We start from the raw sequence: 57431 nt of genomic DNA on the forward strand, positions 1-57431 counted from the left end.
GCCTGGTCGCTGACGCCCCTCTCGCTGCCGCCGTCCCGGCCGCCGGGCGCCCCGCAGCCGGTCCCCGCGCCCGTCCGGCCGGCCGCCGCCCCGGCCTTCCGCCGCCCGCCCGCGCACCCGAGCGGCGAGCGGCCCCCCGCCATCCCGGCCGCCCACCTGCCCACGCACGTCGCCGTGATCATGGACGGCAACGGCCGGTGGGCGCAGCAGCGCGGCCTGCCCCGGCACGAGGGCCACCGGGCCGGCGCCCGCGCGGTCCGCGAAGTGGTGCACGGCGCGCTGGAGATGGGCCTGCGGCATCTGACGCTGTACACGTTCTCCACCGAGAACTGGAGCCGCGACAGGGAGGAGGTCGACGCGATCCTCGGCCTGCTGCGCGACGAGGTGGCCGACAACCACTTCCGGGACCTCGACGTCCACATGCGCTGGCACGGCCGCGCCGGGCGGCTGCCCACCGATCTGGCGGACCTGCTGCAGCTGCGTGAGCGCACCACGCGCGGCCGGACCGGGCTGACGCTGACGATGTGCATCGACTACGGCGGCCGGGACGAGATCACCCGGACCGCCGCCGCGCTGGCCCGCCGGGCGCGGGCGGGGCAGCTGGATCCCGACCGGATCACGGACGAGGACTTCGCCCGGCATCTGCCCCACCCGGACATGCCGGACGTGGACCTGCTCTGGCGCACCGGCAACGAGCAGCGCACGTCCAACTTCCTGCCCTGGCACTCCGCCTACGCGGAGCTGCACTTCACACCCGGCCTGTGGCCCGACACCGACCGCCGCGACCTGTGGCAGGCGGTCACGGCCTACACCGGCCGCCAGCGGCGCCTCGGCGCGGAGAGCCCGAACCCCCTGCCCCTGTAGGCGCCTTGCCCGCCGGCGGGGCAGACGGTGTCACACCGTCTCGGCCCGGGTGTCACACCGTCTCGCCCCGCCGGCCCGGCACGCGCAGCCGGAACTCCAGGCTCTCGGCGGCCTCCCGTGCCGCGGTCACCGCCTCGTCGGCGGTGTCCGCCAGGGCACGGGCGTAGGCCACCCGCGACTCCGAGTTGCGCAGTCCGTCGGTCCGCGCGCCCGGGCGGGCGGCGACGGTGACCTCCGTGACGCCGGGCCGGGCCCGGGCCTCGTCGACGCCGACGACCTCGTCGAGGACGCCGGTGGCGTCGAGCGCGGCGAACCAGATGGCCGAGCAGCGTGCCGGGCGCTCCTCGGCGAGGGTGGCGCGGATGCCCGGGAGCACCTTCTCGCCGAGGGTCTGGCGCGCGGTGCAGTCGTCCACGTCGACGCCGGTCGCGTCGAGCGTCAGCGCCGGGATCAGGTCGCCGCCCATGCGGACGTGCGTCTCGATCAGCCGCGGGCCCCGCTCGCCGAGCACGACCTCGGTGTGGGTGGGGCCGAACGCGATCCCGAGGGCGTCGAGCACCGCGGCCACATAGGTGTCGACCTCCGCGCGCACGTCGTCGGGGAGCGGCGCGGGCGACACGTGGCCGAGTTCGACGAGGGTGCCCGGGTCGGAGTACTTGCGGGTGACGGTCACGACCTGGTGCTCGCCCGCCTCGGAGAACGCCTCCACGCTGTACTGCGTGCCGTCGAGGAACTCCTCCACGAGGACACCGGTGTTGGTCAGCCCGAGGTAGCTGCCGCCGGCCCGTTCGAAGGCCTCGGCGAGCTGGCTGTCGTCCGTCACCTTGGTGACCCCGGCGCTGCCCGAGCTGGAGACCGGCTTCACCACGCAGGGCAGGCCGTGCTCGGTGACGAAGGCGCGCAGTTCGGCGAGGTCGGCGACCCGGGCGCTGGCCGTGGCGTCGACGCCCGCCTCGCGCAGCCGGATCCGCATGGCCTCCTTGTCGTGGACCAGGGAGACCGTGGCCGGGCTGTGGGCGGTCAGGCCGAGGGCCTCGGCTATGACCGCGTAGTGGTCCTGGTCCCGTTCGCCGAAGGTGCCGATCCGGGTGAAGGGGTGCCGCGCGTGCACCGCGGCCGCCATGTCGATCCACTCCTGCTCGGGTGCGTCGCCGCGCACGCCGACGACCCGGGCGTTCTCGCCGGGGGCACGGACCTTGCCGATGTAGTCCAGCTGGCAGATCACCGTCGTGGAGGTGCCCGGCCGGAGGCCGCGGATGCGGGCGGGGAAGTCGCGGCCGGGGCCGACGATCAGGACGTGTTCGGACAAGGTAGGTCTCGCTCTCTGTTCGTGAGGGACTACTGCCAGGCCGTATTCTCGTGCCACCACTGCATGGCCTCGGCCAGGAGTTTGCGGACCGACTCGGCGGTCTCGGCCCGGACCACGAAGGAGGCCGCCCCGTCCCCGACGTGCTCGACGCCGTCGCACCGCGCCCCGGGCTCCCGGAGGAGCGTCATCTCCGTCCCCGGGACGGGGCACGGCCCGGCCGGCGGCACGAAGACGCCGCGGCCGGGCGGCACGAGGACGAAGCCGACGGCGACCGAGGGGGCCGCGGGCTGGCCGGTCAGCGTGAGGGGCAGCCCGCACTGGGCCCGGAGTCCCTCGCGTGCCAGGTGGACGCCGAAGGCATGGGCGTACTGGTCGCCGACCAGGGATCCGCCCGCGCGGCTGGCGATCTCGCACAGCACCGGCACGCCGTCCGGCCCGATCCACGCCTCCAGGTGGAAGGCCAGCGGGTGCGGGGCCGCGGGCAGGGCGCTCACGACGTCCCGTGCCATGTCCCGCAGCACGGCCGTGCGGGGATCGTCGGGCGCCAGCAGCACGCTGCCGATGTGCAGTTCGTCGTGGATGCGCTCGGCGAGGCCCCCGGTGTACTGGCCGGGCCAGGCGTGCACGAGCCGTCCGTCGCGCATGATGCCGTCGACGTGGAAGAACTCCCCCGTGACGAAGCCCTCGACCATCCACTGGGCCGGCAGGTAGGGCACCTCCGAGGTGGCTTCGCGGTCCAGGAACGCCGTGACGTCCGCCGGGCCGCGCAGGATCGACACGCCCTCCGCGCCCGCGCCCAGACGCGGCTTCACCACGACCGGGAAACCCTCGGCGTCGATGAAGTCCAGCAGGTCCGTGGGGCTGTCCACGGGGGCGAAGGCGGGCACGCCGATCCCGGCCGCCGCGGCCACCTGCTTCATGACGAGCTTGTCCCGGTACGCGGTCGCCGACGCGACGTCCTGGCCGGGCAGGCCCAGCCGGGCCCGCAGCCGGGCCGCCCGGAGCACGTCGCTCTCACTGGTGCTGGCGACGAGGTCCACCCCGTACGCGCGGGCGGCCTCCTCGGCCGCCTGCTCGGCGGACCAGCTGTGGTAGGAGTCCACCAGCCGGTGCATCGGGAAGTGCTCGGCGAGGACGTCCTCAGCTCCCGCCACCGCCTTGGGCGTGGTCAGCAGGACGATCTCGTCGCGTGTGCCGTCCAGCCACTCGTGCAGCGGGCGGGTGGCGAGGGGCTGCCGGGACAGCAGCAGGATTCGGGGCATGGTTCACGTCCTCGCTCGGATGGGGGCGGTCACGGGACGCAGGTCTCCGTGCAGATGCACCAGGCTGTCTCCGGGCGCCCCGTGTCGTACGTGTTCGACGGCGCCCACCAGCAGATGGTGGTCGCCCAGCCGCAGTTGCCGGTACGGCGAGCAGATCAGCCAGCTCAGGCAGTCGTCGAGCAGCGGCACCCCGCACGGGTGCGGCCGCCAGGCGAGGGGCGGCGCGAACCGGTCGCCGGACCCGGCGAACCGCAGGGCCAGGTCCGCCTGGTGGGCCCCCAGCAACTGGATGCCGAACCGGTCGCAGGCCCTGACCCGCCCCCAGGTGTTCGAGGTCTCGGCGAGTGTGACGGAGACCAGGGCCGGAGCGACGCTGACCGAGGTGAAGGAGGTGACGGTCACGCCCACGGGCCCGTCGGCGTCGGCGGCGGTCAGCACGGCGACCCCGGCGGCGTGCGCCCGCAGCACGGACCGCAGCTCCGCACCGTCGACGGTGACCGGGTCGACGACGCTCACCGGGTGGCCCCGGCCACCGTCCGGAACCCGGGCCGCGGCAGGCCCAGGTTGGCGCGGAGCGTGGTGCCCTCGTACTCGGTGCGCATCAGTCCGCGGCGCTGCAGTTCGGGCACCAGCAGGTCCACGATCGCGTCGAGGCCGCCCGGGTGGTAGTCCGGCATGATGTTGAAGCCGTCGGCGGCCTCGTCGGTGAACCACTCCTCCAGCTGGTCCGCGATGGTCTCGGGGGTGCCCAGCAGGAAGCGGTGGCCGCGGCCGGCGGCGACCGAGAGGTACAGCTCGCGGATGGTGAGGCCCTGCCGTCTGGCCTGCTCGTAGATCATCTGCTGCTTGCTGGTGCTGCCCTCGGTGGCGGGCAGTTCCGGCAGCGGCCCGTCGAGCGGGTATCCGGAGATGTCGACCATGCCGAGCTGGTACGACAGCATGCCCAGGCCCACGACCGGGTCGACCAGGGACTGCAGCGTCGCGTACCGGTCCTCCGCCTCGGCCAGGGTGCGGCCGACGACGATGAAGGCGCCGGGCAGGATCTTGACGTCGTCCGGGTCACGGCCGTGGTCGGCGACCTGCTTCTTCAGACCGCGGTAGTAGACCTGGGCCTGGTCGAGGGTCTGCTGCACGGTGAAGACGACCTCGGCCCAGCGGGCGGCGAAGTCCTGCCCGTCCGGGGACGAGCCGGCCTGCACGATGACCGGGTGACCCTGCGGCGGGCGGGCCACGTTGAGCGGGCCCCGCACCGAGAAGTGCTCGCCCCGGTGGCCGAGGATGTGCAGCTTCTCGGGGTCGAAGTAGCGCCCGGACTCCTTGTCGTACAGGAAGGCGTCGTCCTCCCAGCTGTCCCAGAGGCCGGTGACGACCTCCATGAACTCGCGGGCGCGGTGGTAGCGGGCGGCGTGCTCGGGCTGCTTGTCCAGGTTGTAGTTGCGGGCCTCGGCGTCGGTCGCCGAGGTGACGACGTTCCAGCCGGAGCGGCCCCCGCTGAGGTGGTCGAGGGAGGCGAACTGCCGGGCGACGGTGAAGGGTTCGTTGTACGTCGTCGACGAGGTGGCCGTCAGGCCGATGTGGGTGGTGTGCACGGCGAGCGCGGACAGCAGGGTGAGCGGCTCGAAGTGGACCATGCGGCCCTGCCGGCTGAGTTCGTCGGCGTCCTTGTACTTGGTGCGCACGCCGGCACCGTCGGACAGGAAGACCATGTCGAACTTGCCGCGTTCGGCGGTCTGCACGAGCGAGCGGTAGTAGTCGAAGTCGAGGCCGCCGTCCGGGCGGGCCTCGGGGTGGCGCCAGGCGGCTATGTGGTGGCCGGGTGCCGGCAGGAAGGCGCCGAGCTTCATCATGCGGCGCTGTGGGCTGGTCACCGGTGTTCTCCCTTGCTGTGGGACGGGCGGGTGCGGACGCGGGGCCCTGCGCGAGGGTCAGCCGAGGCGGCGCACCGGGTCGCCGGCCAGGTAGGCCTCGATGTCCTCGACGGCCTGGCCGTAGTACGTGCGGTAGTTGTGCTGTGAGACGTAGCCGAGGTGGGGGGTCGCCAGCAGCCGGGGCGCGGTGCGCATCGGGTGGTCGGCGGGCAGCGGCTCGATGTCGAAGACGTCGACGCCGGCTCCGGCGATCCGTCCCTCGTGCAGGGCGGCGAGCAGGGCGTCCTGGTCGACGATGGCCGAGCGGGACGTGTTGACCAGGTACGCCGTCGGTTTGAGCAGGGCCAGTTCGTCCGCGCCGAGCAGGCCGCGGGTGCGCTCGCCGAGCACGAGGTGGACCGAGACGAAGTCGCCGGTGCGCAGCAGCTCCTCCTTGGAGGAGGCCAGGTGGACGCCGGCCTCCTCGGCGCGCTCCTTGGTGAGGTTCTGGCTCCAGGCCGTCACCTCCATGCCGAAGGCGAGACCCACCTGGGCCACCCGGCTGCCGATCTTGCCCAGGCCGAGCAGGCCGAGACGCCGGCCGTTCAGGTCGGCGCCGACGGTGGACTGCCAGGGGCCGCCGGTGCGCAGGGCGTTGTTCTCGGTGACGATGCCGCGGGCGAGACCGAGCAGCAGGGCCCAGGTCAGCTCGACCGGCGGGGTGGAGGAACTGCGGGTGCCGCAGACGGTGACGCCGTTGCGTTCGGCGGCGGCGTAGTCGATGACGGAGTTGCGCATGCCGGACGCCACGAGCAGTCTCAGGCGGGGCAGGCGGTCGAGGAGGGAGGCGGGGAAGGGCACGCGCTCCCGCAGTGTCACCGCGATGTCGAAGTCCGCCAGGGCGGCGGCCAGTTCGTCCTCGGAGGTGAAGTGCCCGGTGAAGGGGACGACCTCCACCCGGTCCTGGACGGCGCTCCAGTCGGCCACGGTGGTGGCGATGTCCTGGAAGTCGTCGAGCACGGCGCAGCGCAGCCGCATGTCAGTCCTCTCCGTGGAGCGTGTGGGTGGCGTGGACGGGGGTGGCGGTGACGGGGGCGGCGTGGACGGGGGTGGCGCCGATGCCGGGCCCGGCGGGCAGGGTGAGCGCGCCGCGGTCGATGCGGACGCCGGTGAACGGGTCGTCGCGCAGGCCGACGGGCCCGTCCAGGTCGAGGTGGTCGGCGAGCGGGGCGAGCTGCGCCATGGCGGTGGTGCCGAGGGCGCTCTCCACCTTGCAGCCGAGCATGGTCCGCAGACCGCAGGCGCGGGCGAGCAGGAGCATCTCGTGCGCTGCGGCCAGGCCGCCGCACCGGACCAGCTTGATGTTGACGCCGCTGACCCGGCCGCGCAGGCGCAGCACGTCCTCGGGCCCGCCGCAGTCCTCGTCGGCGAAGACCGGGACCGGGGAGCGTTCGTGCACGTACCGCAGGTCGTCGAGGGCGCCGGGGGCGACCGGCTGCTCCAGGAGTTCGACGCCGTGCCGGTGCAGTTCCTCGGCGACGCGCACGGCCTGGTCGCGGGTCCAGGAGCCGTTGCCGTCGACGCGGATGCGCCCGCCGTAGACCGAGCGCAGCACTCCGGCGCGGCGGCCGTCGTCCCCGGGGGTGAGTTTGAGTTTGAGCACGGGCCAGTCGGCCAGTTCCCGCGCCTGCCGGACGAGTTCGTCGTCGGGGCCGGCGCCGAGGGAGAGCGCCGTGGGCCGCAGGGGCAGCCCGCCGAGGCCGAGGAGGCGGTGCAGGGGCTGGCCGGCCGCCTTGCCCAGCAGGTCGTGCAGGGCCATGTCGACGGCGGACCGGGTGGCGGGGCCGACCGGCCCGAGCCGGTCCAGCGCGTCGCGCAGCCCGAAGGGCGTGGCGTCGGCGAGCGGCGCCGCGCAGGCGTCCAGTTCGGCCGGTACGGCGTCCCGCGCGGTGCCGAGGCCGCGCAGCCCTTCCCAGGTCAGCTCGACGACGCTCTGGCGCACCTCGGTGGTGACGCCGGTGTGGCTGACGAACGGTTCCCTGAGGGCGATGACGACCTCGCGGTGGGCGAGCCTCACCCCAGCACCTCCTCGAAGCCGGCGACCACACCGCAGGCCTGGCGGAAGGTCAGCTCCCGGAAACCCTCCGGCTCCACCGGAGCGGCGGCGTCGCGCGGGGTGCCGTCGGCGGGCACGCCGCTGCCGCTGCGGAAGCGGCCCCGCAGGTACGGCGACAGCCGGTCGCGGTGGGAGTCCAGCCAGGTCAGGGTGGTGTCGTAGGCGGCGTCGGGGCCCGCTGCCCGCACCGCGGCGAACAGCTGGGCCATGACCTCGGCGTCGGCCGGTGCCGTGCTCGGCGGGCAGAGCATGAAGGCCTGGGCGGGCAGCAGCACGAAGGCCACCGGGGCGGCCTCGTCGAAGTGGCGGGCCAGCGGGTCGGTGATGGCCCGCAGGGAGCGCACGGTGGACCGCCGGGAGAGGTAGCCGCCGCGCCGGGGCGGGCAGCCGGCCATGGCCCGGGCGCCCCAGTGCAGGTGGGTGATGAACGGGCGCTCGGGCGGGCCGGCCGGGGCGTCCGGGTGGTGCGCGTCGAGCAGGGCGAACAGCACGTTGGTGAGCTGGAGCGACATCACCGGCAGGACCGGCGGCAGGTCGCGCATCCGGGCGAAGAAGTCCGCCGGTTCCACCAGCGCCCGCACCGTGAGCATGACCGCCTCGGCGAGCGCCCGGGCCGACGGGTAGCGGTGGCCGTCGAGGACGTAGCCGCTGCCGTCCGGCCGCAGGTCGCAGCGGCCGACCTCGCCGTCCAGGCGTACGGCCTGGCTGATCAGCTCGGCGAACGCCTGGTTGCGGCCCTGCGCTGCCGCCTGCTCAAGCAGCAGGGTGAGCATGTCGGTGACGAGTGCGGCCCGCTCGGTGAGGACGGCGGCCCACTGCCGGAAGCGGTAGCCGGGCAGGTCGAGCATCCGCTGCCAGTGCAGCTCGACCAGCGGGACCAGCTGCCCGTCCGCCTCGGCCTGCACCAGGGGGCAGAAGAGGGGCTTGCCCCGGTCGCGGCGGACGAAGCGAGTGCCGTCCCAGGTGTGCAGGGGCAGAACGTGCCGCTTGCCCCGCTCGATGAGCGAACCGGGCTGGTACGCCTCGTCGCCGCCCTCGGTGTCGGCCTCGGTGCGGGTGAAGCCGTAGATCAGCGGATAGCCGTGACCTCCGCCGCAGATCGCGGTGTTGAAGTCCATCGGTCCGGAGCGGCCGGCCGCGATGTCCTCCCAGTTGCCGAGGTGGCCGGTGCGCGGCGGCAGCAGGGCGGGGTCGGCGCGCAGGGCGTCCAGGACGGACCCGACGGTCACGTCGTGCGTGCCGAGGTGCACCGGGACGAAGGTCTTCGTCCCGGCGGTGAGGGCGTCGGCTTCGGCGGCCCGGCGCAGGCCGAGCCGGTCGAGGATGTGGGTGCTCATACGGACGTGGTCTCCTGTGCGCGCAGTCGCCCCAGCAGGTACGGCAGCATGCCGCCGGCCAGCAGGACGTCCCATTCGCCGCCCGACTGCACGTCGGCGCGTGCCGTGAAGGCCCGCTCCCCCGCGGTGACCTCGACCTCGCCGGTCTCCCGGGCCCGGTCCAGGTCGAGGGCGAACTCCTCGTGGCCGGTCAGGCCCAGGCCGGCCCAGCTCTGCCCGGCGGGCAGCAGCAGCGGCAGGATGCCCATGGCGCACAGGTTGGTGCGGTGGATGCGCTCGTAGCTCTCCGCGAGGACCGCCCGCACGCCGAGCAGCCAGGGCCCCTTGGCGGCCCAGTCCCGGGAGGAGCCCATGCCGTAGCTGCGGCCGGCCAGCACGATCAGCGGGGTGCCGGAGTCGGCGTACCGCCGGGCGGCGTCGAAGACGGGCAGCCGTTCGCCGCCGGGCAGGTGCAGCGTGTCGCCGCCGCTGTCGCCGTCGTCGCCGAGCAGGAAGTTGCGCAGCCGGGGGTTGCTGAAGGTGCCGCGCGCCATGACCTCGTGGTTGCCGCGCCGCGAACCGTAGGAGTTGAAGTCGCGCACGCCGCGTTCGAGGAGGTAGCGGCCCGCGGGCGAGTCCGCGGGGATGGCGCCGACCGGGGAGATGTGGTCGGTGCTGATGTCGTCGCCGAGGGCGACCAGGGCGCGGGCCCCGGACAGGGAACGCAGGCCGGGGGCCGGGTCGGCGTAGGCGGGGGGCCGGATGTACGTGGACTGCGGGTCCCAGGCGAAGACCTCGCCGTCCGGGGCGCCGATGGCCTCCCAGGCCGGGGCCGGTGCCGGGTCGTGCGTGAACATCTCGGGCGCGATGAACCGTTCCTCCAGTTCCCGCAGTTCGCCGTGGTGCGGCCACAGGTCCCGCAGGTGGACGGGGTGGCCCTCGGTGTCCGTGCCGAGCGGCTCGTTCTCCAGGTCGGCGCGGACGGTGCCGACCAGGGCCAGCGCGACCACCAGGGCCGGGGAGGCGAGATAGCCCGCGCGGACCTGGGTGTGGACGCGGGCCTCGAAGTTGCGGTTGCCGCTGAGCACTGCGGCCACGGTCAGCCCCAGGCGCTCGACGTCCTCGCCGACGCCCGGGTTGAGCGGGCCGCTGCCGCCGTTGCAGGTCATACAGCCGTATCCGACGACGTGGAAGCCCAGTTGCTCCAGATCGCCGAGCAGGCCGGACTCCGCCAGGTAGCGGGTGACCGCGCGGGAGCCCGGGGCGAGACTCGTCTTGACGTGTGCGGGCACGCTCAGCCCGCGTTCCACGGCCCGGCGGGCGAGCAGTCCGGCGGCCAGCATGGCCTTCGGGTTGGAGGTGCTGGTGCAGGACGTGATGGCCGCGATGACCAGGTCACCGTCGGAGACGACGTCACCGCTGCGCGGCTCGCCCCCGTGCAGGTCCGCGAAGGAGGCGGGCAGTTCGCCGAGGCCGATCCGCTGGTCGGGCCGGCTGGGCCCGGCCAGCCCCGGGCCGACCTCGCCCAGGTCGAAGTCGATGGTCCGCCCGAAGACGGGGGCGGTGTCCGTGCGCAGCAGCCGCTGCCGCACGCAGTAGTCCCGCACCCGGGCCACGTCGGCGTCCGTGCGGCCGGTGCGGCGCAGGTAGTCCAGCGTCTCCTCGTCGACGGGGAAGAACGCGGTCATGGCGCCGTACTCGGGTGCCATGTTGGCGATGGTGCACCGGTCGGGCGCGGTGAGCTCGGCGACACCGGGGCCGGTGAACTCCAGCATCACGGCGCGTACGTTCTCGGCGCGCAGCCGGCGGGTCAGGGCGAGCACCACGTCGACGGGCGAGGTGCCGGGGCTGACCGCGCCGGTGAGGCGGACACCGACGATCGGGGGCAGGGTCAGCGACTGGGCGAGGCCCAGCATCTGCGCCTCGGCCTCCAGGCCTCCCACGCCCCAGCCGAGCACGCCGAGGCCGCCCACCATCGTGGTGTGGCTGTCGGTGCCGAGGACGGTGTCGGGGTGGGCGATGCCGTCCGGGCCCTGCGCGACGACGGTGGCGAGCCGCTCCAGGTTGACCTGGTGGACGATGCCCTGGCCGGGCGGGATGACGCGCAGCCCGTCGAACGCGCCCTCGGCCCATTTGAGGAACGCGTAGCGCTCCTGGTTGCGGGACATCTCCAGCGCCTCGTTGAGGCGGAGTGCGTCCGGGCGCCCGGCCCAGTCGGTCTGCACGGAGTGGTCCACGACCACGTCGATGGGGAGCGCGGGGTTGACCCGGCCCGGTTCGGCGACGCGGTCGCGCAGGGCGGCCAGGTCGACGAGCAGCGGGATGCCGGTGTAGTCCTGCACGAGGATGCGGGCGGGCCGGAACGGCATCTCCAGGCCGGGCTCCTCGCCGAGCGCGAGGCGCTTGCCGAGCACCTCGGCCTGCGCCGGGTCGCCGCTCCGCAGCAGGGACTCGATCAGGACGCGGCCCGTGTACGGGACGGCGCCGAGGTCGAACCCGCGCTCCGCGGCGAAGCCGGGCAGCGAGGGCTCGGCGGCCGGCTCGGTGGCCGGCACGGCAGGTGCGGTGGAGGTCATCGGTCGTACGCCTTACGGTAGGTGCGCCCGTGCGGTCCCACGTAGGTGAGCAGCGGCCGGATCAACACGTTGTTGGACTGCTGTTCCAGGGCCTGGGCGACCCAGCCGGGGGTGCGGCCGACGACGAACAGCGGCACGGCGAGGTCGTCCGGCAGGCCGAGCAGCCGGTAGGCGAGCCCCGCGTAGAGGTCCACGTTGGGGGCGACGCCGTGCCGGCCGTACGGGCGCATCGCGGTGGCGACGGCGTCGAGGATGTCGAGGCCGGAGGTGTCGCCCCGCTCCTCGCTCAACTCCACGACGGTGGAGCGCAGATGGCGTACGCGCGGGTCCTCGGTGCGGTAGACGCGGTGGCCGAAGCCCATCACGGGCTCGCCCCGGGCCTGCAGCGCCGCCACGTGCGCCGGGGCGTTCTCGACGGAGCCGACCTCTTCGATGAGGCCGACGACGCGCTCGGCGGCGCCGCCGTGGACCGAGCCCGCGAAGGCGGCGACGGCGGCGGTGATCGCGGCGGTCATGCCGGCGCGGCAGCCGATGGCGACACGGGCGGTGAACGCCGAGGCGTTGGAGCTGTGGTCGGCGTGGACGATGAAGCCCTTGTCGATGAACCGCACCGCGGCCGGGGTGGGCCGCTCGCCGAGCAGGACGGTCAGGAACGCCTCGGCGTGGGAGGCGTCCTGCGGCGGCTGCACCGGTTCGCGGCCGGTGCGCAAGGCGTGGTGGGCGGCGACGATCATCGGTATGCGGGCGATCAGCGAGACGCCGGTCTCCAGGGCCTCGGCGTAGCTCTCGTCGGTGCCGGGGGGCCGCTGCGGGCCGAAGGCGCCCAGCGCGGAGACGCAGGTGCGCAGCGCCTCCATGGGGTGGGCGTGCGCGAGGGAGCGGAGCAGGCCGAGGACGGGCTCGGGCAGGACGCGGGCGGCGCGCAGCTGTTTACCGAAGCTCTCCAGGGCGGCGGCGTCCGGGAGTTCGCCGTGCACGAGCAGGTGCGCGACCTCCTCGAACGAGGAGTGCTCGGCCAGGTCGTGGATGCTGTAGCCGCGGTACTCGAGGACGCCCTGGGCGCCGTCGATGTGCGTGACGGCGGTCTGGTCGAACACGACGTTCTCCAGGCCGCGGTGCACGGCCGGGCCGTCCGGCCGCCCGGGGGCGGTCGCGGGGACCCCCGCGTCCCCGCGGCCGGCCCGGGTGGCCGGGGCGGCGGCGAACGCGCGGACGGCGGCCACCGAGCGGAGCCCGAGCGTCAGCTCGTCGTCGATCTCGACGCCGTACTCCTGCTCGATGGCGACCAGCAGCGAGACGTGGCCGAGCGAGTCCCACTCCCTGATCGACTGGTAGGCGAGCGTGTCCGTGACACGGTCCTCGGTGATGCCGAGGGCACGGGCTATGAGCTGGTCGACGTTGCTCACGATTCCCTTTCTTCGGTGGAGGTCAGGCGTTCGTCGAGGCGTCGGCGCACGGCCCGGCGGTCGATCTTGCCGTTGCCGTTGACGGGCAGCTCGTCGACGACGTGCACCGAGCGCGGCACCATGTAGGGGGGCAGCGCGGCGTCGCAGGCCGCGGTCAGCGCGGCGGGGTCCGTGCCGCCCGTGACCACGGCGCCGACGGTGTCCGCGTCGGGCCACAGCAGGGCGACGGCCTCGACGGCACCGGCGCGGCGGAGCACGGCCTCGATCTCGCCCAGTTCGACACGGTGGCCGCCGACCTTGACCTGCTGGTCGTTGCGGCCGAGGCAGACGTACTCGCCGTCCTGGAGACGCACCAGGTCTCCGGTGCGGTAGTAGGCCCGGCCCCGGTAGGCGAAGTAGCGCTGCGCGGTGATCTCGGGGGCCCGCCAGTAGCCGGGTGTGGTCTGCGCCCCGGCCACGCAGAGCTCGCCCGTCTCCCCGTCGGGCACGGGCTGCAGCTCGTCGTCCACGACCAGGGTGTGCAGGCCCGGGTAGGGCCGGCCGATCGGCACGTTGTCGTGCACGCAGGCGGCGGGGCTGGTGGCCGGGTCCCAGCGGTGCACGGTGCAGGCGATGGTGAGTTCGGTCGGGCCGTACAGGTTCTCCACGACCGAGTCCGGGGCCGCGGCCTGCCAGGCCTCGGCGGTGGCGCGGGGCAGTGCCTCGCCGCAGAACAGGCTCCAGCGCAGGGTGGGCATGGTGCCGGGCCGCAGCGCTCCGCGCCGGCGCAGCATGGCGGCGACCGACGGCACGGAGAACCACACCGTGATCCCGTTGCGCTCCAGGTACTTGAAGGGCGCCAGGATCTCGATGGGGTCCATCGCGCAGACCCGCGCGCCGTTCTCCCAGGCCATGAACAGGTCGAAGACCGACAGGTCGAAGGTCTGGTCGAAGGTCTGCGTGAGCCGGTCGTCGGGCGTGAGCCGGTACCGCTCCTGGTTGGCGGCGAGGAACGCGCGCACGTTGCCGTGGGTGACCGGGACGCCCTTCGGGGCGCCGGTGCTGCCCGAGGTGAACAGCAGGTAGGCGATGTCGTCGGGCGACACCTCCGGCAGCGTCTCCAGCGGTGCGGCCACGGCCAGGTCCATGGCGTCCACGACCCGTACGTCCCCGAGGTCGCCGGCCTGGCTGCGGACGACGTCGGGCAGCAGGACGACGGGTTTGCGCGGCAGCCCGCGCAGCAGCCCGGCGAGGGCGGGCAGTGCGGTGGAGTCGGCGATCAGGGCGTCGACGTCGGCCCGCTCCAGCATGGTCCGGGTGCGCTCGGCGGGGAACTTGGGGTTCAGCGGCACGAAGGCGGCACCGGCGAACAGCGCGGCGGCGACGCCCAGGTACGAGGCCTCGCTGCGGTGGGCGAACACGCCGACGCGCCGGGGCCGGCCGCCGGCCGCCTCGACCAGCCGGGTGGCCCAGCGGCGTGCGGTGGTCGCGGTCTCCTCGTAGGTGTAGCCGCGGCTGCCGATGGTCAGAGCGATGCCGTCGGGCAGGATGCGCGCGTGGTGGAGGAGGCCGGCACCCAGGCGCGCATGCAGTGCTGTGGTCATGTCGATCCAACTCATCGGTGACTGGACCCGACTGACGCTAGCCATGCGGCTTCCCGGCGGCGCGTTTGTGCGCGCTGAATCCCTAAACACCCGTGAGTTGAGAAAAATGCGTTCTGCTCATTTGCCGCACGGCGGGTTCCGGCCGGTTTCCGCGCACGCGAAACAGCGGTGTGCTCCGGAGGGCCGCTCCGGAGCACACCGCTGCCGCGACGTGGGAAAAGGGGTCGGTCAGGCGGTGAATCCGCCCTCGCTCAGCGCCTTGTCGATGCGGGCGCGGTGGTTGGCCTCCCAGTCGTCGAGCGACTCCTCGGCCTCCTTGGCCAGCTTCGCCCGGGCCGCCGTGAGGATCTCGTCCTGGCGGGCGGCGGGGGTGACGACGATGCCCTCCTCGTCGGCGACGACGATGTCGCCGGGGTGGATGAGCACCCCGCCGACCCGGGCCGGTTCACCGAGCGCGCCGACCTTCTTCTTGGTGCCGGGGATCGGGATGACGCCGCGCGAGAAGACGGGGAAGCCCGCCTCGCGCACCTCGCCGAGGTCGCGGATGACACCGTCGACCACGAAGGCCGCGACACCCCGGCGCTGGGCGACGGCGCACACGTTGCCGCCGGCCAGCGCGTAGTCCACGTCGCCCGACTCCACGACGATGACGGAACCGGGCTCGGCACGGTAGATCGCGGCGTGCAGCATCAGGTTGTCGCCGGGCTCGCACCGCACGGTGTAGGCGGGGCCCGCGACGCGGGGCGAGTTCCACAGCGGGCGGATGCCGGTGTCCATGACCTGCGCGCGGCCGAGCAGGTCGGCGAGGGTGGTGGGGGGAACGTCCTTGAATGCGTTGTCCATTGCTTCCTCTGTCTCGGTGTCGAGGTGTCCCGGTCGCGGAGCGGTCAACGGCCCGGCGTCGCGTCCTTCTCCGGGCTGTAGAAGTGCTGATCCCAGGTGGCACCTCCGTCGGAGGTCGACAGTACGGTCCCTTCGTCCCCGACGATCCATGCGTCCCGTTCGGTCAGGGCCCGTACGTTCCACAGGGACATCCCGGTGCCCGTGGTGCCGGTCCGCCAGGTCGTGCCGCCGTCGTGGGAGGTCATGACGGTGTCGCTGCGGCCGACCACGCGGCCGGTCCTGCCGTCCGGGGTGAAGTGCACGGCGGTGAAGTTCTGCCGGGTGGGGCTCTCGCGGCGCTCCCAGGTGCGGCCGCCGTCGCCGGTGTGCAGGACGGTGCCGCGGTGCCCGACGGCCCAGGCCGTGGTGGTGTCCACGGCGTGGACGTCGATCAGGTCGTCGGTGCCGCCGCTGTCCTGTGCCTCCCAGGTGGCGCCGCCGTCCCGGGTGGCGAAGACGCTGCCGCCGGTTCCGACGGCCCAGCCGGTGCGGTCGTCGGCGAAGTCCACCGCCCACAGGGCGCAGTCGGTGGCCGGGAGCCGCTGGTGCGTCCAGGTGGTGCCGCCGTCCCGGGTGCCGAGGACGGTGGGGCCGTCTCCGACGGCCCAGCCGGTCCGGGCGTCGGGGCGGACGTGGACCTCCAGGAGGTCCTTGGCGCTGCCGCTGGGCTGCTGCCGCCAGGACCGGCCGGCGTCCTCGGTGACCAGGATGGTCCCGGCCCGGCCGACCGCCCAGGCGGTGTCGTGGCCGGCCGGGGAGACGGAGTAGAGGTTCGCGGCCGTGCCGCCGGGCTGCGGCGCCCAGCGGCGTCCGTCCCGGGTCGCCAGCACGGTGCCGCCGTCGCCGACCACCCAGCCGTCCCGGCCGCCGGGGAAGAGGTGCACGCCGTACAGGTTGCGTCCCGTGCTGGCGATGTGGGAGGACCAGCTCGCGCCCTGGTCGGCGGTGGCGACGACGGAGCCGCCGTCGCCCACGGCGCACACCTGCTCGCCCTCGGACTGCGCCCAGACGGCTTTCAGGTTGTCGGCGATGCCGCTGTCCTGCGCCTCCCAGGTGACGCCGCCGTCCTTGGTCGCGCGTACGGTGCCGCCGTCGCCGACCGCCCAGCCGCGCTCCCCCGAGGCGGTGAACGCGACGCCCCACAGGCTCACGCCGGTGCCGCTGTCCCGGGTCTGCCAGGTGAGGCCGCCGTCCTGGGTGGCCAGTACGGTGCCACAGCGGCCGACGGCCCAGGCCGTGCCGTCCGGGCCGGCGTGGACGCGGGTGAGGGTGGCGGAGGCTCCGGAGGTCTGGCCCCGCCAGGTGGCGCCGCCGTCGTCGGTGGCGAGGATGGTGCCCCCGCCGCCGACCGCCCAGCCCCGCTCGCCGGCGAAGTGCACGCTCAGCAGCGGGACGTCGACGCCCGTCTCCCGCCGGTGCCAGGTCCTGCCGCCGTCCTCGGTGGCCAGGAGCAGGCCGGCGTCGCCGACCGCCCAGCCCCGCTCGCCGGCGATGTGCACGCTCAGCAGCGGGACTTCGGTACCGGTGTCCCGCCGGTGCCAGGTCGTGCCGCCGTCGTCGGTGGCCAGGAGGAGGCCGGCGTCGCCGACGGCCCAGCCGTGCCGGGCGTCGGCGCGGAAGGCGACGTCCCACAGCTGCTCGCCGGTGCCGGTGTCGGCCACCTGCCAGGTGCCGCCGCCGTCCGTGGTGACGGCGAGCAGGCCGTCCCGGCCGACGGCCCAGCGGGCGGTGCCCGCGCCGTGCACCGCGACGAGGTCCTTGTGGATGCCGCTCAGTTGCGGGGTCCAGCTCTCGCCGCCGTCCGGGGTGGCGAGGATGAGGCCGGAGTCGCCGACCATCCAGCCGTGCCGGGTGTCGGGCAGGAACGCGAGGGACACCACGTCCTTGGCCGTGCCGCTGGACTGCGGGGACCAGGTGCGGCCGCCGTCGTGGGAGGCGAGGACGACGCCGTCGTCGCCGGAGGTCCTGACCTCGCGGCCGTCCGGCGCCGCCCAGAGCCCGTACAGATCGAGGCCGGTGCCGCTGTCCGCCCGCGTCCAGGTGGTGCCGCCGTCCGCGGAGCGCAGCACGGTCCCGGAGCGGCCGACGGCCCAGCACAGTTCGGGCGACACGGCGTAGATGCCCCGCAGGTCGACCTCGGTTCCGCTGCGCTGGACGACCCAGGTCGCGCCCGCGTCGGTGGTGGCGTGGATGCTGCCCCGCTTGCCGATGATCCAGGCGGTCTTCTCGTCCAGCGTGAAGCAGCGGGTGAAGTGGGTGCCGTCGGAGAACTGCCGCTGCCAGGTCACCCCGCCGTCCAGCGAGACGAGGATGGTGCCGCTGTCGCCGACGGCCCAGCCGGTGCGCCCGGCGGGGTCGAAGGAGATGCCGTACAGGTTCCGGTCCGTGTCCGTGCTGCGGCGCTCCCAGGTCCGGCCGCCGTCCGTGGTGTGCAGGACGACGCCGTCGCGGCCCGCTGTCCAGCCGCGCCGGGTGTCGGCGAAGCAGACCGCGCGCAGGTCCTTGTCGGTGCCGCCCTGGGCGTGCCAGCGCCGGCCGCCGTCCGTGGTGCCGAGGATCATGCCGCCGTCGCCGACGGCCCAGCCGTGGCGCTCGTCCACCAGGCAGACGCCTTGGAGGTTGACGCTCCGCGGAGCAATGGTGCAGGTCATGGGTGACACCTCGTGGGGTGAGGGACGTGGGAGGGGCCTGCCGGGGCGGCGGGCAGGCCGGGAGTTCAGGCCGCGGCGGCGGTCTTCGCGGCGGTGGCGGCCCGGCTGCGCACCCCGCGGGCGACGACCACCGGCATGGCGGCGCCGAGCACCGCGTACGACACGGCCAGGACGATCCAGCCGACGGTGCCGTGGCCGATGATCAGCCAGGTGAAGACGGCGGGGGCGAACATCTTGCCGATGTCGCCGCCCATCTTGTAGGTGCCCTGGTACTGGCCCTGGGCGTGGTCGGGGGCGAGGTCGAACGCTATGGTCCAGCTGCCCGCCGCCTGCCGGATCTCGCCCAGCGCGTGCAGCAGGGCGCCCGCGATCAGCAGGACGCACGCCGTCACCGCCCCGCTCGTGCCGGTCGTCGCGAACACCAGGCAGGCGGCCGCCACGCAGCCCGCCCCCTGCAGGCTCGCCCAGGACGCGGACCTCGGGTCGTCGGTGCCGCGGGCCGCCCTGGTCTGGAAGGCCACCACGAAGGTGGTGTTGACCAGCAGGATGACCGCGCTCATCCAGCGCGGGGCGTCCGTGTGGCTGATGATCCACAGCGGCAGCACGATGTCGAGCAGCAGGGCGTGCGTGACGAGCAGTCCGTCCAGGGCGGTGAAGGCCAGGAAGGGCATGTCCCGCAGGACGGCGAAGGCCGCGCCCGCCGAGGCCGGCACCGGCGGCACCGGCGCCTCCTTGAGGGTGAGCAGGCCGGTGGCGAGGAAGCACACGGCGGTGAAGAGGACGGCACCTTGGAAGCCGACGCGTTCGCCCCAGGCCAGGACGAGGCCGGAGATGCAGGCGCCGATCGACATGGTCACGTTGAGCGCGGCCCGGATGTAGGCCATGACGTGGGCGCGTTCGCCCTGCGGGACGTTGGCCGCGATCATCGCCTTGCGGGCGTTGTTCCCGGCCCGGTAGGCGAGCCCCTGCACGCAGGTGACGAGCAGGTACGACCAGAACCCCTCGACCAGGACCAGGGCGGCGGTCAGCGGCGCCAGCGCCAGGAACGACCACAGCTGGACCGTGCGCGGCCCGGCCCGGTCGGCGAGGTGGCCGAGCGGGATGCTCGACACCAGGACGAGGCCGGCCGCGATGCCCACGCTGATGCCGAGCTGGCTGGGCGTCAGGTGGACCATGGTCACGGCGTAGATCGCGTTGATGGCCATCCACAGCCCCTGCCCCAGGCTCATCACCATGGTGATGAAGGTGAGCATCCGGGCCGGGCCGGGCGGGGGGAGGATACGGGTCAGCACGGATCGTCTTCCTGTCACATCGCCACCGTCATGGACTCGTTGGGGAGGCTAGGTCATGGGGGTGGACGCACCACCGTTGTGGGCGCAAACCGACTTGACTGCGGAAAGCCTGTTCTTCTCGTAAATCCAACGGCCGTTCCCGGGCCGGGCCCCTTGCCCGCCGCGCACCCTCGGGCAGGCCCGCACGGCCCGGTCCACGCAGCGCGGGGCGCGGCTGCGGGGCGCGGGCGCGCGGCGGTGGTCGGGCAGGTCGTGCCGCCCGGCGAGCAGTTCCTGCAGGCGCACCTTGGCGGCCATCAGGGGCATCCGCAGCCGGCGCTCGCGCGCTTCGGCCCGCCGCTGCCGGTCCGGGCGCCGCGGGCCGTACCTCCAGCGGGCCCAGGGCGCCCGGGGCCGGCCGAGGCGCAGCGCCCCGACGACCAGCAGCGGCGGGCAGAACAGTCCGACGAGCCCGGTCCAGGTCTTGCCCTTGAGCAGGGTGATCACCGCGAGCAGGAGTGAGCCGGCGACCTCGGCGGCGAACACCGCGGGGTCGCCGCCCGGGCCGAGGCGCCCCCAGTGGTGGAAGCCGGGCGGGCGCAGCCCGGTCAGCATCATGCCGCTGAGGGCGACGGCGGCGAAGACGGCGTCCACCGAGGTGCGGCCCCGCTCGGTCCAGTAGACGTCCTCCAGGTGCAGGATGAGCGCGAACTCGTCCAGGACCAGGCCCGTTCCGATGCCGAACGCCACCGCGACGGCCGCGCGCCACACGGGCCGGCCGTCCGGTACGACCAGCCCGGCGACGCCCGCGCCCGCCATGAGGACCACGCCGAAGACGACGTGGTGGACGTGGAGTCCGCCGAGCCGGATGTTCCCCGGCCACCAGCGGACCCCGGCCCGGATCAGCCGGACGCTGGCCCGGATCCCCACGAACGCGGTGAGCAGCCCGACCAGGAAGGCAAACAGCGGCAGCCGCCCCGGCGCCACCACGCTGCCCTGGAACCAGGGCTGAAGCGTGCTGAAGGGCCCCATCAGAGCCCGGAGTACAGGTGCTGGGGCCGTCCGCTGTCGCCGTACCGGAGGGTGAGCTGCAACTTGCCGTTGGCGGCGAGGAACTTCAGGTAGCGCTGGGCGGTCGAGCGGCTGATCTGGGCCAGCTCGGACACCTCCTGGGCGGACACCTGGTCGTCCCCGTGGTCGGCGACGATGCGGGAGACCAGCTCGGCGGTGCGCTCCGAGTACCCCTTGGGCATGGCGTGTCCGGCCTCGTGGGTGCGCAGGGCGCCGAACGTCCGGTCGATGCGGGCCTGGTCCATCTCCTTGCCGTCGTCGATAGTGCCGCGCAACTGGGCGTAGGCCTCCAGCTTGCAGCGCAGGCCGTCGCTGGTGAACGGCTTGGCGAGGTAGTAGAGGGCGCCGGAGCGCAGGGCTTCGTGGACGGACGCGGGACGGCGGTCGGCCGTCACCATGATGATGTCGACGTCGTGGCCCAGTTGCCTGAGCCGGCGCGTGAGGGACAGTCCGCTCTCGTTGGGGAGGAACTGGTCGAGAAGAATCAGGTCGATACCGCCGCGTTCGACGGCCGCGAAGGCCGGAGCGGCGCTGTGGACGATGCCGGCCACCCGGAAACCGGGTACCTCGGACACGTAATGGGCGTTTATTTTCGCCACGTAGAAATCGTCGTCGACGACGAGCACGTTGAACATCTTTCCCCCGGTTACATGGTTCGCCCGACGCTCGCGCGCCGGTGCGGCTCTTTTGAATTCCTACGAACGGCGACCCATCGATACGGTGAAGACGGCGCCGCCGCCCTCACGGTCGGCGACGGTGACCGAACCGCTCCGTGCCTCGGTGATGGCCCGCACGAGCGAGAGGCCGATCCCGCGCGGCCGCTCGGCCGTCGACCGCTTGGTGGAGGCCCCCCGATCGAAGATCCACTGGCGCAGGCGCGGGTCGACGCCGGTCCCGTTGTCGCTCACCCTCACCTCGATGCCGCCCCGTCCCCGGCGGAGGGCGACCTCCACCGTGGGCGTGGCGCACACCGTTCCCGCGACCGCGTCGAGGGCGTTGTCGATGAGATTGCCGACGACGGTGACCACCTCACCGGCCGCGTCGATGTCGCCGTGCAGACAGGAGTCGGGGCTGATCCGCAGCCGTACGCCGCGCTCCTGCGCAGCGAGCAGCTTGCCGACCAGCTGGGCGCGGACCACACAGTGGCCGATCCGCTGGACGATCTCGCCGACCTCGGCGAGGGGTACACCCGTCGGTTCGGGGAACGAGCCCGGACGTTCCCTGGCGTGCCGGGCGAGCTCCAGCAGGCCCTGCAGTGTGTGCAGGGCGTTGCGCCGCTCATGCCGCCGGACGTCCGCGTCGGCGAACTGAGCCGGCGCACGAGGCAGGAGCACTTCATCTCGTGTCATTCGGGCCTTTTCCGTCGCTTTCACGCCTCGTCACCAGGGACACCGGATCGGGTTTCCGGCCCGTGGCCGCGCTCATTGGCAAAATCGGCAGAAGTCACGCCGGGCATCCAAGCAACAGGGCAGCAGTCCACGCCACCTGATTTGCGCCATGCCCGCCGGATAAAGGCCGGAAATCGCTCCCGAACCAGGAGCGCCTGACGGTTATGCGGCGCCGCCACCGGTTAAGGGCGGCCTGTGTTCCGCGGCTCTCCGACTGTCCCCGCCACCGTCGTCGGGTTGGCGCAAAGCGGTCGTGCGGTCTGCTTCCCGGCGCCGCGGGCTCCCCCGCGCTCGCGCCGTGCCGAGGTGACCGGTCGGCTCGACGGGTCCGCACCGCGCGCCCGTTCGGGCGGCGCGGTGCGAGGACCCATGGTGGCGGCTGTTACGGCTCCTGGTGCGGCCGGGCCGGCAGCCCGTCGATACTGGTGGTGTTCTTCAGCCGCATGTAGTCCTCCAGTTCGCGGTCCGACTTGCGCCGTCCCCACTGGTCCTGGAGGTCGCGCTCGCGGACCAGTTCCATCTCCGGGACGGTGAACCCGCACGAGTCCGTGATGCGGCCGAGCGAGACGACGATGACGGAGCGCGGGATCGGGTGCTTGCCGAAGTGGCCGATGAGGGCGTCCCATTCGGGGGCGTCGGGAAAGACGCAGCGGGCGGTGCCGTACAGCCGCAGGGTCTTGGGTCGGCGGGTGAACGAACAGAACATCAGGGTGATGCGCCCGCTCTCGCGCACGTGCGCGATGGTCTCGGCCCCGGACCCGATGAGGTCCAGGTAGGCCACCGTCGTGTCGTCGAGAATGGTGAACGTGTCCATGCCTCCCTTCGGGGAGACGTTGACGTGCCCGTCGGCCGACAGCGGCGCGGTGGCCACGACGTACATCGGGGACTGGGCGATGAACTCGCGCAGCGCGGGCGTCAGCCCGTCGTAGACCTTGCCCATCAGGACCTCCTGTGCGCGCTCGGCGGCGTGGTGCCGAGCAGCCGTTCGGGACGGGGTGCCACGGCCGCGATGGGGCGGGGCGCGCCCGGCTCCGCGTCGGGCCGGGTCTCGATGGTGATCCGGGCGGCCAGTTCCCGGGCCCGCTCGCGCGCCTCGCCGGCCGACGCGCCCCGCACGATGAGCAGCCCCGACCGGTCGTACGACCAGGCGATGGGGGCCACCGTGTCCCCGGGCGCGACGGACACCTGCACGGCCACCACCTGCGGGTCCGCGCGGACCTCGTCGGTTCCGGTGACGGACTCCACGATGCCCGGCGGGGCGGTCAGGAAGCGGATGGCGCCGCCGCCCCGGGCCGGGCGGGGCGCCACGGGAGCGGTGCGTCCCGCGTACCAGAGGAAGGCCAGGGCGTCGATGTCGATGCCGTACACCTCGTGGACCAGGTCGGCGATCCGGTCTCCGCCGCGCCGGTTGTGGGACTCCACCAGGCGGGGGCCGTCGGCGGTGACGATGACCTCGGTGTGCGAGGGGCCGTCCTGGACGCCCACGGCGTCCAGCATCCGGGAGACCAACTCCTCGATCCGGGACGTGGTGTCCGCGTCGAGGTCCGCCGGCTGGACGTGCCCGACCTCGACGAACGACTCCAGCTTCTCCTTGGCGGTGTGGGCGACGACCACGTGCTCGCCCGCGAAGCTGAAGGCCTCGACACTGAACTCCGGGCCGCGCAGGTACTGCTCCATGACGAAGGTGTGCAGCCCGAACTCCGCCGCCCAGGCCGCCACGCCGGCGACCTCGTCGGGGCCGGGCACCAGCCGCACGCCGAGGCTGCCGGATCCGTACCTGGGCTTGATGACCGTCGGCCCGAACTCGGCGACGAACGCGCGGATGTCGGCCTCGTCGTGGCCGAGCCGGGCGGCGACCCCCTCGATGCCGCGGTCGGCGAGCAGCTCCCGGAAGGCCAGCTTGTCCTGCAGCACGCGGACGGTGTCGAGGCCGGTGCCGGGCAGGCCGAGGGCGGTGGTCGCGGCCGCCGCCGACTCCAGGCCGTCCTCGATCATCGACACGACCCTGGCCAGCGGCCGGTGCCGGTGCACGGCGGCCAGCAGATCGGCCACCGCCTGCGGGTCGCGGTAGTCGGTGAGGTGCGCCTCGGCCACCAGCTCCAGGCCGGAGCGGTCGAGTTCGTGCGGTCCGTGCACCCAGACGATGTCGAAGCCGGCCTGCCGCGCCTTGTGCAGGGCGGCGACCTGGCCACCGATGACGGCGATGCGTGGTGCGCTCCCGTGCGTCATGCGCGCAGCTCCCTGCCCGAGGCGTGCTCCAGCCAGCGCACGACCTCGACGTTGTCGGCGCCGGCCGGAAGTTCCTCGTGCGCCTGCTCCCACAGGTTCCGGCAGGCGTGCCCGAACGCCGCGGGGCCGCCCGCCGAGTCGAGCAGCGACGTGCCGATGCGGATGTCCTTGAGCATCAGGCGCAGTGCGAAGCCGGAGTCGAAGGTGCCGGGCAGCACATGGTCGGGGAGCTTGGTCTGCGAGGCGTGGTTGCGGCCGGTCGAGGCGTTGATCACCTCCAGCATCGCCGCGGGTTCCAGGCCGAACGCCCGCCCGGCGAGCATGACTTCGGCGACCGCGGCGAGATTGACCGCGGAGAGCAGGTTGTTGAGCGCCTTCAGCGCGTGCCCGGCGCCCAGCGGCCCCACCCGGTACACCGTGCCGAGCGCGCCGAGCACCTGCTCGGCGCGCTCCACGTCCCCGGGCTCGCCCGCGGCCATCAGGGTCAGCTCACCCGCCCGCGCGGCGGCCGGGGAACCGGAGACCGGCGCGTCCACCACGGACACCCCGTGCGCGGCCGCCGCGCGGCCGAGGGCCAGGGTGTCCTCGGGGGCCGAGGAACCCGTGTCGATGATCAGCGCGCCCGCGGGCAGGTGCGGGAGCAGTTCCCCGGCCACCTGCCGCACGGCCGCTCCGTCGGGGAGCATGGTGACCACCACCGGCGCGGCCAGATCCGCGACGCCCGCCGCCGCCCGCACGCCCGGGTGCGCACCGGCCGCCGCCGCGACCTCCGTGTCGACGTCGTACGCGACCACGTCGAAGCCGCGGTCGGCCAGCCGGCGGCACATCCCGCCGCCCATGGCCCCCAGACCCGCACATCCCACCCGCATGATCCGTTCCCTTCTCTGTAGCTGTGCGCGCGCGTCCGGGCGGACGCGCTCATGCCGTGACGGTGGCGAGGAGCCCCCGGACGGTCAGGACGAGCGCGGCGGCCACCGCGAGGACGAGCACCGCGCCGCGCATCCGGCCGCCGTCCACGTGCTTGCGGACCGGCCCGGACAGCGCGAACCCGGCCACCACCGCGGGCAGCAGCAGGGCCCCGAAGAGCAGTTGCTCGCGCGGCAGGCGGCCGACGGCGGTGAGGGAGCCGAGCGAGAGCAGGGCTCCGGCCGTGAAGAAGACCCCGAGCGTGCCGCGGACCGTGGGCCCGGGCTCGCGGTGGTAGACGAGCGCGATGAACGGCCCGCCGATGGACGACGTCGTCCCCGTCAGGCCCGCCACCGCGCCGGAGGCCAGCAGGGTGCCCCGGTTCCGGGGCAGCCGGGCCGGGTCGAGGATGAGGAGCGAGACGACGCCCAGGGTGATGCCCGCCGACAGCAGGTCGAGCGTCGGCCCCGAGACCACGAGGATCACGTACGAGGCGGCCGCCGTGCCCGCGATCCGTCCGGCCAGCGCCCAGGAGACGCCGTGCCAGTCGGTGTGGGAGATCTCCCGCGTCGCCCCGAGCACGGCCAGGACGGCGGCCACCAGCAGCAGCGAGCCCGGCATCAGGCGCGGCGCGGCGATCTGCACGACCGGCGCCGAGACCAGGGCGAGTCCCACCCCCAGGCTGCCCTGGACCAGCGCGCCGAGGAACACGGCCACGGACGCGCAGACCAGGGCGGGCAGTTCAGGCATCGGCGGGCACCACGGGACGCGTCCGTTCCCCGGCCGCGCGGGCGACCCGCTCGGCCGCACCGCCCGCCACCACGAGGACCGCGGCGGCCACCACCCAGCCGAGCGTGCCCGCCCCGAGCAGCAGCCCGGTGACCATCACGGGCCCGAGGACCCGCTGTCCGGCCACGCTCAGGTTGAACACGGACAGATAGCGTCCGCGCTGCTCCGGCGGGGCCAGGGCGATGGACAGGTCCCACACCGCGGCGTTGGCGATCACCTCCGCCAGGGTCAGCAGCACCACGGCGGTGGCGAGCCACGCCACGGCGGGGCCGCCCGCCACGGAGCCGGACGCGGCGAAGCACAGGCTGCTCACGCCGAGCACGGCGCCCGTCCAGGTCAGCATGCGGGTGGTGCGGCGCTGGCCGGTCGCCAGCCTGCTCACCGGGATCTGCAGCACCACCACGAGCGCGGTGTTCAGCGCGAACAGCACGGAGACGGTGACCCGCGGGGCGTCGGTGTGCTCCAGGATCCACACGGGCATCGCGACCAGCAGCATCGTGTCGAAGAAGAACAGCAGGAAGTTGAGCGCGGTCAGGGTCAGATAGCGCCCGTCGGGCAGCACCCGGTTCCCGGCCCGCTTCCTTCCGGTCACGTCCCCACCGGTCTCGTCCGCACCGGTCTCGTCCTTACCGGTCTCGTCCTTACCGGTCTCGTCCTTACCGGTCTCGTCCTTACGAGCCGCGGGCACCGGCGCCGCCAGTTCGGGCACCCGCAGCACGAGCACGGCACCGCCCAGGAAGGCGAGCCCGATGGCGACCAGGGTGATCCGGTAGGCGGCCTGGGTGTCGCCGGCGAGCGCGACACCGGCCGCCAGGGCCCCGGCCCCCAGACCGCAGTTGCGCACCACGTTGACCACGGCGAGCAGCCGCGTGCGCTCCTGGCGCTCCGGTACGGCCACGGCGACCAGCGCCTGGAGCACCGGCGGCCCGGCCCTGTCGCACGCCACCGCGCACAGCGTCACCACCATGAACTGCCAGAAGCCGGTGACGAAGAGGTACGCCGCGCAGCACAGCCCGCGCCCCGTGTACACGGCGGCGAGCACCCGCCGGGCCCCGTACCGGTCGGCGAGGACGCCGCCGAGCAGCGAGATCCCGAGCGCCACGATGCCGGCCAGGGCGAGCCCGGAGGCCACCTGGTTCGCCGTCAGGTCGACCTGCCGCGTGAAGTAGGCCATGGAGCTCGCCATGAACAGGCCGATGCCGAGCGACTGGACGAGTGCGGCGACGGCGAGCCGGCGGCCGCCTGCGGTGAGCCTCACGTCACTCGGCTCCGAAGTCGAACTCGACCCGGTCCTCCAGCTCCATCTCGCGCACGATGCGCCGCACCCCGGAGAAGTCGCGCACCAGCAGGTCGTTCCCGGCCTGGCGGCGGCAGTCCTCGACGATCTCGTCGGCCTTGTCGAAGCCCGCCGCCCGCAGGATGCCGGGCCAGACCGCGAAGTCCTGCTCCACGAAGGCGTGCAGCGCCTTGGGCAGCGCGTCGGTGAAGGCGCGGCGCTGCTCGTCGTTCATGTGCACGTACAGCGCCTTGGCGACCTCGACCATGACGGACGAGTGCGCGGACTCGTCGCGGGCGTGCAGCCGGGGCACCAGGGAGTGCAGCGGCTGGACGGTCTTGTCGCGGGAGAGCAGCTCCAGGTACGCGTTGACGCTGATCTCCGAGACGGTCGTCCACACCAGCTTCAGCAGGTCGCGCTCCCAGGCCTCCGACGCCTTCGCGTCGGCCTCCAGCAGCCGGCGGTAGGTCACCGTGTGCGGGTAGGCGGGCTCGCCGGTGACCTGCCGGACCTCCCGGGTGCGCTGCATGGCGATCATGTGCATGTAGGTGTGCCAGACCTCGTCCACGTGGGTCTGCTGGACGGCACGCTTGAGCTGGATCCCGTCGGCACCGGGGAAGGCGCCGTGCATGATCATGGCGAAGGTCGGGTTGGCGACGTACTCCTCGGCCGCGATGACGCGCTCGTTGTACACCAGCCACGCCATCGTCAGCACGCGCCGGCGCTGCTCGGGCGGCGCCGCGAGGTACAGCGGGTGCCCGGCGAACGGCAGCAGGTGCTCCGGGTAGTCCGGCAGCCGCTCGTCGTACTCCTCCGGCTCCGAGATCCGGTCCAGGTCGGTGCGGATCGTGGCGCGCCGCGGCCAGGAGTCGGCGATCCGGCGCAGCACGCTCTCGTCGATGCCGTGCTCGTGGCCGTCCTCGATCGTCTGCTCGTGCTCGGCGATGCTCACGCCAGGTCCCCCTCGGATGCGTCGGCTTGCGCGGCGGACGCGATGGCGTCGGCCAGAACGGCGAGGCCGGGTGCCAGGTCGTCGGCACCCGCCACGATCGGCGGCATGATCTTGAGGACCTGGCCGCGGGCACCGGACGTCTCCACCAGGAGCCCGCGCGCGAACGCGGCCCGCGACACCCGGTCCGCCAGCGCCGGGTCGGTGAAGCCGAGCCCCCGGATCAGCCCCCGGCCGAGCACGGTGCAGCCGAGGTCCGTGAACCGGGCCGCCAGCTCGGTGAGCCGGGCCTGGAGTTCGGCGGCGTTGCGCCGCACCTGCTCGCCGAACTCCGGGTCCGCCCAGCGGTCCAGGCAGGCGGTGGCGGTGACGAAGGCGAGGTTGTTGCCGCGGAAGGTGCCGCTGTGCTCGCCGGGGCCCAGCTGGTCGAACTCGGGCCGGACCAGCACCAGGGCCATCGGCAGGCCGAAGCCGCTGATGGACTTGGACAGGCAGATCAGGTCGGGCACGATGCCCGCCTCTTCGAAGCTGAAGAAGGTGCCGGTGCGCCCGCACCCGGCCTGGATGTCGTCGACGATCAGCAGGATGCCCCGCTCGCGGGCCAGGTCGGCCAGGCGGCGCAGCCAGGGTGCGCTCGCCGCCGCGAGACCGCCCTCGCCCTGCACGGTCTCGACCACGAACGCCGCCGGCAGGTCGACGCCGCTGCCCGGGTCGTCGAGCATCCGGGTGAGGTAGTCGAGGGTGTCCACGCCGTCGCCCGCGTACCCCTCGTACGGCATGCGCGTGACGTGGCCGAGCGGTACGCCGGCCGCGCCGCGCTTGAAGGCGGTGGCGGAGGCGGCGAGCGCGCCGAGCGACAGGCCGTGGAAGCCGCCGGTGAAGGCGATGACGTCCGTGCGCCCGGTGACGCGGCGGGCCGTCTTGAACGCCGCCTCCACGGCGTTGGTGCCGGTCGGCCCGGTGAACTGCACCCGGTGGTCGAGGCCGCGCGGGGCGAGCACCACCTCGCGGAAGCGGTGCAGGAACGCGGCCTTGGCGCCGGTGTGCAGGTCCAGGCCGTGCACCGGCCCGTCGGCCTGGAGGTAGTCGATGAGGGCAGCCCGCACCTCGGGCGGGTTGTGCCCGTAGTTCAGCGCGCCGGCGCCGGAGAGGAAGTCGATGTACTCGCGGCCGGCGGCGTCCCACATGCGGTGGCCCGAGGCGCGGGTGAAGACGGCGGGGAAGCGCCGGCAGTAGGTGCGCACGGCCGATTCGAGCTCGTCGAAGACGGCCGTGTCCGCCCCGGGGCCCGCCGTTTCTTCGGTGACCGGTTCGACGGTGGTCATGAGGCGCTCCAGGGGTCGATGGCGGTGATCTCGGCGGTCTCGCGGGCGCTCTGCGCGGTGCGCGGGGACAGCGGGAACCAGCCGGCGAGGGTGAGCCGCAGCAGCTCGCGCATGCGGTCGGCGATCAGCTCGGGCGTGTAGCGGTCGGGCACGTCGGCCGCGTCGATGACCGGGGTCGGCGGGAAGTACCGCCCGCCGGGCACGGGGCGTACGACGGCGTCCCAGAGGTTGAGGCTCTGCCCGCCCCAGCGGGCCCGGCCGCTGAACACCGAGTACAGCGGCAGGCCTTCGGGGTGCGGCCGGCTCAACGCCTGGTTCACGGCCTCGCTGACCATCTCGACGATCAGGCCGCAGCCGCCGGCGTCCCTGGCCCGGCGCGCCTGCGCGAAGAGCGCCAGCGCGCCGTCCAGGGCGTCGCCGTGCCGGGCCAGGCCGCCGCTCTGCGGGGTGTAGCCGAGGTGGGCCAGCGTGGGGGTGCCGGTCGCGGCCACGGCCTCGATGCAGCCGAACTCGCCCTCGCCCGCGACCTCGATCTTGACCGCGTCCGCGCCGGCCGCGGTGAACCGGTCGGCGGCGGCCCGGGCCGTGGCGGCGCTGCGGGTCGTGCCGTCCGGCAGGTCGGCGAGCAGGAACGGCCGCCGCCCGGCGGGGAATCCGGTGTCCAGCGCCTTGCGCACCTCGGACACGAGACCGGTCAGCGTCGCCAGGCCCCAGTCCTGCTCGGCGGCTCCGGACAGCGTGGTGCCGCTGCGGCCCAGGTGCGTCATGAAGTACGAGTCGCCGACCATCACGCACTCGACGGGTGCCTCGCGCAGGTCCGGCGCGCGCAGCGCCTCGGCGAGGCCCTCGACCTCGTAGCCGCGGTAGGCGTTGATCTTCAGTCCGAGCTGTGCGGGGCTGTCGTACCGGTGCAGATACGGAGCCAGCGCGGATGCCGCCGCGGGCCTGGCCACGAAGGTGTCAACGGTCAAGGCCGCCCTCCCAGTAGATTTTGTTGATCCGGCCGATGGCGTCCGCGACCGCCTCTTCGGGGGCCGCGGTGAAGCAGAGCCGGGCCCAGCCGTCGCAGTGCCCGCCGAAGACCCGGCCGGGTGCGAGCCCGACCCCGGCCTCGGCGCAGCGGCGCACGAACGCCTCGCCGTCGCCGTACCGGCTCAGGTCGAGGAAGGTGTAGAGCCCGCCCGTGACGCGGGTGTGCGGGATCTCCAGTGCCGAGTCGGCGCGCCGCCAGGCCTGTTCCGCCAGCTCCCGGCGCCGCGCGAGTTCCCCGGCGGGTGTCGACAGGGCCCGGAACGCGGTGTACTGGGCGGCCGTGGACACCGAGTACAGGGTGTGCAGCGACCACTTGGTGAGGGTCTCCTCCACGCCGGGCGGCGTGATCAGATGGCCCACGCGCGCGCCGGGCATCGCGTACGTCTTGCTGCAGCTGTGCACCGAGAAGGTGCGCTCGGCCGCGCCGGGCACGGTCGCCGTGTCGAGGAACCCGGCGTCGCTGAAGTCGTAGTTCTCGTAGGCGTTGTCGGCGATCAGCCACAGGTCGTGCCGTGCGGCCAGCGCGGCGAGCTCGCCCAGGGCGCGCGCGTCGAGGCGGAAGCCCGTCGGGTTGTTGGGGTTGTTGAAGTAGACGGCCCGGGTGCGCGGTCCCACGGCCCGCTCGATCGCCGCGACGAAGTCGAAGCCGGGGTCCTCGCTCAGCTCCAGGAAGACCGGCACCTCGCGCGGTGTCCCGCCGGCGGCCCACACCAGGCCGGTGGCGAACAGCCACTGCGGGGACAGGATGACGACTTCGTCACCGGGGTTCAGGATCGCGTGCAGGACGACGGCGATGGCGTGGGTGGCGCCGCTGGTCACCAGCACCTGCCCGGGCTCGACGGGGGTGCCGCGGCGCCGGCTCGCCGCGTCGGCGAACGCCTCGCGCAGTGCGGGGACCCCGGCCGGCGGCGCGTGTTCGTGGGCCGCGATCCCGAACTCGGCGCGCTCCCAGGTGCCGGGCCGCGCGCACGGCTCGAAGACGGTCCTGCCCTGCTGCAGCGGCACCGGTTCGGCGTGGGCGCCGGAGCGCAGCAGCCGGTCGACGGTCACCAGCGGGGAGGGCGGTATCTCACTGAGGGTTCTGGCCAAAGACGGCATGAGGTGTGCTCACTCCTGGACTTGTACCGGGCCGGTGCTGAGCGGGAGTTCGGCGGCGGCGCCGCGGGCGGGCCGGTCGAGGCCGAGGTTGCCGCGCAGGGTGGTGCTCTCGTACTCGGTGCGGAACAGGCCCCGGCGCTGCAGTTCGGGCACCACGAGGTCGACGAAGTCGTCCAGTCCCTGCGGCAGCACCGGCGGCATGACGTTGAAGCCGTCGGCCGCCTCGCCGGTGAACCACTCCTCCATGAGGTCGGCGACGTCCTCCGGGGTGCCGATGACGATGCGGTGCCCGCGGCCGCCGGTCAGGGACCGGTACAGCTCCTTGATCGTCAGTCCCTCGCGGCGCGCCTTGTCGTAGACGAGCTGTTGCCGGCTGGTGCTGCCCTGGGTGGGCGGCAGTTCGGGCAGCGGCCCGTCCAGCGGGCAGCCCGAGATGTCGACGTCGCCGAGGAGCTGGGTGAGCAGTCCCAATCCGACGACGGGGTCCACCAGTTCCTGGAGCACGGCGTACTTGTCCTCGGCCTCCGCGCGGGTGCGGCCGACCACCGGGAAGAGGCCGGGCATCACCTTCATCTGCCCCGGGTCGCGCCCGTAGGCGGCGGCCTGCCGCTTCATGCCGCGGTAGAACGTGCGGGCCTCGTCCAGGGTCTGGGCGGCGGTGAAGACCACCTCGGCCCAGCGGGCGGCGAAGTCCTGGCCGTCCGCCGAGGCGCCCGCCTGGATGAGGACGGGGTAACCCTGGGGCGGGCGGGCCACGTTGAGCGGCCCGCGCACCGAGAAGTGCTCGCCCTTGTGGTCCAGGACGTGCATCCCGTCGGGCTCGAAGTAGCGCCCGGCCTCCTTGTCGTAGCCGAACGCGTCGTCGTCCCAGCTGTCCCAGAGGCCGGTGACGACCTCCATGAACTCCCGGGCGCGCTGGTAGCGCGCGGTGTGGTCGGGCTGGGAGTCGCGGTTGAAGTTGCGCGCCTCGGCGTCCGTCACCGAGGTGACGATGTTCCAGGCCGCCCGGCCCGCGCTGAGATGGTCGATCGAGGCGAACTTGCGCGCGATGTGGAACGGTTCGTTGTACGTCGTCGACGCCGTCGCCGCGAGGCCGATGTGCGTGGTGTGCACGGCGAGGGCGGACAGCAGCGTCAGCGGGTCGAACTGGAGGAAGCGGCCCCAGCGGCTCAGCTCGTCGGCGTCGCGGTAGGGGGTGCGGATGCCCACTCCGTCGGCGACGAAGAACATGTCGAATCTGCCGCGCTCGGCGGTGTGCAGCAGCTCCCGGTAGTGGGCGAAGTCCAGGCCGCCGTCCGCACGGGCCGTGGGGTGCCGCCAGGAGGCCACGTGGTAACCGGGGGTCAGCAGGAAGGCTCCCAGACGGAGCGTACGGCGTGTCACGCCCATGACAGATCTCCGTGTCCTTGCAGGCGGGTTCTCGGGACCGACACGGACATTAGATGAGCGCCCGGGGGCCGGACACCGTTCTGCGTGCACTGTGGCTTTACCTCGGAAAACTCCTTCTGCTTCTTTTGACCACCGCGAGCAGAACGATTTTTCCGGTCTAAAACGAGGTATTCGCCGGCACCGGCCGGATTCCGCCCCACACTTCTAGCCTTGGTGCCGCACGCGGCCCGACGCGTGCTTTCACAAGCCCTGGGAGGTGCTGGTGACGGCAGGAGCGGAACGGAACGTTCTGGCCTTTGTGGACAGCGACTACGCGGACACCCCGTACGACAAGTGGGCCGCCGACCTGGGCGTACGCCCGCACCTGCTGGTCTCCGAGGCCAGATTCCCGCAGTACCGGCACATCCCGGGTGCGGTGCCGGTGGCCGGCTACCACCGGGGCGGCGACGCGGAGCGGGCCGCTCTCGACCTCGCCGCGCGGGTGCCGCCGGCCGCCGTACTCGCCCGGATGGAGGGCGATCTGCTGCGCGCGGCGCGACTGCGGGAACTGCTCGGCGTACCGGGTCAGGATTTCGCCGGCGCCCTCGCGTTCCGCGACAAGGTCCGTATGAAGACCCTGGTGCGCCGCGGCGGACTGGAAGTCCCGGAATTCGCTCCGATACGCGTCGCGTTCGACCTCTTCCACTTCATCCGCGAGCACGATTATCCGGTGGTGGTGAAACCGGCCTTCGGTTCCGGTTCCACCGGCACCCAGGTGCTGCGCGGCCCCGCGGACCTGACCCGGCTGCTCGCCGCGGGCCTGCCGGAGCACGCCCAGGTGGAGCGGTTCGTCGAGGGGCCCATGTACGTGGTGGACGGGCTGGTCGTGGCGGGCACACCGGCGGCCGCCTTCGCCTCGCGCTACCTCAACGACTGCCTGTCCTTCCGCGAGGGCACCTACCTGGGCTCGGCGCAGCTCACCCGGGACCATCCGCTGACGGACCGGCTCATCGACTACGCGCGCCGCGTCCTCGCCGCACTGCCCACCCCCGAGTGCACCACCTTCCACCTGGAGGTCTTCCACACGCCCGACGACCGTCTGGTGCTGTGCGAGATCGGCAGCCGCACCGGGGGCGCGCTGACCGCCCCCGCCATCCGCGCCGCCTCCGGCTTCGACCTCGACCGGCAGTGGTTCAACGCCCAGGTCGCCCCCGAGGGGCCGGCCGGGACCGGGGTGCACGGTGTCGCGCCGGGACACGGCGCGGGCTGGGTCGTCTTCTATCCCGAACGGGCCACGCTCGCGGCCCTGCCCGCGGACCCCCCGCCCTTCGTGGCGGAGGAACGCCTGCGGGGTACGGTGGGCTCGGCGTACCGAGGTGGTCAGAAGTCCGGTGTGTACGTGGCGGGTTACGTCCTGACCGGGGCCGACGACGACGAGGTCGAGCGCCGGGCACGGGAGCTCGCCCGGTGGTACGCCGCGGGGGTGCGGTGGACCGGGCAGCACGACGAGGAGGATCACGCGCCCCTCGACTGACAGCGGATCGGACCAGCGGGGAGCCAGGAGCGCAATGCGGTACATCATCATCGGGTCGGGAGCGGTCGGCGGTTCGATCGGGGGGCGGCTGCACGAGGGCGGCCGGTCCGTTGTCCTGGTCGCCCGCGGCGCGCAGGTCGGGGCGCTGCGCGAGCGGGGGCTGCGGCTCACCGTCCCCACCGGCACCCTCACCCTCGACGTGCCCGTCGCGGCCGGGCCCGAGGACGTCGAACTGCGCGAGGACGACGTCCTCGTCCTCGCGGTCAAGACCCAGGACAGCGTGGCCGCCCTGGACGCCTGGGCCGCGCGGCCGGTGGCGGGCGGCGGCACGGCGGGCGAGCGCCTGCCCGTGGTGTGCGCGCAGAACGGCGTGGAGAACGAGCGCCTGGCCCTGCGCCGCTTCCGCGAGGTGTACGGCGTCTGCGTCGTCCTGCCGAGCAGTCACCTGACCCCGGGTGAGGTCGTGGCGCCCTGCGGCCCGTACACCGGCGCCCTGGTCCTCGGCCGCTACGGGACGGGGCCGGACGACACGGCCCGGCGGATCGCCGACGACCTGGAGAAGTCCTGCTTCCTGGCGCCGGTGGTGACGGACGTCATGCGCTGGAAGTACGGCAAGCTCCTGGGCAACCTCGCCAACGCCGTCGAGGCCGTCTGCGGCTCCGCCTCGGACGCCGCAGCCCGGGACCTGACCGCCCGGGCGAAGGCCGAGGGCACCGCCGTCCTGGACGCCGCGGGCATCGCCTACGCGAGCGGAGCGGAGATCACCGAACTGCGCAGCGGCACGGTCGACGTGCAGCCGCTCCCCGGTGAGCCCACGCGCAGCTCGACCTGGCAGAGCCTGGCGCGGGGCGCGGGTTCGATCGAGACGGACTACCTCAACGGGGAGATCGTGCTGCTGGGCCGCGAACACGGCGTCCCGACCCCGGTGAACGCGGCCCTGCAGGCCGCCGCCCGGGAGATCGCACAGCGGGGCACGGAGCCGGGCACCCTGAGCGCCGAAGCCCTGACCCGCCGCATCACCGAGAGCACCCCCGCCTGAGCAACGTCCCGGGCCGCCGGGGGAAGGCGAACGAACCGCGCCCCCGGGCCCGCCCCGGGCGGCCTCGACGCCCCCGCGACCCCGCGAAGGGAAGCGGGCGGAAGCGGACGGAAGCGGATCAAAACCGATGGAAACGGTTCTGCGCGGGGAGCGCGCAGTGGGGCGGGTGGGACTCGAACCCACGGCCGACGGATTATGAGTCCGCTGCTCTAACCGGCTGAGCTACCGCCCCATAGCGGCGTGTCGCGTACATGTGTGCGCGCCGTCTGCCGCAGCATAGCCGCTCATACGATCTCCTGCTTCGGATGGTCGGCTCGGCCACGGCGTTCGTGACCTTGATGACTCCGCCCCGGGCCGGACGGTTCCACCGGACATGAAAAAGGACCCCTGAGGGGTCCTCGTTCATCGTGCTCCCCCGACTGGACTCGAACCAGTAACCTGCCGGTTAACAGCCGGCTGCTCTGCCAATTGAGCTACGGAGGACCGAGCTCCCCGGACTGGACTCGAACCAGTAACCTGCCGGTTAACAGCCGGCTGCTCTGCCAATTGAGCTACCGAGGAAGGTCTCGTTGCATCGAACGTACCTACCTGGGTATTCGCCAGGGGGCGCGCGCTCGCTGCGACACATACATTAGCGCAAGCAGGGGGGTGCTCCGCCAATCGGTACTCCCCGGCGCCGACGCCGCACCGGAGACTCACGCAAGAGAAGGGTGGCAGCCATGCGTTACCGGCTCACGTTCGTCGCCGGAGTCGTCCTGGGTTACGTGCTGGGCACGAGGGCCGGACGCGAGCGCTACGAACAGCTCAAGAACTCCGCCCGCCAGTTCGCGCAGAACCCCGCCGTCCGCAACACCGCGGAGACGGCGGCCCAGCAGGGGCGCGAGTTCGCGGGCAAGGCGTACCACGTGGTCAGCGACAAGGTCGGCGACCGCGTCCCGGACTCGGTCGCCGACCGCGTCCGCCACCTCAAGGAGCGCGCCACCCACAACGGCGGCCAGGACGACTGGGGCACGAGCAACACCTGAACGGTCTCTTCGACGCCGGTGTGGTGCCGCCCTCAGGGGCGCGGGGAACTGCGCGACCAGCCACGACGAGACCCGCGGTCACCACCCGGCATGATCCCTGCGACGCCCATGGCCCAGCCCGGCGCAGCCGTACGGCAGAATTTTGGCCATGGGGATAGTCGCCGGGTTGGACAGTTCACCCGATTTCACTCGCATCGTCGTCTGTGACGCGGACACCGGAGCCGTGCTCAGGCAGGGGTATGCGCCGCATCCGGTGGAGAGCCCCGACGGCGGCCGGCCGTCCGACGTCGACCCGCAGGCCTGGCTGCTGTCCCTGGGCGAGGCCGCGGGCGGCGGGCTGCTGGAGGGCGTGCAGGCGATCGGCGTCTCGGCGCAGCAGAACGCGGTCGTGCCGCTGGACGCGCAGGGCAACACCGTGCGCCCGGCGATGGTCGGCGGCGACAAGCGCACCCAGGTCGCCGCCGCCGATCTGGTCGACGCGCTCGGCGGGCGTGAGGCGTGGGCGCAGGCCGTGGGCTGTGTCCCGCAGGCCGCGCAGCCGGTGACGAAGCTGCGCTGGCTGGCGCGGACCGAGCCGGAGAACGCGCAGCGCACGGCGATCCTGCTGCAGGCGCACGACTGGCTGGTCTGGCAGCTGCTGGGCCGGCCCGTCAGGAGGACGACCGACCGCGGCGGGGCGTCCGGGACCGGGTACTGGTCGGCGGCGACCGGCGCCTACCGGCCGGACCTGGTCGAGCTGGCGCTGGGGCACCAGGTGATGCTGCCGGAGGTGATCGGCCCGGCGGACGCGGCGGGAACCACGCCCGAGGGGCTGCTGATCTCCGTGGGCACCGGCGAGACCATGGCGGCGGCGTTCGGTCTCGGCATCGGGCTCGGGGACGCGGTCGTGTCGCTCGGGGCGTCCGGGTCCGTGATGGCCGTGCACCCCGAGGCGCTCGTCGACGGCTCGGGGATGATCACCGCGCTCGCCGACGCGACCGGCATGCACCTGCCCGTGGTCACCACGCTGAACGCCGTACGGACGCTGCGCGGGACCGCCGAGCTGCTGGGGCTGCCCGATCTGGAGAGCCTGTCGGACCTGGCGATGAAGTCGACGCCGGGGGCGCACGGGCTGGTGCTGCTGCCGTATCTGGAGGGCGAGCGGACGCCGAACCTGCCGCACACCGCCGGGACCCTGGCGGGCCTCAGGCGGGAGTCGATGAAGGCGGAGCACCTGGCGCGGGCCGCGTTCGAGGGCATGCTGTGCGGGCTCGCGGACGCGCTGGACGTGCTGCGCGGCCGGGGTGTGGAGGTGCGGCGGGTGTTCCTGCTCGGACCGGCCGCCGAGCTGCCCGCGGTGCAGGCCGCGGCGCCGATGCTGTTCGGGACGCAGGTCGTCGTGCCGCAGCCCGCGGACTACGCGGCGATCGGCGCCGCCCGGCAGGCGGCCTGGGCGCTCGGGGTGTCGCAGGGGACGCTCGACACGCGGATGCCGCCGCTGTGGCAGGGCGCGGTCGCGCAGGTGCTGGAGCCCGGGGAGGAGCTGGCCGTGGGGCAGGCGGTGCGCCAGCAGTTCGTGTCGGTCCGGGAGCAGACGCACCCCGGGGCCTTCTGAGGGCTTGACCGCCTGTTGGGTTAATTCGGTTGAGGTAACGCGGGTGGGGTGTCCGACGATAGGGGCCAGGGGCAACCAACCCCCCGTCGACCACCCCCGAGAGAAGCAGCGTGCTCATACGACTTCTGCGGACCTACCTCAGGCCCTACAAGAGACCCATCACCCTGCTGGTGCTGCTGCAGTTCCTGCAGACCTGCGCCACCCTCTACCTGCCCACGCTGAACGCCGACATCATCGACCAGGGCGTGGTGAACGGCGACACCGGCTACATCATGGGCTACGGCGCCCTGATGATCGGCATCTCCCTGATCCAGGTCGTGTGCAACATCGGTGCCGTCTACTACGGCGCCCGTACGGCGTCGGCGCTCGGGCGGGACGTGCGCGCGGCCGTGTTCGACCGGGTGCAGTCGTTCTCCGCGCGTGAGGTGGGTCACTTCGGCGCGCCGTCGCTGATCACGCGGACGACCAATGACGTCCAGCAGGTGCAGATGCTGGCGCTGATGACGTTCACGCTGATGGTGTCGGCCCCCATCATGTGCGTCGGCGGCATCGTGCTGGCCCTGGGCCTGGACGTGCCGCTGTCGGGCGTGCTGGTGGCGGTGGTGCCGGTGCTGGGCATCTGCGTGACGCTGATCGTGCGGCGGCTGCGGCCGCTGTTCCGGTCGATGCAGGAGCGGCTGGACACGGTGAACCGGGTGCTGCGCGAGCAGATCACCGGCAACCGTGTGATCCGGGCGTTCGTGCGCGACGAGTACGAGCAGCGGCGCTTCCGCAAGGCCAACACCGACCTCACCGACGTCGCGCTGGGCACCGGCAACCTGCTCGCGCTGATGTTCCCGATCGTCATGACGGTGGTGAACCTGTCGTCGATCGCCGTGGTGTGGTTCGGCGCGCACCGCATCGACAGCGGCGGCATGCAGATCGGCGACCTGACCGCGTTCCTGGCCTATCTGATGCAGATCGTGATGTCCGTGATGATGGCCACCTTCATGTTCATGATGGTGCCGCGCGCGGAGGTGTGCGCCGAGCGCATCCAGGAGGTGCTGGACACCTCCTCCAGCGTGGTGCCGCCGACGGCGCCGGTGCGTGAGCTGCGCCGGCACGGGCATCTGGAGATCCGCGGGGCCGGTTTCCGCTATCCGGGTGCCGAGGAGCCGGTGCTGCGGGCCGTGGACCTGGTGGCCCGGCCGGGCGAGACGACCGCCGTCATCGGCTCGACCGGCAGCGGCAAGTCGACCCTGCTGGGGCTGGTGCCGCGGCTGTTCGACGCGACCGAGGGACAGGTCCTCGTCGACGGGGTGGAGGTCGCGGACCTCGACCCGCGGCTGCTCGCGCGCACCGTCGGGCTGGTGCCGCAGAAGCCGTACCTGTTCGCGGGCACGGTGGCGACCAACCTGCGCTACGGCAATCCGGACGCCACCGACGAGGAGCTGTGGCACGCGCTGGAGGTGGCGCAGGCCAAGGAGTTCGTCGAGCGGCTGGAGGGCGGGCTCGACTCGCCCATCGCGCAGGGCGGGACCAACGTCTCCGGCGGGCAGCGGCAGCGGCTCGCGATCGCCCGGACGCTGGTGCAGCGCCCGGAGATCTACCTCTTCGACGACTCCTTCTCCGCGCTCGACTACGCCACCGACGCGGCCCTGCGGGCGGCGCTCGCGCGGGAGACCGCCGAGGCGACCGTGGTGATCGTCGCCCAGCGGGTGGCGACCATCCGCGACGCCGACCGGATCGTGGTCCTGGACGAGGGCCGGGTCGTCGGCACCGGCCGGCACCAGGAGCTGATGGCGGACAACGAGACCTACCGGGAGATCGTGCTCTCCCAGCTCACGGAAGCGGAGGCGGCCTGATGGCGGGGCCCATGGGGCGGATGATGGCCGGGGGCGGCCCCGACCAGCGCTCGCTGGACTTCAAGGGATCGGGCAAACGGCTCGTCGCGCAGTTCCGCCCGGAGCGCGTGACCATCGGTGTGCTGCTGCTGTGCGTGGTGCTCAGCGTCGGGCTGAACGTCGTCGGGCCGAAGATCCTCGGCAAGGCCACCGACCTGGTCTTCGCGGGCATCGTCGGGCGGGGCATGCCCGAGGGGGCGAGCAAGGAGCAGGTCCTGGAGGGGATGCGCGAGCGCGGGGACGGGGACGTCGCCGACATGCTGCGCAGCACCGACTTCACCCCCGGCGAGGGCATCGACTTCACGGCCGTCGGGCATGTGCTGCTGCTCGCGCTGGGCGTGTTCACGGTGGCGGGGCTGCTGATGGCGGTGGCGACGCGGCTGGTGAACCGGGCCGTGAACCGGACGATGTTCCGGATGCGTGAGGACGTGCAGACGAAGCTGTCGCGGCTGCCGCTGTCCTACTTCGACAAGCGGCAGCGCGGTGAGGTGCTGTCGAGGGCGACCAACGACATCGACAACATCGGGCAGACGCTGCAGCAGTCGATGGGGCAGCTCATCAACTCGGTGCTGACCATCATCGGCGTGCTCGCGATGATGTTCTACGTCTCCTGGATCCTCGCGCTGGTCGCGCTGGTGACCGTGCCGCTGTCGTTCGTCGTCGCCACGCGCGTGGGCAAGCGGTCGCAGCCGCACTTCGTGCAGCAGTGGCGCTCCACGGGCACGCTGAACGCGCACATCGAGGAGATGTACACCGGGCACACCCTGGTGAAGGTGTTCGGGCGGCAGGAGGAGTCGGCGCGGCAGTTCGCCGAGCAGAACGAGGCGCTGTACGAGGCGGGTTTCAAGGCGCAGTTCAACAGCGGGGTCATGCAGCCGCTGATGATGTTCGTGTCGAACCTCAACTACGTGCTCGTCGCGGTCGTCGGCGGACTCCGGGTCGCCTCGGGCTCGCTGTCCATCGGGGACGTGCAGGCGTTCATCCAGTACTCGCGGCAGTTCTCCATGCCGCTGACGCAGGTGGCGTCCATGGCGAACCTGGTGCAGTCGGGTGTCGCCTCCGCCGAGCGGGTCTTCGAGCTGCTGGACGCGGAGGAGCAGGGCGCCGATCCGGTGCCGGGGGTGCGGCCCGAGGAACTGCGCGGGCAGGTGGCGCTGGAGCACGTGTCGTTCCGCTACGACCCCGACAAGCCGCTCATCGAGGACCTGTCGCTGAGGGTCGAGCCCGGGCAGACGGTGGCCATCGTCGGCCCGACCGGCGCCGGCAAGACGACGCTGGTGAACCTGCTCATGCGGTTCTACGACGTCACCGGCGGGCGCATCACCCTCGACGGCGTCGACATCGCGCGGATGTCCCGGGACGAACTGCGGGCCGGCATCGGCATGGTGCTGCAGGACACCTGGCTGTTCGGCGGCACGATCGCGGAGAACATCGCGTACGGGGCGTCCCGGAAGGTGACCCGCGGGGAGATCGAGGAGGCGGCCCGGGCGGCGCACGCGGACCGGTTCATCCGGACGCTGCCGGACGGGTACGACACGGTGATCGACGACGAGGGCACGGGCGTGAGCGCGGGTGAGAAGCAGCTCGTCACCATCGCCCGGGCCTTCCTGTCCGACCCGGTGATCCTGGTGCTGGACGAGGCGACGAGCTCGGTCGACACGCGCACGGAGGTCCTCATCCAGAAGGCCATGGCGAAACTCGCCCATGGGCGGACCTCGTTCGTCATCGCGCACCGGCTGTCGACGATCCGGGACGCGGACACGATCCTCGTCATGGAGAACGGGGCGATCGTGGAGCAGGGCGCGCACAGTGAGCTGCTGGCGGCCGGTGGGGCGTACGCGCGGTTGTACAAGGCACAGTTCGCGCAGGCGGTGGCAGAGGTGGACTGATGCGCCTTCGGGCGTGCCGCGTGGTGTCGTGGTGCGGCCGCGGCCCCGTCGTGGCCGTTCGCGCAGTTCCCCGCGCCCCTGACGGGGCGCGGGAGGCGGCGTCAGTCCAGATAGCCCCGCAGCTGGTCCGCGAAGGCGTGGTCCCGCAGCTTGTTCAAGGTCTTGGACTCGATCTGCCGTATCCGCTCCCTGGTCACGCCGAAGATCCTGCCGATCTCCTCCAGCGTGCGCGGGCGGCCGTCCGCGAGTCCGTAGCGGAGCTGGACCACCTTCCGCTCCCGCTCCCCCAGCGTCGACAGAACCGCCTCCAGGTGCTCCCTGAGCAGCAGGAACGCGGCCGACTCGACGGGGCTGGCCGCGTCGCCGTCCTCGATGAGGTCGCCGAGGGCGACGTCGTCCTCCTCCCCCACGGGAGCGTGCAGCGACACCGGTTCCTGGGCGAGGCGCAGCACCTCGCCGACCCGCTCCGGCGGCAGGTCCAGCTGGGCCGCGACCTCCTCGGCCGTCGGCTCGTAGCCGCGCTCCTGGAGCATGCGGCGCTGGACGCGGACCACGCGGTTGATGAGCTCCACGACGTGCACCGGGACCCGTATCGTGCGGGCCTGGTCGGCCAGGGCGCGGGACATGGCCTGGCGGATCCACCAGGTCGCGTACGTGGAGAACTTGTAGCCGCGGGCGTAGTCGAACTTCTCGACGGCGCGGATGAGTCCGAGGTTGCCCTCCTGGACGAGGTCGAGCATGGTCAGGCCGCGGCCGACGTAGCGCTTGGCGACGGAGACGACCAGGCGCAGGTTGGCCTCGATGAGGCGGCGCTTGGCCATCCGGCCCATGACGACGAGCCGGTCCAGATCCAGTGCCAGCCGGCTGTCCAGGTCGGGGGTGGTGCTCAGCTTCTCCTCGGCGAACAGCCCGGCCTCGACGCGGCGGGCGAGTTCGACCTCCTCGGCCGCGGTCAGCAGGGGGATGCGGCCGATCTCCCGCAGGTACTGGCGGAACAGGTCCGAGGAGGGGCCGCTGCCCGTGTCGGCGCGGGCCGGGGGCGGTTCGACGGCCTCGGGGGCCTCGGCCGTCCCGATGGCCTCGGCGGGCGGCTCCTCCGGCTCCGCTTCCGGCACCGTCTCCGTCTCCGTCTCCGTCTCCGGGTGGTGCACGACGCGGCTCTGCGCCGGGACCCCGGGCAGGATGTCGGCCTCCGCTTCCGGCGCTGCGCCTGCGGCGCCGAGAGCACCGCGGACGTCGGTCTGGGTGAGGGTCTGGGTCTGCACGGGGGCGACCTCCAGGATGATCGCTGCCAGGGGGTTCGGCAGCGGTACTTCGGGGGCGGAGTCGACGGCCTCGCCGCTTTCCGTCCCGTACGCGATGAGCGGAACCGCGGGGATCCGGGGCCCGTCGGTGACGGACCGGCCGCGCTCCGAGGACTCAGGCACCGGAACCCAGTGTGGGGTAAGACACATCGTCGCCACGAGGGGCGTGCGGTGACTTTTTGCTTCCGGTCCGTGACCGCGCGCTCTCACCTCGTGGAAACCCGGATGCCTCACCCGCCCCTGGTCTGCGACGATCTGCCGATGTCCGCTTCCCTGTACGAATCACATGTGACGGTCCGCTGCTCCGGCCCCGGCGAGTCCGCGCGGCTGCGCCGCTGGGCGGCCGCGGGCGGGTTCAAGCTCACGCACATCGTGCTGGCCAGGGGCCGGATGCGGGACCAGCCGATGCTCACGCTGTCCGGTTCGCCGTCGTACGCCGGCGAGGCGGCGCGCGTACGGGAGGTGACGGCCCGGCTGCGGGCGGACGGCTTCGACCCGGTGCGCGTGAAGATCGAGTCGTCGCCGTGGGCACCGGAGGTGCCGCGCGAACCGTGCGACGACGGGCGGTACTTCGAGCACCACGTGAAGCTGCTGCTGCCCGCGGGCACGGACCTGGCGGCGCTCGCGGCCCGGGTCGTGCCGCACGGCGCCCATCTGTCGTGGAACGCCCGGCGGGTGCGGGGCGCGCGGCACGAGCGGTTCGTGACCCAGCGCTGCCGTGCGGTGGACGCCGGGGGCGCGGGCGCCGCGCTGGAGCGGCTGCTGGCCGAACTCGGCGGTTTCGAGGTGGTGGGCGTGGAGCGGGAGTTCGTGCTGCACGACAGCGACATGGCGGTGGACGAGGGATGGCTGGAGGAGCCGATGGGGACACGGACATGACGGGCACGGCGTGGGAGCGGTTCGGCTGGCGGAGCACGGAGATCCCCCGGGAGCCGCTGGACGACACCGTCCGCAGGGCGGAGCACCTGCCGAGGACGCTGCTTCCGGTGCCGGGGGACGACGTGGTGCAGCGCCCGGTCTTCGACCCGGCCCTGAAGCACTACCCGAACGCCTACCGGGCCACCGACCCGCGCTTCTCCGACCCCGAGCGGGGCGAGGCGTGGCGGGCGGCGCGGCGACGGGCCCTGGATCTGGTCCTCGCCGCGATCGCGGACTCGCCGTGGGCCGACGCGCTGGTGCTGCGGGGCAGTGTGCTGATGTCGGCCTGGTTCGGTGCGGCCGCGCGCGAGCCCGGCGACCTGGACTTCGTCGTGGTGCCGCACACCTGGCGGATGGAGGACGGCCGCACCGACCGGATGCTGACCGGGATCGCCGAGGCGGCGCAGGACCTGGCCGACGCGCGCGGCCGGGAGGTCGGCGTCTCGGCGCGGGGCGCGGTCGTCGAGGACATCTGGACCTACGACCGGGTGCCGGGCCGGCGCATGGTGCTGCCCTGGGGCGCGGCCGGACTGCCCGGCGGCCACGTCCAGCTGGACTTCGTCTTCAACGAGCGGCTGCCCGAGGAGCCCGAGCCGGTGGAGCTGGCGGGCGGTGCGGTCGTCCAGGCGGCGACGCCGCAGCTGTCGCTGGCGTGGAAGCTGATGTGGCTGATCAACGACGCGCACGCCCAGGGCAAGGACCTGTACGACGCGGTCCTGCTGGCCGAGCGGCATCCGCTGCGCCGGGAGCTGCTGAACGAGGTGTTCCGGCTGTCGGGCGAGTGGCCTTACCCCTACCAGGAGGAGATCCTGCTGGAGCACGTGGTGGAGGCCGTCGGGTACGTGGAGTGGAACCACTTCGTCACCGAGTACCCGCGGTTCGCGGACGACGAGCGGGAGTTCGCCGAGCGGCTGGTGCGGGCGGTGGCGCCGGCCTTCGAGGGGGCCTGACCGGGTCAGAGCGCCGCGGCGCCGTGCTCGCGCAGGGCCTGGTCGTACTGCTGCAGCACCCACAGCTCGTTCTGCACGGCGGCCAGCTGGGCCGGGTCGCCGTGCGTGCCGAGGCGGGTGAGCCGGCCGGTGATGTCGCGGATGCGGCGCTCCACGGCCCGGCGGCGGACCGTGACCAGCTGGGCGCCGGCGTAGCTTTCGTCGACGCCCTTCACGCCCTTGTGCAGCATGATCGCCTCGACGGCCAGTTCGGTCACCATCGCGCGGACCGCGTCGTCCGGGGCGGCCTCCCGGACCCGGACCAGATAGTCCTGGGGGTCCGCGAGGCCCGCTTCGGCGCCGCCCGCGTCCAGGATGGCCTGGCGTACGGCGGCGTAGGGCGGGGCCGTGAACTCGTCGATGCCGTAGGCGTCGAAGGCCGGGGAGACCAGCTCGGGGCGCTGCAGGGCGAGTTTGAGCAGCTCGCGTTCGGTGGCGTAGACGGGGTTGCGGAGGTTGAGGGCCGGGCCGCGGGGGCCGGCGGGCGGCTCGGCGGACGCGTGCTGCCGGGGTGCGTGCCGGTCCGGGGCGGGGCCCTTGCCGCCGCGCTCGCGGGCCCAGCGGGCCAGCTGGGCCACGCGCTTGACCACGAACTGGGTGTCGAGGATGCCGAGCATGCCGGCGAGCTGCACGGCGACCTCGTGCTGGGCGCCGCTGTTCTTGATGCGGGCGACGATCGGGGCGGCCTCGTCCAGGGCGGCGGCGCGGCCGGCGGGGGTGTCGAGGTCGTAGCGCCCGACGATCTGGCGCAGGGCGAACTCGAAGAGCGGCGTGCGGGGTTCGACCAGGTCGGCGACGGCCTCGTCGCCCTTGGCCAGCCGCAGGTCGCAGGGGTCCATGCCGTCGGGCGCGATGGCGATGTACGTCTCGGCGGCGAACTTCTGGTCGTCCTCGAAGGCGCGCAGGGCGGCCTTCTGGCCGGCGGCGTCGCCGTCGAAGGTGAAGATGACGCGGGCCGAGCCGTTGTCCATCAGCAGGCGGCGCAGGATCTTGATGTGGTCGCCGCCGAAGGCGGTGCCGCAGGTGGCGATGGCGGTGGTGACACCGGCGAGGTGGCAGGCCATGACGTCGGTGTAGCCCTCGACGACGACCGCGCGGGAGGCCTTGGCGATGTCCTTCTTCGCCAGGTCGATGCCGTAGAGGACCTGGGACTTCTTGTAGATCGCCGTCTCCGGCGTGTTGAGGTACTTCGGGCCGTTGTCCGCCTCGTAGAGCTTGCGGGCGCCGAAGCCGACGACGTCGCCGCCGATGTCGCGGATGGGCCACATCAGGCGGCCGCGGAAGCGGTCGATGGGGCCGCGGCGGCCCTCCTGGGAGAGGCCGGAGAGCAGCAGCTCCTTGTCGGTGAAGCCCTTGCCGCGCAGGTAGCGCGTGAGGTGGTCCCAGCCCTGGGGGCTGTAGCCGACGGAGAAGTGGTGGGCGGCGGCCTGGTCGAAGCCGCGCTCGGCGAGGAACTGCCGGCCGGTGTCGGCCTCCGGGCTGGTCGCGAGCTGTTCCGCGTACCACTCGGCGGCGATCTTGTGGGCCTCGACCAGGCGGATGCGCTCACCGCGCTGGTGGGAGGGGTTGTACCCGCCCTCCTCGTAGCGCAGGGTGATGCCCGCCTGGCCGGCCAGGCGCTCGACCGCCTCCGAGAACGTGAGGTGGTCGATCTTCATCACGAACGTGATGGTGTCGCCGCCCTCCTGGCAGCCGAAGCAGTGGAACAGGCCCTTGGCGGGGCTGACCTGGAAGGAGGGCGACTTCTCGTCGTGGAACGGGCAGAGACCCTTGAGGTTGCCGCCGCCCGCGTTGCGCAGCTGGAGGTACTCGGACACCACGGCGTCGATCGGGACCGCGTCCCGTACCGCCTTCACGTCCTCGTCGTTGATCCGTCCTGCCACGCGTGAAGTCTACGGGGCGGGACCGACACTCACGGTGCGAGGTCTTCGAGCGGAATGCGGGGGTCTGCGAGGTTCTCGGTGTCCACCCGTGCCCTGCCGCGGATCAGGCGCTGGATCGGGTCGGTGACGTTCCACACGTTCACGTTCATCCCGGCCAGCACCCGGCCCTCCTTCACCCAGAAGGCGATGAACTCGCGCTTGCCCGCGTCGCCCCGGATGACCACCTGGTCGTAGCTGCCGGGCGGTGCCCAGCCGGAGTACTCCATGCCCAGGTCGTACTGGTCGGAGAAGAAGTAGGGCACCCGGTCGTACGTCACGTCGTGGCCCAGCATGGCGCGGGCCGCCGCGGGGCCGCCGTTGAGGGCGTTGGCCCAGTGCTCGACCCGCAGCCGGGTGTCGAACAGGGCGTGCGGGAAGGAGACGACGTCGCCGGCCGCGTGGATGTCCGGGTCGGAGGTGCGCAGCCGCTCGTCGACGACGATGCCGCCGCCGTGCGCCGGACCGGCGATCTCCAGGCCGGCCGCCTCCGCGAGGTGGGTGCGGGGGACCGCGCCGATCGCGGCCAGCACGTCGTGCGCCGGGTGCTCCTCGCCGTCGTCGGTGCGGGCCGCGAGGACCATGCCGTCCTGGCCGGTGATCTCGGTGAGCCGGGCGCCGAAGTGGAAGCGGACGCCGTGCTCGCGGTGCAGCTCGGCGAAGAGCTGGCCCAGCTCGGGGCCGAGGACCGAGTGCAGCGGCGTGGGCCCGCGGTGGACCACCGTGACCTCAGCGCCGTACTCGCGGGCCGCCGCCGCGACCTCCAGGCCGATCCAGCCGGCGCCGGCGATCACCAGGTGGCCGTTGTCCCGGCCGAGGTTGGTCAGCACGTGCTTGAGGCGCTCGGCGTGGGCGAGGCGGCGCAGGTGGTGGACGCCCGCCAGGTCCGTGCCCGGGATGTCGAGGCGGCGGGGCTCGGCGCCGGTCGCCAGGAGCAGCTTGTCGTAGCGCACGGCCGTGCCGTCGTCGCCGAAGCGGACGGTCTTCGCCGCGCGGTCGATCGCGTCGACCGTCTGGCCGAGGTGCAGCTCGATGTCGTGGGCCGCGTACCAGGCCGGCTCGTGCACGAAGACGCTCTCGCGTTCCTCCTTGCCCAGGAGGTAGCCCTTGGACAGGGGCGGGCGCTCGTAGGGGTGGTCGCGTTCGTCGCAGATCAGTATCACCCGCCCGGTGAAGCCCTCCGCGCGGAGCGTCTCGGCCGCCTTGGCGCCGGCCAGTCCGCCTCCGACGATGACGAATGTCTGATCCGCGTCGACCACTTGATGCCTCCTCGTCAGGGTGTCGCCACTTGCGAGCGTCCCGCACGGAGCGTGATGCGGGAAGAGGGAGTGACCCGATCAGGCCACGGAGGGTCACATTCGGGCGTGCCGGGGTCCCTGGTTTCCCGCCCGTCTCACGCGTGCCCCGTCAGCCGGGCGTGAAGCGAACGGGCCGAGGTGTCGGTGAGGGAGGCGATCTGGTCGACGACCGCCCGCTTGCGGGCGCGGTCGTCCGGCGCCTGGTCGAACAGCGCGCGGAACTGCGGGTCCAGGCCGTCGGGGGCACGGGCGGTGAGCGCCTCGGCCAGTTCGGCGACGACGATCCGCTGGTCGGCGCGGAGCCGCTCCTGTTCGGCGCGCTGCATGACGTAGAGGTCGGCGACGGCCTTGAGGACGGCGCACTCCATGCGGGCCTCGCGCGGGACGACCAGTTCGGCGGAGTACCGGGTGAGCCGGCCGGTGCCGTAGGCGGCGCGGGTGGCGGTCTCGGCGGCCAGGCAGAAGCGGCCGATGAGCTGGCTGGTGGCGTCCTTGAGGCGGGCCTGGGCGACGGCGGTGCCGTCGTAGCCGTGCGGCCACCACTCCTGGGCGAGGAGCCGGTCGAGGGCCTCGGCGAGTTCGGCGGGGTCGGTGCCGGCGGGGACGTAGCGGCCGAGGGCGACCTGGAAGATGTCCCGCCGTTCGGGGTCGGCGTGCAGGCAGTTGGGGTCGATGTGCCCGGCGTGCAGGCCGTCCTCCACGTCGTGCACCGAGTAGGCGACGTCGTCGGACCAGTCCATGACCTGTGCCTCGAAGCAGGTGCGGGTGCCCGGGGCGTCCTTGCGGACCCAGTCGAAGACGGGACGGTCGTCGTCGTAGACGCCGAACTTGGGCGAGGCCGGGTCGGTGGGGTGGGCGCCGCGGGGCCAGGGGTACTTGGTGGCGGCGTCCAGGGTGGCGCGGGTGAGGTTGAGGCCGACGGAGCCCTCGGGGGTGAACCGCTTGGGCTCGATGCGGGTGAGGAGCCTCAGGGACTGGGCGTTGCCCTCGAAGCCGCCGCAGTCGGCCGCGAACTCGTTGAGGGCCTGTTCGCCGTTGTGGCCGAAGGGCGGGTGCCCGAGGTCGTGGGAGAGGCAGGCGGCCTCGACGAGGTCCGGGTCGCAGCCGAGGGCGGCCCCCAGCTCCCGGCCGACCTGGGCGCACTCCAGGGAGTGGGTGAGGCGGGTGCGGGGGCTGGCGTCCCAGGCGGGGCCGAGCGTGCCGGGGGTCACCACCTGGGTCTTGCCGGCGAGTCTGCGCAGGGCGGCGCTGTGCAGGACCCGGGCGCGGTCGCGCTGGAAGGCCGTGCGGCCGGGGCGTTTGTCGGGTTCCGGGGCCCAGCGGTCGACTGACGTCGGGTCGTAGGCCGTGGGGTTCGTCGTGGTGCCTGCCATGGGTCGACAGTACGGGTACGGGTGTGGTGGGGGTCGCAGCGTCTGCCGGGTTGGGGTGTTCGGCGGGTGCGGGGGTGTCGTGGCTTGTCGCGCAGTTCCCCGCGCCCCTTCAGGGCGTGACCCGCCGCCCGGTGTCAGGCCGAGGCGAGGTGCGGCAGCGCGGGCGACGCGCGTAGGGCCTCGTCGTAGCGGTGCAGGACGAGCCGGGCCATCGACGGGTGGGTGCCGAGGGGGGCCGCCGCGATCCAGGGGGCCGCCTGGGTGCACTCTGTGGCGAAGCGGCCGGGGGCCGTGAAGTAGGAGGCGAGGGCGATGTGGTGGCGGCCCCGGGCGAGGAGGGTGCGGACGGCCTGCTGGACCGTGGGGGTCGCGGCCGAGGCGTAGGCGGGCAGGACCGGGACGCCCAGGCGGGCCGCGAGGAGGTGGGCCGTGCGGGCGGTGTCCTTCTTCGCGTCCGGGTCGCGGGAGCCCGCTGCGGCGAGGACGACGGCGCTGGTGCGGCGCGGGGTCGCGCCCCAGCCGGCCTCGGTGAGGCGGTCCTGGAGGGCGTCGGTCAGCAGGGGGTGCGGGCCCAGGGGGGCCGCCACCCGCGTGCGGGCCGGGGAGGCCGCCGCCATCTCGGGGATGTCCCGCTTGACGTGGTAGCCGCGGCTGAGCAGGAGGGGGACCAGGACGGCCTCGGTCTCTCCCAGGGCGGCGAGGGTGTCGGGCAGCAGCGGGGCGTTGAGCTCGATGTGGCCCAGGTGCACCGGCACGTCGGGGCGCAGGGCACGGACGCGGTCCAGGAGGGCGCGGACGGTGCTCAGCGCGCGCGGGTCGCGGCTGCCGTGGGCCACGACGACGAGGGCGGGCGGGGCCGGACGGCGCGTGGCGGGCGGCGGGACGAGGCTGAGCTGACTGGGCATGCGTCGATGGTCGCGGCGCCACGTTGCCTCCCCGTTGCCGGGGCGTCACGGGTGTTTTCCGGCGGTTCACCGTCCGGGGCAGGGGGTGTGTGAGGTGCCGTGACCTGGGGTTTCCCATGCGGGAGTGAAGCTGCTCACGCGCCCGCGGATGAACCGGACGGCCCGGCGGAGCGTCCCTGACGTCGAGAGCCGAGCCGGGGAGAGGGGCGTGTCCATGCGTCGTCCGACGTTGCGCAGACCGCGGCTGCCGCGTACCCGCCGGGGGCAGCGGCGGCTCGTGCAGGCCGTGATGGCCGGGTGCGTGCTGGCGCTGCTCCCCTCGACCTGGATGTACACGACGGCGGCGGACCGGCTGCGGACGGCGGACGAGGTGCCGCGCACCGATGTGGCCGTGGTGTTCGGCGCCGGGCTGTGGGACGGGGAGCCCTCGCCGTACCTCGCGCACCGGCTGGACGCGGCGGCGGAGCTGTACCGGCGGGGGCGGGTCGAGGTGGTGCTGGTCACCGGCGACAACAGCCGCGAGGACTACGACGAGCCGGACGCGATGCGGGGCTATCTGACCCGGCACGGGGTGCCCGACGGGCGGATCGTCAGCGACTACGCGGGGTTCGACACCTGGGACTCCTGCGTGCGCGCGAAGAAGATCTTCGGCGTGGACGAGGCGGTGCTGATCAGCCAGGGGTTCCACATCCGGCGGGCGGTGGCGCTGTGCGGCGCGGCGGGGATCGAGTCGTACGGGGTCGGCGTGGACGCCGTGCACGACGCGACCTGGTACTACGGGGGCGCCCGGGAGATCCTCGCCGCCGGCAAGGCGGCCCTGGACGCGGTGTTCCGGCCCGATCCGCGGTTCCTCGGGCCCCGCGAGCCGGGAGTGGAGCGGGCGCTGGGCAGGGCCGGATAGCCGGCGCCTCACGCGGGCGCTCCGGCGGCGGGGAGGTCCCCGTCCCGGCCGCGTAACAGGGAGCCGTCCCGGGCGTAACACGGCCGAAGCACGCTGGACGGCATGCAGAACACCGCCACGCCCACGCACTGCCCGTACTGCGCCCTGCAGTGCGGGATGAACCTCACCCCGACGCCCGACGGGACCGTCGAGGTGAGCGAGCGCGCGGACTTCCCGGTGAACCGGGGCGCCCTGTGCGGCAAGGGCCGTACGGCTCCCGCGGTGCTCGCGAGGAACGTGCGCCTGACCTCGCCGCTGGTGCGCGACGAGGGCGGCACGCTGGTGCCCGCCTCCTGGGACGAGGCACTGGACCGGATCGCCGCCGGGCTGGGCCGGACGCGGGCCGAGCACGGGCCGGACGCCGTCGGGGTGTTCGGCGGGGGCGGCCTGACGAACGAGAAGGCGTACACGCTCGGCAAGTTCGCGCGGGTCGTGCTCGGCACCTCCCAGATCGACTACAACGGCCGTTTCTGCATGTCGTCGGCGGCCGCCGCCGGCATCAAGGCGTTCGGGCTGGACCGCGGGCTGCCGTTCCCGCTGGAGGACATCCCGAAGTCGGGCTGTGTGATCCTCGTCGGGTCGAACCTCGCCGAGACCATGCCGCCGTCGCTGCGGTTCTTCACCGAGCTGAAGGAGAACGGCGGCACCCTGATCGTCGTCGACCCGCGGCGCACCAGGACCGCCGAACAGGCCGATCTGCACCTGGCCCCCCGCCCGGGCACCGACCTGGCCCTCGCGCTGGGCCTGCTGCACCTCGTCATCGCCGAGGGACGGGTGGACGAGGAGTACGTCGCCGAGCGCACGGCCGGCTGGGAGGACGCCCGGGCCGCCGCGATGGCCCACTGGCCGGAGTACGTGGAGCGGATCACGGGGGTGTCCGTTCCCGAACTCCGCGAGACCGTGCGGCTGTTCTGCGCGCCCGAGTCGGCGATGGTCCTCACCGCGCGCGGCCCCGAGCAGCAGTCCAAGGGCACGGACACCGTCGGCGCCTGGATCAACCTGTGCCTGGCGACCGGCCGGGCGGGCCGCCCGCTGTCGGGGTACGGCTGCCTGACCGGGCAGGGCAACGGGCAGGGCGGGCGCGAGCACGGGCAGAAGGCCGACCAACTGCCGGGCTACCGCAAGCTCGACGACCCGGCGGCCCGGGCGCACGTCGCCGAGGTGTGGGGCGTCGACCCGGACAGCCTGCCGGGGCCGGGGCGCAGCGCGTACGAGCTGCTGGACGCGCTGGGCACGGACATCAGGTCGCTGCTGCTGATGGCGTCCAACCCGGTGGTGTCGGCGCCGCGTGCCGCGCACGTCGAGGAGCGCATCAGGTCGCTGGACTTCCTGGCGGTGTGCGACGTGGTGCTCTCGGAGACGGCCGCGCTCGCGGACGTCGTGCTGCCGGTCACGCAGTGGGCCGAGGAGACGGGCACCACGACCAGCCTGGAGGGCAGGGTCCTGCTGCGCCGCCGGGCGATCACCCCGCCGGACGGCGTCCGCAGCGACCTGGAGGTCCTGCACGAACTCGCCGCCCGGCTGGGCGTGGAGAAGGGCTTCCCGACGGACCCGGAGGAGGTCTTCGAGGAGCTGCGCCGGGCGAGCGCGGGCGGCCCGGCGGACTACTCGGGGATCACCTACCGCAGGCTGGCGGAGGAGAACGGGGTGTTCTGGCCCTGCCCGGCCGAGGCGGAGCCGGTGGAGGACGGCGAGGACGCCCTGCTCGACGCGCCCCTGCCCGACGACCCCGCCCGTCAGGCGCCCAGCGGGCACCCGGGCACGCCCCGCCTGTTCCTGGACCGTTTCGCCACGCCCGACGGCCGGGCCAGGTTCGTGCCGGTCTCGCACCGGGCGATCGCCGAGGAGCCGGACGACGAGTACCCGGTGCTGCTGACCACCGGGCGGGTGGTGGCGCAGTACCAGTCCGGGGCACAGACCCGGCGCGTGGCCGAGCTGAACGCCGCAGCGCCCGGGCCGTTCGTGGAGATCCACCCCCGGCTGGCGGCCCGGCTCGGGGCGGCCGAGGGCGATCCGGTGGCCGTGGTGTCCCGGCGGGGCCGGGCCGTGGCACCCGCGAGGATCACCGGCGCCATCCGGCCCGACACCGTCTTCATGCCGTTCCACTGGCCGGGCGAGGGCCGCGCCAACACGCTGACCAACCCCGCGCTCGACCCGACCTCGCGGATGCCGGAGTTCAAGGCGTGCGCGGTGCGGCTGGAGACCGTCGAGCGGTAGGGGTCAGCTCACCGCGACGGCCTTCCAGGCGGCCGCCACCGCCTTCTGCTCGGCGCTGTCGGCGCCGTAGAGGTCCTTCGCCGCGCTCAGGGTCGCCGTGCGGGCGTCGGCGTAGGTGGTCGAGGACGTCATGTAGACCGTCAGCGCCCGGTACCAGATCCGGCCCAGCCTGGCCCGGCCGATGCCGGTCACGGTGGAGCCGTCGCAGGTCGGGGAGTCGTAGGCGACGCCGTTGACGGTCCTGCCGCCGCTGCCCTCCGCGAGCAGGTAGGCGAAGTGGTTGCCGACGCCGGAGGAGTAGTGCACGTCGAGGTCGCCGAGCTTCGCGGTCCAGCAGTCCGCCGACTTGCCGTCCTTGGAGGGCCTGTCCATGAAGCGCAGGGCCTCGCGGCCGAGTCCGGAGCGGACGACCTTCTCACCGATGAGCCAGTCGCCCGGGTCCTCGGCGTTGGCCGCGTGGAACTCCACCAGGGTGCCGAAGATGTCCGAGGTGGCCTCGTTCAGGCCGCCGGACTCGCCCGAGTACCGCAGCGCGGCCGTCTTGGACGTCACGCCGTGGGTCATCTCGTGCCCGGCCACGTCCAGGGAGACCAGCGGGCCCATCAGCTTGCCGTCGCCGTCGCCGTAGGTCATGCAGAAGCAGGTGTCGTCCCAGAAGGCGTTGTTGTAGTCCTTGCCGTAGTGGACGCGGTTGAACGAGCCCTTGCCGTCGCCGGCGATGCCGCTGCGGCCGTGGGCCTCCTTGTAGTAGTCCCAGGTGACGTCCGTGCCGTACTGGGCGTCCACCGCCACGGTGGCCCGGTCGGCCGCCGCGCCGGTGCCCCAGTGGTTGTCGGCGTCCGTGAAGACGGTGGCGGGCGCGCGGGTCAGACAGATCGTCAGCAGGCACTGATCCGTCTTGTTCGCGGCGTCGCCGGTGTAGGTGCCGCCGCGGGTGGCGTCCGAGAGCCGGTACGTGGACCCGGACGCCGTCGTCTCCAGCGGCACCGTGCCGCCGTAGAGGGAGGCACCGTCGCCGGAGGCGGACTCCAGGGTGTCCCAGGCGTCGATCCGGGCGCCGGTCGCCGCGTCGGTCAGCACGGTCCGCCCGACCGGGTTGCCGAGGTCGTCGTGGGCGACCGCGTCGGTCTGCCAGGCCAGCTTCGGGGCGCCGTGCAGGGCGTCGACGACCAGGCGGGGCTTGGCGGTCAGCCTCCGCAGGGTCTCGCCGAGGTGTGCGGCGCGCAGCAGGTTCGCCGCGAGGCCGGCGGCCCTGGGCGCGGCCACCTTCGGGGTGACGGTGGCCAGGGCGAGCGGGGACGTCGTGGCCCGGCTCGTGCCGCGGTAGGTGCCGTCGGGGTTCAGGTGGAGGACGAAGTCACCGCCGAGGACGGGGAGTCGGTGGTAGGTGCGGTCGTAGCGGACGTGGCGGGTGCCGTCGGCGTCGAGGACGACGTCCCGGACCTTCGTCCGCTGCTGCGGGGTGAGGCCGAGGTCCGCGGCGCGGTCCGCGAGCACGGTCTCGGCCGCCTCGATCGCGGCGGCCCGGGTGGGCCGGTCGGCGGCGCCGGCCGCGCCGGCGGTCTGGGGGAGCACGGTGGCCACGAGGGCGGCGACCGAGGTGGCGGCGGCACCGGCGGTGGCGAGACGGGAACCGCGGACATGACGTATCCGACTCATCGGTCTCCTCGTACGGGCGCACCCGGTCGCGTGGGGTCGACCGGGTGCGGCGTTGATGTCGACCGCGAGTCAAGGCGTCACCGACGTGTCATGTCCATAGCCCCGCTGTGGAGGTGTGTGAGGGTGCAGAATCGTTCGTGTGACCTTGCCGACCTTGCCTTTCTTCGTCTACGGCACCCTGCGGCCCGGGGAGGTCAACCACGACCTGTTCCTGCGCGGCCGCGTCCGCTCCGAGGAGCCGGGGGTGCTGGCGGACGCGGTGCTGTACGAGGGGCCGGGCTATCCGTACGCGGTGGAGGAGCCGGGCGGTGGCGTGGTGCGCGGGGAGCTGGTGACCGCCCGGCCGGAGGCGTACGCGGGGCTGCTCGGGGAGCTGGACCGGCTGGAGGAGTACGTGCCGGGTGATCCGCGGAGCCTGTATGTGCGGGTGGAGCGGAAGGTGGTCCGGGACGCGGACGGGGTGGGGGTGCGGGCCTGGGTGTATGTGGCCGGGGTGGATGTGGCGGCGCGACTGCGGGGTGCCGGGCGGCGGGTCGCGGGTGGGGAGTGGCGGGGGCGGTAGGGGGTGGGGGCGAGGGGGAGGGGAGGCAGGTGGGGGGCGCGGGTCGTGTGCCGGTGCGGGTGCGTTGTGGTTGCTCGCGCAGTTCCCCGCGCCTCTGACGGGGCGTGCTCGTGCCGTTTCCCGCGCCCCTGACGGGGCGTGCTCGTGCCGTTTCCCGCGCCCCTGACGGGGTCCTCAGGGTGTGTACGGGTGTGTCGTTCTGGCCTGCTTCAAGGCTTGGGCCCACCAGGTGAGTTGGTCCAGCATCGTCTTGGCCGCCGCGTTCGGGGCGGAGGGGTCGCGCAGGGTGCCCCGGTCGTCGAAGGACGCTCCGGCGTTGTGGAAGGAGACGGTGTCGCGGACCGTCACGGCGTGCAGTTCCGCGAAGACCTGGCGCAGGTGTTCCACGGCGCGCAGGCCGCCGGCCAGTCCGCCGTAGGAGACGAGCGCGACCGGCTTGGCCCGCCACTCGCCGTAGTGCCAGTCGAGGAGGTTCTTCAGGCCCGCCGGGAAGGAGTGGTTGTACTCGGGGGTGAGGACGACGAAGGCGTCCGCGCGGGCCAGCTTCGGGGTGATGCCCGACAGCACGGCGGTCGCCTCGGGCGTCGGTTCCAGGGAGGTCGGCAGCTCGGCGTCGGCGACGTCGACGACCTCGGTGACCAGGTCGTCACGGTCCCGCAGCCGGTCCAGGAGCCAGTCGGCGACGACCGGGCCGAAGCGGCCGTGGCGGTTGCTGCCGACGACCAGGACCACCCGGAGGGGGTCGGTCTGCTCGGCGGTGGGTGCGTCAGCGGTTGTCTTCATGCGCCACAGCCTCATCCCTCAACCTTGCTTGAGGTCAAGTCCGGCCACGCGGTCGCGGGTCACCCGTTCACCCGCGCCGGCCGCGAATTTCCGCACTCGCCCGCCGATCTGCCCGTGACCTGGCAAAACGCCACCTGACGGACCGTCGGGCGGGCGCGTCCGACACCCGTTCACCCCAATTCTGACGGGCTCTCAGAAAGCGCTCGGGCCGCGCTGCCCGTTACCTCGGAAGGGCAGGTGCACGACCGAACAGCTCGAAGGAGCACCGATGCGACGTACCGCCCGGCCGCTGACCGCCACCGCGCTCGCCGTCGCCTCCGCCGCTCTCGCCGCCGTCCCCGCGCACGGCGCCCCGGCGGGTGACCTGCGGGTGTCCCCCGCCGCGGTCGAGCCCGGTGCGCACGTCACGGTGCGCACCTCGGCCTGCGGGCAGGACGGCACGGCGGCCGGTGACGCCAGCGCGGTCGGGGCCGGTGCCTTCACCCTGGCGCCGGACCGGTACGAGACGGCGGCGAGCGGGCGGTTCAGGGTGCCGCCGAGCGCGCAGCCGGGCACGTACGAGATCACCGCGGCGTGCGCCGGGAGCGGACGGCGGGTCACCGGGGACCTGGTGGTCACGCTCACGGCCGGGCACGAGCAGGTGCATCCCCGGGGGAGTGTGAAGACGGGGGTCGGCGGCGCCCTGGGCCCCGATCCCGTGCAGACCGCGGCCGGAGTGGCGGCCCTCGCCGTCGCCGCCGCGGGCGGTACCTGGCTCCTGCATCGCCGGGCGAGAGGCGACGGGATCTGACGGACACCCTCCGCTGTCCGTCGCCGGTACCGCAGGTCCCCTCCCCCTCCGGGTCCGACGCCCCTCGCGGCCCGGAGGGGGCACGGGGCCGGAGTCGAGGAAAGGGTGGGTATGCGCAGGTTCCCCAGGTCCGGCGGCCCCGTGGGCAACCCGGCGAACGCGGCCATGGCGGCCGTCACGGTGTTCGCCCTGTGCTGCGGGGTGTGGCTGCTGCGCGAGGGCACCACGACGCACGCCCCGCCGCAGCCGTCGGCCGCGCAGGCCCGTGCCGGACAGGACGGGCGGGCGGGTGTGGA

The 57431-nt window shown here is 73.3% G+C and carries 47 protein-coding genes and 3 tRNA genes (1 of these 50 running past the window's edge); 14 read left to right on the forward strand and 36 right to left on the reverse strand.

What is annotated here, in order from left to right; genetic code table 11:
• On the forward strand, positions 1 to 864 hold an 864-nt coding region (uppS, locus tag CHR28_RS25905), incomplete at its 5' end, for a polyprenyl diphosphate synthase (protein ID WP_218829477.1).
• 52 nt (positions 865 to 916) lie between these two features.
• On the opposite strand, the gene CHR28_RS25910 is transcribed toward uppS, so the two are convergent.
• The 26 genes from CHR28_RS25910 to CHR28_RS26035 all read right to left on the reverse strand — a co-directional run bounded on the left by CHR28_RS25910 (position 917) and on the right by CHR28_RS26035 (position 32535).
• Positions 917 to 2173 carry an ATP-grasp domain-containing protein gene (locus CHR28_RS25910; protein ID WP_094056104.1) on the reverse strand — a complete coding sequence of 419 codons (1257 nt, stop codon included), beginning with the start codon at positions 2171 to 2173 and terminating at the stop codon, positions 917 to 919.
• Between the two features lie 29 nt (positions 2174 to 2202).
• A complete protein-coding gene (locus tag CHR28_RS25915) occupies positions 2203 to 3435 on the reverse strand; it encodes an ATP-grasp domain-containing protein (RefSeq protein WP_094056105.1) in 1233 nt (410 codons plus the stop codon).
• A 3-nt stretch (positions 3436 to 3438) separates the two neighbouring features.
• Complete coding sequence (locus CHR28_RS25920; RefSeq protein WP_094056106.1) at positions 3439 to 3951, reverse strand: flavin reductase family protein; 513 nt, start codon at positions 3949 to 3951, stop codon at positions 3439 to 3441.
• Positions 3948 to 5303: an LLM class flavin-dependent oxidoreductase gene (locus CHR28_RS25925; RefSeq protein WP_094056107.1), complete on the reverse strand. Its 1356-nt coding sequence runs from the start codon at positions 5301 to 5303 to the stop codon at positions 3948 to 3950. Before CHR28_RS25925 ends, CHR28_RS25920 begins: the two co-directional genes overlap by 4 nt.
• Positions 5304 to 5360: 57 nt before the next feature.
• Positions 5361 to 6320, reverse strand: a complete 960-nt coding sequence (locus CHR28_RS25930) for a D-2-hydroxyacid dehydrogenase family protein (protein WP_094056108.1) — start codon at positions 6318 to 6320, stop codon at positions 5361 to 5363.
• 1 nt (position 6321) lies between these two features.
• Positions 6322 to 7359, reverse strand: coding sequence for an enolase C-terminal domain-like protein (locus CHR28_RS25935; protein WP_094056109.1), 1038 nt, complete (start codon positions 7357 to 7359; stop codon positions 6322 to 6324).
• Complete coding sequence (locus tag CHR28_RS25940; RefSeq protein ID WP_094056110.1) at positions 7356 to 8735, reverse strand: DUF6025 family protein; 1380 nt, start codon at positions 8733 to 8735, stop codon at positions 7356 to 7358. The genes CHR28_RS25935 and CHR28_RS25940 overlap by 4 nt, the downstream gene beginning before the upstream one ends.
• Positions 8732 to 11290, reverse strand: coding sequence for an aconitate hydratase AcnA (gene acnA / locus CHR28_RS25945; RefSeq protein WP_094056111.1), 2559 nt, complete (start codon positions 11288 to 11290; stop codon positions 8732 to 8734). Before acnA ends, CHR28_RS25940 begins: the two co-directional genes overlap by 4 nt.
• Positions 11287 to 12696 carry a citrate/2-methylcitrate synthase gene (locus CHR28_RS25950; protein WP_094056112.1) on the reverse strand — a complete coding sequence of 470 codons (1410 nt, stop codon included), beginning with the start codon at positions 12694 to 12696 and terminating at the stop codon, positions 11287 to 11289. Before CHR28_RS25950 ends, acnA begins: the two co-directional genes overlap by 4 nt.
• Positions 12693 to 14279, reverse strand: coding sequence for an amino acid adenylation domain-containing protein (locus CHR28_RS25955; RefSeq protein WP_094056113.1), 1587 nt, complete (start codon positions 14277 to 14279; stop codon positions 12693 to 12695). The genes CHR28_RS25950 and CHR28_RS25955 overlap by 4 nt, the downstream gene beginning before the upstream one ends.
• A gap of 228 nt (positions 14280 to 14507) precedes the next feature.
• Positions 14508 to 15122, reverse strand: coding sequence for an RraA family protein (locus tag CHR28_RS25960; protein WP_094056114.1), 615 nt, complete (start codon positions 15120 to 15122; stop codon positions 14508 to 14510).
• 44 nt (positions 15123 to 15166) lie between these two features.
• Positions 15167 to 17812, reverse strand: a complete 2646-nt coding sequence (locus CHR28_RS38835; RefSeq protein ID WP_094056115.1) for a YCF48-related protein — start codon at positions 17810 to 17812, stop codon at positions 15167 to 15169.
• A 65-nt stretch (positions 17813 to 17877) separates the two neighbouring features.
• Positions 17878 to 19104 carry an MFS transporter gene (locus CHR28_RS25970; RefSeq protein ID WP_094056116.1) on the reverse strand — a complete coding sequence of 409 codons (1227 nt, stop codon included), beginning with the start codon at positions 19102 to 19104 and terminating at the stop codon, positions 17878 to 17880.
• A 48-nt stretch (positions 19105 to 19152) separates the two neighbouring features.
• Positions 19153 to 20115, reverse strand: coding sequence for a hypothetical protein (locus CHR28_RS25975; RefSeq protein WP_218829478.1), 963 nt, complete (start codon positions 20113 to 20115; stop codon positions 19153 to 19155).
• Positions 20115 to 20789 (reverse strand): response regulator, encoded by a 675-nt coding sequence (locus CHR28_RS25980; protein ID WP_094056117.1) that lies wholly within the window; start codon positions 20787 to 20789, stop codon positions 20115 to 20117. The genes CHR28_RS25975 and CHR28_RS25980 overlap by 1 nt, the downstream gene beginning before the upstream one ends.
• A gap of 60 nt (positions 20790 to 20849) precedes the next feature.
• Entirely contained in the window at positions 20850 to 21503 is a 654-nt protein-coding gene (locus CHR28_RS25985) for a sensor histidine kinase (protein ID WP_094056118.1), read from the reverse strand.
• 421 nt (positions 21504 to 21924) lie between these two features.
• Complete coding sequence (locus CHR28_RS25990; protein WP_094056119.1) at positions 21925 to 22482, reverse strand: pyridoxamine 5'-phosphate oxidase family protein; 558 nt, start codon at positions 22480 to 22482, stop codon at positions 21925 to 21927.
• Entirely contained in the window at positions 22482 to 23771 is a 1290-nt protein-coding gene (locus CHR28_RS25995; RefSeq protein WP_094056120.1) for an ATP-grasp domain-containing protein, read from the reverse strand. Before CHR28_RS25995 ends, CHR28_RS25990 begins: the two co-directional genes overlap by 1 nt.
• Entirely contained in the window at positions 23768 to 24640 is an 873-nt protein-coding gene (locus CHR28_RS26000; protein WP_094056121.1) for an NAD(P)-dependent oxidoreductase, read from the reverse strand. Before CHR28_RS26000 ends, CHR28_RS25995 begins: the two co-directional genes overlap by 4 nt.
• A gap of 49 nt (positions 24641 to 24689) precedes the next feature.
• The gene (locus CHR28_RS26005) at positions 24690 to 25427 is read right to left on the reverse strand and encodes a TSUP family transporter (RefSeq protein ID WP_094056122.1); all 738 of its coding nucleotides are present in this window, start codon (positions 25425 to 25427) and stop codon (positions 24690 to 24692) included.
• On the reverse strand, positions 25420 to 26724 hold the full coding sequence (locus CHR28_RS26010) for an MFS transporter (protein WP_094056123.1): 1305 nt from the start codon (positions 26722 to 26724) through the stop codon (positions 25420 to 25422). The genes CHR28_RS26005 and CHR28_RS26010 overlap by 8 nt, the downstream gene beginning before the upstream one ends.
• A gap of 1 nt (position 26725) precedes the next feature.
• Complete coding sequence (locus CHR28_RS26015) at positions 26726 to 27694, reverse strand: diiron oxygenase (RefSeq protein WP_256984408.1); 969 nt, start codon at positions 27692 to 27694, stop codon at positions 26726 to 26728.
• Positions 27691 to 29016 carry a diaminobutyrate--2-oxoglutarate transaminase gene (ectB, locus tag CHR28_RS26020; protein WP_094056124.1) on the reverse strand — a complete coding sequence of 442 codons (1326 nt, stop codon included), beginning with the start codon at positions 29014 to 29016 and terminating at the stop codon, positions 27691 to 27693. The genes CHR28_RS26015 and ectB overlap by 4 nt, the downstream gene beginning before the upstream one ends.
• Entirely contained in the window at positions 29013 to 29987 is a 975-nt protein-coding gene (locus CHR28_RS26025) for a 3-methyl-2-oxobutanoate hydroxymethyltransferase (protein ID WP_143655898.1), read from the reverse strand. Before CHR28_RS26025 ends, ectB begins: the two co-directional genes overlap by 4 nt.
• The gene (locus CHR28_RS26030; protein ID WP_094056126.1) at positions 29977 to 31146 is read right to left on the reverse strand and encodes a pyridoxal phosphate-dependent aminotransferase; all 1170 of its coding nucleotides are present in this window, start codon (positions 31144 to 31146) and stop codon (positions 29977 to 29979) included. Before CHR28_RS26030 ends, CHR28_RS26025 begins: the two co-directional genes overlap by 11 nt.
• 9 nt (positions 31147 to 31155) lie before the next feature.
• Positions 31156 to 32535 (reverse strand): LLM class flavin-dependent oxidoreductase, encoded by a 1380-nt coding sequence (locus CHR28_RS26035; RefSeq protein ID WP_094056127.1) that lies wholly within the window; start codon positions 32533 to 32535, stop codon positions 31156 to 31158.
• A 262-nt stretch (positions 32536 to 32797) separates the two neighbouring features.
• On the opposite strand from CHR28_RS26035, the gene CHR28_RS26040 reads away from it, so the two are divergent.
• On the forward strand, positions 32798 to 34048 hold the full coding sequence (locus tag CHR28_RS26040) for an ATP-grasp domain-containing protein (RefSeq protein WP_143655900.1): 1251 nt from the start codon (positions 32798 to 32800) through the stop codon (positions 34046 to 34048).
• A gap of 34 nt (positions 34049 to 34082) precedes the next feature.
• Positions 34083 to 35087: a ketopantoate reductase family protein gene (locus CHR28_RS26045; RefSeq protein ID WP_094056129.1), complete on the forward strand. Its 1005-nt coding sequence runs from the start codon at positions 34083 to 34085 to the stop codon at positions 35085 to 35087.
• A 158-nt stretch (positions 35088 to 35245) separates the two neighbouring features.
• Here the strand turns inward: CHR28_RS26045 and CHR28_RS26050 are convergent.
• The 3 genes from CHR28_RS26050 to CHR28_RS26060 form a co-directional block, all read right to left on the reverse strand.
• Positions 35246 to 35319: transfer RNA gene (locus CHR28_RS26050), tRNA-Ile, on the reverse strand.
• Positions 35320 to 35497: 178 nt separating this feature from the next.
• A tRNA-Asn gene (locus CHR28_RS26055) sits at positions 35498 to 35570 on the reverse strand.
• Between the two features lie 5 nt (positions 35571 to 35575).
• Positions 35576 to 35648: transfer RNA gene (locus tag CHR28_RS26060), tRNA-Asn, on the reverse strand.
• A 158-nt stretch (positions 35649 to 35806) separates the two neighbouring features.
• Here CHR28_RS26060 and CHR28_RS26065 point away from each other — a divergent pair.
• From CHR28_RS26065 to CHR28_RS26080, 4 genes are all read left to right on the forward strand, one after another.
• Positions 35807 to 36112 (forward strand): hypothetical protein, encoded by a 306-nt coding sequence (locus tag CHR28_RS26065; protein ID WP_094056130.1) that lies wholly within the window; start codon positions 35807 to 35809, stop codon positions 36110 to 36112.
• A 148-nt stretch (positions 36113 to 36260) separates the two neighbouring features.
• Positions 36261 to 37706, forward strand: coding sequence for an FGGY family carbohydrate kinase (locus tag CHR28_RS26070; protein WP_094056131.1), 1446 nt, complete (start codon positions 36261 to 36263; stop codon positions 37704 to 37706).
• A gap of 110 nt (positions 37707 to 37816) precedes the next feature.
• Positions 37817 to 39550 (forward strand): ABC transporter ATP-binding protein, encoded by a 1734-nt coding sequence (locus CHR28_RS26075; RefSeq protein WP_094056132.1) that lies wholly within the window; start codon positions 37817 to 37819, stop codon positions 39548 to 39550.
• Positions 39550 to 41478, forward strand: a complete 1929-nt coding sequence (locus CHR28_RS26080; RefSeq protein WP_094056133.1) for an ABC transporter ATP-binding protein — start codon at positions 39550 to 39552, stop codon at positions 41476 to 41478. Before CHR28_RS26075 ends, CHR28_RS26080 begins: the two co-directional genes overlap by 1 nt.
• 101 nt (positions 41479 to 41579) lie before the next feature.
• Here the strand turns inward: CHR28_RS26080 and CHR28_RS26085 are convergent, their stop codons facing one another.
• Positions 41580 to 42905: an RNA polymerase sigma factor gene (locus CHR28_RS26085; protein WP_094056134.1), complete on the reverse strand. Its 1326-nt coding sequence runs from the start codon at positions 42903 to 42905 to the stop codon at positions 41580 to 41582.
• Between the two features lie 138 nt (positions 42906 to 43043).
• On the opposite strand from CHR28_RS26085, the gene CHR28_RS26090 reads away from it, so the two are divergent.
• Together CHR28_RS26090 and CHR28_RS26095 are read left to right on the forward strand one after the other, a co-directional pair.
• Positions 43044 to 43661 carry a hypothetical protein gene (locus tag CHR28_RS26090; protein WP_179272561.1) on the forward strand — a complete coding sequence of 206 codons (618 nt, stop codon included), beginning with the start codon at positions 43044 to 43046 and terminating at the stop codon, positions 43659 to 43661.
• Positions 43658 to 44650 (forward strand): nucleotidyl transferase AbiEii/AbiGii toxin family protein, encoded by a 993-nt coding sequence (locus CHR28_RS26095; RefSeq protein ID WP_094056136.1) that lies wholly within the window; start codon positions 43658 to 43660, stop codon positions 44648 to 44650. Before CHR28_RS26090 ends, CHR28_RS26095 begins: the two co-directional genes overlap by 4 nt.
• A 5-nt stretch (positions 44651 to 44655) precedes the next feature.
• On the opposite strand, the gene dnaG is transcribed toward CHR28_RS26095, so the two are convergent.
• The 4 genes from dnaG to CHR28_RS26115 all read right to left on the reverse strand — a co-directional run bounded on the left by dnaG (position 44656) and on the right by CHR28_RS26115 (position 50184).
• Positions 44656 to 46572: a DNA primase gene (dnaG, locus tag CHR28_RS26100; RefSeq protein WP_094056137.1), complete on the reverse strand. Its 1917-nt coding sequence runs from the start codon at positions 46570 to 46572 to the stop codon at positions 44656 to 44658.
• 29 nt (positions 46573 to 46601) lie between these two features.
• Positions 46602 to 47867 (reverse strand): NAD(P)/FAD-dependent oxidoreductase, encoded by a 1266-nt coding sequence (locus CHR28_RS26105; protein WP_094056138.1) that lies wholly within the window; start codon positions 47865 to 47867, stop codon positions 46602 to 46604.
• Positions 47868 to 48001: 134 nt separating this feature from the next.
• Positions 48002 to 49279: a deoxyguanosinetriphosphate triphosphohydrolase gene (locus CHR28_RS26110; RefSeq protein ID WP_094056139.1), complete on the reverse strand. Its 1278-nt coding sequence runs from the start codon at positions 49277 to 49279 to the stop codon at positions 48002 to 48004.
• Positions 49280 to 49413: 134 nt separating this feature from the next.
• Positions 49414 to 50184 (reverse strand): sirohydrochlorin chelatase, encoded by a 771-nt coding sequence (locus tag CHR28_RS26115; RefSeq protein ID WP_094056140.1) that lies wholly within the window; start codon positions 50182 to 50184, stop codon positions 49414 to 49416.
• A gap of 214 nt (positions 50185 to 50398) precedes the next feature.
• On the opposite strand from CHR28_RS26115, the gene CHR28_RS26120 reads away from it, so the two are divergent.
• Both CHR28_RS26120 and CHR28_RS26125 read left to right on the forward strand, forming a co-directional pair.
• Complete coding sequence (locus tag CHR28_RS26120) at positions 50399 to 51085, forward strand: SanA/YdcF family protein (RefSeq protein WP_094056219.1); 687 nt, start codon at positions 50399 to 50401, stop codon at positions 51083 to 51085.
• A gap of 102 nt (positions 51086 to 51187) precedes the next feature.
• Entirely contained in the window at positions 51188 to 53341 is a 2154-nt protein-coding gene (locus CHR28_RS26125; protein ID WP_094056141.1) for a molybdopterin oxidoreductase family protein, read from the forward strand.
• Between the two features lie 3 nt (positions 53342 to 53344).
• Here CHR28_RS26125 and CHR28_RS26130 read toward each other — a convergent pair whose 3' ends face one another.
• Positions 53345 to 55000, reverse strand: coding sequence for a M4 family metallopeptidase (locus CHR28_RS26130; protein ID WP_094056142.1), 1656 nt, complete (start codon positions 54998 to 55000; stop codon positions 53345 to 53347).
• Positions 55001 to 55139: 139 nt separating this feature from the next.
• On the opposite strand from CHR28_RS26130, the gene CHR28_RS26135 reads away from it, so the two are divergent.
• Entirely contained in the window at positions 55140 to 55562 is a 423-nt protein-coding gene (locus CHR28_RS26135; RefSeq protein ID WP_094056143.1) for a gamma-glutamylcyclotransferase family protein, read from the forward strand.
• Between the two features lie 174 nt (positions 55563 to 55736).
• On the opposite strand, the gene CHR28_RS26145 is transcribed toward CHR28_RS26135, so the two are convergent.
• Positions 55737 to 56345 carry an NADPH-dependent FMN reductase gene (locus CHR28_RS26145; RefSeq protein WP_094056144.1) on the reverse strand — a complete coding sequence of 203 codons (609 nt, stop codon included), beginning with the start codon at positions 56343 to 56345 and terminating at the stop codon, positions 55737 to 55739.
• 268 nt (positions 56346 to 56613) lie between these two features.
• Between CHR28_RS26145 and CHR28_RS26150 the strand changes: the two genes are divergently transcribed.
• On the forward strand, positions 56614 to 57135 hold the full coding sequence (locus CHR28_RS26150; RefSeq protein ID WP_094056145.1) for a hypothetical protein: 522 nt from the start codon (positions 56614 to 56616) through the stop codon (positions 57133 to 57135).
• Positions 57136 to 57246: 111 nt separating this feature from the next.
• Positions 57247 to 57431: the 5' end (the start) of a class F sortase gene (locus CHR28_RS26155; protein WP_094056146.1), read on the forward strand. Its footprint extends 517 nt past the window's final position; only the first 185 of its 702 coding nucleotides appear in the window; its start codon is at positions 57247 to 57249; the stop codon falls past the right edge of the window.

The organism is Streptomyces sp. XY006, from assembly GCF_002237655.1.
Lineage (GTDB): Bacteria > Actinomycetota > Actinomycetes > Streptomycetales > Streptomycetaceae > Streptomyces > Streptomyces levis.

Excerpts from the sequence above, each read along its gene's own strand:
- CHR28_RS25915 (WP_094056105.1), bottom strand. The coding sequence starts at position 3,435 with ATGCCCCGAATCCTGCTGCTGTCCCGGCAGCCCCTCGCCACCCGCCCG.
- CHR28_RS25930 (WP_094056108.1), bottom strand. The coding sequence starts at position 6,320 with ATGCGGCTGCGCTGCGCCGTGCTCGACGACTTCCAGGACATCGCCACC.
- CHR28_RS25940 (WP_094056110.1), bottom strand. The coding sequence starts at position 8,735 with ATGAGCACCCACATCCTCGACCGGCTCGGCCTGCGCCGGGCCGCCGAA.
- acnA (WP_094056111.1), bottom strand. The coding sequence starts at position 11,290 with ATGACCTCCACCGCACCTGCCGTGCCGGCCACCGAGCCGGCCGCCGAG.
- CHR28_RS25955 (WP_094056113.1), bottom strand. The coding sequence starts at position 14,279 with ATGACCACAGCACTGCATGCGCGCCTGGGTGCCGGCCTCCTCCACCAC.
- CHR28_RS25960 (WP_094056114.1), bottom strand. The coding sequence starts at position 15,122 with ATGGACAACGCATTCAAGGACGTTCCCCCCACCACCCTCGCCGACCTG.
- CHR28_RS38835 (WP_094056115.1), bottom strand. The coding sequence starts at position 17,812 with ATGACCTGCACCATTGCTCCGCGGAGCGTCAACCTCCAAGGCGTCTGC.
- CHR28_RS25975 (WP_218829478.1), bottom strand. The coding sequence starts at position 20,115 with ATGGGGCCCTTCAGCACGCTTCAGCCCTGGTTCCAGGGCAGCGTGGTG.
- CHR28_RS25980 (WP_094056117.1), bottom strand. The coding sequence starts at position 20,789 with ATGTTCAACGTGCTCGTCGTCGACGACGATTTCTACGTGGCGAAAATA.
- CHR28_RS25985 (WP_094056118.1), bottom strand. The coding sequence starts at position 21,503 with ATGACACGAGATGAAGTGCTCCTGCCTCGTGCGCCGGCTCAGTTCGCC.
- CHR28_RS25990 (WP_094056119.1), bottom strand. The coding sequence starts at position 22,482 with ATGGGCAAGGTCTACGACGGGCTGACGCCCGCGCTGCGCGAGTTCATC.
- CHR28_RS25995 (WP_094056120.1), bottom strand. The coding sequence starts at position 23,771 with ATGACGCACGGGAGCGCACCACGCATCGCCGTCATCGGTGGCCAGGTC.
- CHR28_RS26000 (WP_094056121.1), bottom strand. The coding sequence starts at position 24,640 with ATGCGGGTGGGATGTGCGGGTCTGGGGGCCATGGGCGGCGGGATGTGC.
- CHR28_RS26005 (WP_094056122.1), bottom strand. The coding sequence starts at position 25,427 with ATGCCTGAACTGCCCGCCCTGGTCTGCGCGTCCGTGGCCGTGTTCCTC.
- ectB (WP_094056124.1), bottom strand. The coding sequence starts at position 29,016 with ATGACCACCGTCGAACCGGTCACCGAAGAAACGGCGGGCCCCGGGGCG.
- CHR28_RS26030 (WP_094056126.1), bottom strand. The coding sequence starts at position 31,146 with ATGCCGTCTTTGGCCAGAACCCTCAGTGAGATACCGCCCTCCCCGCTG.
- CHR28_RS26035 (WP_094056127.1), bottom strand. The coding sequence starts at position 32,535 with ATGGGCGTGACACGCCGTACGCTCCGTCTGGGAGCCTTCCTGCTGACC.
- CHR28_RS26045 (WP_094056129.1), top strand. The coding sequence starts at position 34,083 with ATGCGGTACATCATCATCGGGTCGGGAGCGGTCGGCGGTTCGATCGGG.
- CHR28_RS26065 (WP_094056130.1), top strand. The coding sequence starts at position 35,807 with ATGCGTTACCGGCTCACGTTCGTCGCCGGAGTCGTCCTGGGTTACGTG.
- CHR28_RS26070 (WP_094056131.1), top strand. The coding sequence starts at position 36,261 with ATGGGGATAGTCGCCGGGTTGGACAGTTCACCCGATTTCACTCGCATC.
- CHR28_RS26080 (WP_094056133.1), top strand. The coding sequence starts at position 39,550 with ATGGCGGGGCCCATGGGGCGGATGATGGCCGGGGGCGGCCCCGACCAG.
- CHR28_RS26090 (WP_179272561.1), top strand. The coding sequence starts at position 43,044 with ATGTCCGCTTCCCTGTACGAATCACATGTGACGGTCCGCTGCTCCGGC.
- CHR28_RS26095 (WP_094056136.1), top strand. The coding sequence starts at position 43,658 with ATGACGGGCACGGCGTGGGAGCGGTTCGGCTGGCGGAGCACGGAGATC.
- CHR28_RS26110 (WP_094056139.1), bottom strand. The coding sequence starts at position 49,279 with ATGGCAGGCACCACGACGAACCCCACGGCCTACGACCCGACGTCAGTC.
- CHR28_RS26115 (WP_094056140.1), bottom strand. The coding sequence starts at position 50,184 with ATGCCCAGTCAGCTCAGCCTCGTCCCGCCGCCCGCCACGCGCCGTCCG.
- CHR28_RS26120 (WP_094056219.1), top strand. The coding sequence starts at position 50,399 with ATGCGTCGTCCGACGTTGCGCAGACCGCGGCTGCCGCGTACCCGCCGG.
- CHR28_RS26125 (WP_094056141.1), top strand. The coding sequence starts at position 51,188 with ATGCAGAACACCGCCACGCCCACGCACTGCCCGTACTGCGCCCTGCAG.
- CHR28_RS26130 (WP_094056142.1), bottom strand. The coding sequence starts at position 55,000 with ATGAGTCGGATACGTCATGTCCGCGGTTCCCGTCTCGCCACCGCCGGT.
- CHR28_RS26145 (WP_094056144.1), bottom strand. The coding sequence starts at position 56,345 with ATGAAGACAACCGCTGACGCACCCACCGCCGAGCAGACCGACCCCCTC.
- CHR28_RS26150 (WP_094056145.1), top strand. The coding sequence starts at position 56,614 with ATGCGACGTACCGCCCGGCCGCTGACCGCCACCGCGCTCGCCGTCGCC.